The sequence below is a fragment of the Moraxella bovis genome (genome assembly GCF_002014975.1).
Lineage (GTDB): Bacteria > Pseudomonadota > Gammaproteobacteria > Pseudomonadales > Moraxellaceae > Moraxella > Moraxella bovis.
In genome coordinates, this window is sequence record NZ_MUXV01000036.1 from 1 (window position 1) to 57,671 (window position 57,671).

The window sequence follows — 57,671 nt, forward strand, 5'->3', positions numbered from 1 at the left end:
TTTGAACCACTGCCAAAAATTAATATAAAAAATAAGGGCAAATTTAATTACCCTTATTCATCTATCTAAAATTTAACACCAATAGATTTAAACAAACCCAAATCCCACTTTTTTATCATCAACCGCTTTATATTCTTTTTCATCAATATGGGTTAATTCGGCAAGGGTCATCTCTTTATCCACTGTAATATCTTTGCCAATGGATTTTAGATAGGCATTGCATTTTTCAATAGACAATTTACCAAATTGATATTCAGCAATGAGTCGCCCACGCCTTAATAAAGCATGGTCAATATCCATTAAATCGGCATTAAAGGTACAAATAAACTGGCATTCTAATACGTCTGACAATATCCCATCAGCGATATTTAGAATAATGCCCACCACATCCGTTTGATTGCCACCGCCGACACGCTCGGCAATATAATTTTCGCAGTCTTCTAATACCAATACCGAATTTTTTTGCTCAATAAGCATACTCATAAATTCAGGTTTGGCAAGCTCGCCAATCATATTATTTGGCACAAAGATAAAATCCTTATCGGGAATTTGGGCGGTGAGCCATTTGATATAATTAGTCTTGCCCGTCCCTGCCAAGCCGTGCAATAACACCACGCCTTTTTTTCCTTGTGCCAATTCATCTTTAATTTTAGCATGAACAGGCAAAAAGTCGTCATTATACATTGTCTGCAAATCAAGCGTATAAGGTTTAATGCCTTGATGCTTAAATACCAAATCTCGCCCTTCTTTTAATAATAGCAATACTTTACTATCTTTTGAGATGTATTTTTGCAAATACTCATTAAAAAAAAGAGCGAATATTGGTTAATGAATGCTCATTTCTTGGGTCATAAAAAATATGGTCTATTCGCAAAAATCCTGATTCAATAATGGTTTTGTCATATTCATTGCTTAGGTTTTCGCTGGCGACAATAAATAAGTCATATTTATCATAAAAATAGCAAATTTCATTTTCATAAAATACATGGTTCTTTTTGTCAAACGCCACAGGATGATAATCGGTACATTTAACAAAATCCACTAATTTGTCTTTTTTAATCACCATATCATGAAAATCAACACTGGGTAAAATGGACGATAAAAGCTGATAATAAGGGTTGTCATGCGTGGACGTAGAACGCTCCAAATCCTGTGCCACGATTTGATATTGATTGTCCATATAGACTTCATTAAAAATCTTTTTTGGATGATAATGTTTGGATTGTAAAATTTTCATAAGATAACTTCATTTTTTGTGAATTTATTAATTGCCAAATTGAGATAATAACAGATAAAGTTAAAAATTACCAATCATCTTTAAACATTCGCTTGCCATTATCATGCCCACGCTTGCCGTTACCGTTACTGCCGAGCCATAGCCACCACAGTTAAGCCCACTCTCGCAGGCATTGGCAAGTTTTAGGGGTTCGGATGAATAGACACACTTCATGCCAAACTTTTCCTTTAAAGATTTATTGATATTTTTATCTCTTAGATTTTGGCGTAATTTGGCAAGTAAGGGGTCTTGATAGACGTCTTTTAAATCACTTACCTTTATTTGTAAAGGGTCAATTTTGCCCCCTGCTCCGCCTGATATGATGAGCTTAACCTTATTAAATCGGCAGTATAAGGCGATTGCCAATTTGGCATTCATATCGTCCACACAGTCTAATATAATGAGCGGTCTTTTTTTGGCTTTGTATTCTTTTATGACATCAATACTTGGTAATAGATTATCGATATTATCAGGCGTGATAAATTCATCAATGGCATTGATTTTGATAGCAGGATTGATGCCTACCACTCGCTTTGTCATCTCGCCGATTTTGGATTCACCAAAGGTGTCCGTTAGGGCGGGCAGTTGGCGATTGACATTACTCTCCACCAACACGTCCATGTCAATGAGCGTCAGCTCGCCTATGCCGGTGCGAGCAAGGGCTTCTGTCGCCCACGACCCCACGCCACCGATACCGATGATGATAACGTGGGCATTGCTAAATTTATCAAAATCATCTTGATATAGCGTGCAGGTGCCTGTAAATCTGCGGTTGATCATTTTATTTTTACTCTTTAAATTTTGGGTAAATAAATTACCCCTATAACCTAAAAATAATTATTAAATAATTGATGAGTAGGTATTTTAAATTAAGATTAAATCATTTCATGGTGCGTAATACACACCCTACCAATTTTTACTTTACATTTTGAGCGAATTGCAATTCGCCCCTACCTTATTATCATTTTCAAAAATCATTTAACAATAGTCAAAATTAGTTTTAAATGCGTCATTGCTATTTTGCCAAAGTTTATATGCCAATTTTTCTTTATCCATATTAAATAATACCGATAACTCATCTAAAACATATATTAAATTTTTTGGCTCATTAAAATAATTACCGCCTATTTGAGCAGGAATAGGGTTCATATCAGGGCAATCGGTCTCAATAACAAAAGCAGATATACCAATTTTATCAAAAACCGTTTTTACTGCTTGGCGTAATTTTTTGGCATTGGGGTTGGTGATTTGCCCTGTAATGCCAATTTTAAAACCCAATTTGGCAAAATGCAACGCTTCATTTTCGCCACCGCTAAAACTATGAGCAATACCGCCTTGATTGTAGGCGTTGTATTTTTGCATCTTTAAAAGTTTTAGGGTATCGGCGTGTGATTTGCGAATGTGCAATAAAATGGGTAAATCATGCGTTTTTGATAAGCCGATTTGCTCTATAAAAAAACGGCATTGCTTATTATAATTATCCACCGATTTTAATTCATCAGAATAAGTATCAAGCCCTATCTCACCAATGGCAATGTTGGGATATTTGTTTAGATAATTATCTAAAATATACAAGTCATCATCGCCATGCTTTTTGATATATAACGGGTGCAAGCCACACGCCAAATGATGCTTGATTGAATAATGGTCATCGGCATAGTATTTGACCTGTCTCATTCTGTCAAAATACTTTGCCAAATAGCCGATAAGCACCACATGACGCACGCCATGCGTAAAAGCGGTGCGGTTGTAGTCATCTCGCTTATTGTCATATTCGGGTACGTCAAAATGGGTGTGGGTGTCAAATAAGTACATGGGCTACCTTTTTGGCGGATTGAGACTACTTCGTCTTGGTATCAATAACAATGCCAAGGCGGTTAGGGTCAGTTTAAGCAGTTTGGATTTTTTCATCAACCCTTATCCAACACCATTTTTAAAAACCGCCCTGTATGCGACTTTTCGTCTTGTGCCACTTGTTCGGGCGTGCCTGTGGCGACAATCTCGCCCCCACCCGAGCCACCTTCATAACCTAAATCCACAATGTGGTCGGCGGTCTTGATGACGTCTAGGTTATGCTCAATAACCACCACCGTGTTGCCTTTATCACGCAGAGCATGCAAAATGTCAAGCAGTTTGGCAATGTCTTCAAAATGCAAGCCTGTGGTCGGCTCATCTAGGATATAAAGGGTTTGCCCTGTGTCTCGTTTGGCAAGCTCTTTGGCAAGTTTCACCCTTTGGGCTTCGCCCCCTGACAATGTCGTGGCGGATTGCCCAAGCTGAATGTAGCCCAAGCCCACCTGCATCAGGGCTTCTAATTTGCGATGAATGGCAGGGATTGCTTCAAAAAACGCCAACGCATCTTCTACCGTCATGGCAAGCACGTCCGATATGGATTTGCCCTTATAGTGGACTTCTAGGGTCTCACGATTGTAGCGTTTGCCTGCACAGACATCGCACGGCACATACATATCGGGCAAAAAGTGCATTTCCACCTTTATCATACCGTCCCCTTGACAGGCTTCACAGCGACCGCCCTTGACGTTAAAGCTAAACCGCCCTGCCTTATAGCCCCTTGCTCGAGCTTCGGGGGTCTGGGTAAACAGGTCTCTGATGAGCGTAAACACGCCCGTATAAGTGGCAGGGTTGGAGCGTGGCGTGCGACCGATTGGGCTTTGGTCTATGTCCACCATTTTATCAAGGTGTTCAAGCCCTGTGATTTTGTCATACGGCTCAGGCACAAGCGTGGTTGCGTTATTTAGGTGCGTGGCAGACAGTGGCATCAGCGTGCGGTTGATGAGCGTGGATTTGCCTGAGCCTGATACGCCTGTGATACAGGTCATGACACCGATTGGGATGGCTAGGTTGACATTTTTTAGATTATTGCCCTTGGCTCCGTCTAGGCGGATATATAAGGGTTCGGTAATGGTTTTTTTGCCTTTTTTAATCTCGCCTGTCTTGGCACTGTGGCGGATTTTGGGAATCTCAATGCGTTTTTTGCCAGATAAATATTGTCCTGTTAATGAATCATCATTTTTGGCAATCTCGTCCGCCGTCCCTGTGGCAATCACACGTCCCCCATGCACGCCTGCCCCCACACCAATATCAATAATATGGTCAGCGGTGCGAATGGCGTCTTCGTCATGCTCCACGACAATGACGGTATTGCCTAGGTCTCGCAGGTGCGTCAGCGTGGATAGCAGGCGGTCATTGTCTCGTTGGTGTAAGCCAATGGACGGCTCATCAAGCACATACATAACCCCCATAAGCCCTGCCCCGATCTGGCTCGCTAGCCTGATACGCTGAGCTTCTCCGCCCGATAACGTCTCGGCAGAGCGGGCAAGGGTCAAATATTCTAGCCCCACTTTGGTCAAAAAGCCCAAACGCTCACGAATTTCTTTAAAAATCTTATCCGCTACTTCGCCTTTGTGTCCGCCGATGTGCAGGTTTTCATAATATTCCCACGCTTGCCCTATTGGCAGGGCAATGATGTCGCCCACGCCCCGTCCGTCCACTTTGACGTTGCGGGCGATGTCATTTAGGCGAACACCATGACACACGTTACAAGTCGTATCGGATAAATATTGAGCCAGCTCATCTCGCACGATGTTACTTGTGGTGCTGTGATAACGGCGTTCTAGGTACGGTAAAATCCCTTCAAATGGCACGGTTTTGGTTGTTTTACGCCCACGCTCATCGGTAAAATTAAAGGTCAGTTTTTCTTTGCCCGAACCGTTTAAAATGATAGTTTGCTCTTTTTTGGTTAAGTCTTGCCACGGCTTATCCATGTCAATGCCAAAATGCGTGCAAACGGTTGTCAATAGCCCAAAATAATACGCATGGCGTTTGTCCCAACCGTGTATCGCCCCTTGATTTAAGGATTTGGCAGGTTCGGTAACGATACGTTCGGCAGAGAAATACTGGCGTTTGCCAAGCCCATCGCAGGACGGACACGCTCCAGCGGGATTGTTAAAGCTAAACAGGCGTGGCTCTAACTCACTCACCGCCCTATCACAGGTAGGGCAAGAGTGCTTGGCGGACAGCACCGTCTCGCTCTCATCGTCCATGTTATGCAAAATGGCAATGTCCGAGCCTAGACGTAACGTGGTCTCCAAACTCTCCGCCACACGATTGCCCAAATCACCTCGCACCTTAAATCTATCTACCACCACGTCTATGGTGTGTTTGTGCGTTTTGGCAAGGGTGGGCAGCTCGTCCATGTCATAGACTACCCCGTCAATGCGAACTTTGGTAAAGCCCTGTGCCTGTAAGCCCTCCAATAGGGCAATATGCTCGCCCTTACGCTCACGCACGACAGGGGCAAGGAGCATGAGACGAGTGCCGTCAGGTTTGGCAAGAATGTCGTCCACCATTTCGCTCACGGTTTGGGCGACCATGGGCAAGCCGTGTTCAGGACAATGAGGCGTGCCGACACGAGCAAATAGCAAACGCAGATAATCATACACTTCGGTAATCGTGCCGACGGTGGAGCGGGGGTTATGGTTGGTTGATTTTTGTTCAATGGCAATGGCGGGGGATAAGCCTTCTATGCTGTCCACGTCAGGCTTTTCCATTTGCGATAGAAACTGGCGAGCATAAGCGGACAAGCTCTCCACATAACGTCTTTGCCCTTCGGCGTAGAGCGTATCAAAGGCGAGCGATGATTTGCCCGAACCTGATAAACCTGTAATCACGACTAACTTGTCTCGTGGAATGTCCACGTTGATGTCTTTTAGGTTGTGGGTTTTTGCCCCTTTGATACTGATGTATTCGTGTGCCATGATATGCCTTTTAATATTTTGATAAATGTTTAGGTATTTAAAATACGATAGGTTTATAAATGGGGGTATTTTTAAAATTTGAAATAGCAATAACCAAAATTTACAATGATAAAACAGCACAAAAAACCACCTAAATGCAGAGCATTTAAGTGGTTTTATTTTATGAACCCAATTAAAATTAATCAGGCAAATTTAACTTATTATTTAGCACTTCTTAGTACTTTACACGATACCATGCATCACGAGCAGCAAGTTTGGCTTGTTCCCACGCCAGACGTGATTCGCCTTTAACTTCATTCCATGAACGCTCCAAATCATTTTCATGATCTTCAAAGCGAGCATCAGCAGGATAATGTGGGCGGTTAGCATAACCTACGGCATAAGCAGGTAGGTAGTCACGGTCATAATCATAACCTGCTACATAAGCGGGCGATGTGGCATAGTGAGCACGCCAGTAGGCTTCTTCAATGGTTGGGTCAAAGGCTTCGCCTGCGGCACTGCCTGCACCACCACCAACGATTGCACCCACGGCACCGCCAATAAGCGCCCCTAGTGGACCTGCCAATGCACCAATGGCTGCCCCTGCGGCTGCACCGCCTAAGCCGCCGACTGCCGTGCCCACTGGGTGTGAACCTGGCTCGCCTGTGATTGGGTCAGCGTTTAGGTCTGCTTTAGTCTCATCGGACATATTTTTTACAACGTCACGATCGATATGGTCATAATTACTCATGATGAATTCCTTATTAAAATGGGTTTGTTACTTGGTTATTACTGATTTGGGCGAAGTGAAACTCTATTTTCATTTAACGTTGATTTTATTCATTATTTAAACTAACATAACAACCTAGCAAATCATCATTAAAATCATCCAAAATTAGCTTTACCCACGGCACCAACCATGTTACGTCATTCATGCTTATCATCTTGGTTCAACAGATATCAAGCATTCATTTAGTATTCATCTCTCGTTGGCGATGGATGTATGATAGGGGATTTTTGGGGCGTGTGATAGCCACAAAATGTAAAATCATCGGCAGTCTTGTGCGTGATTTAACCTAGAAATTTTAAAAATGTTACTATATTGTTGCAACTGTCGTGGTTGTGCGAATGCGTTCGGTAAAATGTAATTTTGCGTAAATTTTGGACAGTCTACCACATGAAAGCTTCTTTAAAAATTGACACTGATGTTTTTGATATCAGCAAGCGAGCATCAACATGACAATTGTTATCACAAACCTACCAATTCATCAATTTTTGCCATAACACTCGCCCAATCCATGCTATAATAGCTAATTTCCCCAAATTTACCCATTATGATAAGATTACAAGGCGTTAGCAAAACTTTCGCCATAAAAAAAGACGGCAAACCCACAACCTTTACCGCCCTACAACCGACCGATTTGACGGTGGCAAAGGGCGAGATTTTTGGTGTGATTGGAGCCAGCGGAGCAGGTAAATCCACGCTCATTCGCTGTGTGAACCTCCTAGAACGCCCCACGACAGGACACGTGTTTGTGGACGGTGTGGACTTGATGAGTCTAGATAACACCGCCCTTATCAAGGCTCGCCGTCATATCGGCATGATTTTTCAGCAGTTTAATTTGCTCTCATCTCGCACGGTGTTTGATAATGTCGCTTTAAGCCTTGAACTGTCTGGCACGCCCAAACACGTCATCAAAGAAAAGGTAAGCTCCCTGCTTGATTTGGTGGGCTTATCCGAGCGTCATCACGCCTATCCGTCTAGCTTATCAGGCGGTCAAAAACAGCGTGTCGCCATTGCTCGAGCGTTGGCAACCGACCCCAAGGTACTACTTTGCGACGAGGCAACCAGTGCCTTAGACCCTGCCACAACAGGGGCGATTTTGGATTTATTAAAAAAAATCAACAGCGAGCTTGGCATCACCATACTGCTCATCACGCACGAAATGGACGTGGTCAAACGCATTTGTGATAAAGTGGCGGTCATTGACAAGGGCGTGTTGGTGGAGCAAGGCACGGTGGGGCAGATTTTTGCCAATCCCCAAACCGAGCTTGCCCATGACTTTATCAAGGCGACTTTTCATGTAAGCCTACCTGATGAATTTTTGGCACGCCTGCACACCCATGAGACGGACGGCACTTATCCTGTGATACGCTTTGAATTTAGTGGCAAAACGGTGGACAGTCCGCTCTTTTCGGAGGCGACACGGCGATTTGGCGTGGCATTTAACATTTTGACTTCACAAATGGACTATGTGGGCGGTGTCAAGTTTGGCGTAACCATAAGCCAAATGATTGGCGAGCGGACGGCGTGCGTGGAGGCGTTGGCGTTTTTTACAGAACATCATGTTGGATTTGAGGTGTTAGGCCATGTGGCATGAGATTTATCAAGGCTTTATGAGCGAGCTGACCCCCCAAATGTGGCAAATGGTCTATAAGTCCACTTACGAGACGGTCTATATGGGACTGGTCTCTACCGCCATATCGGTGCTGGTGGGGCTACCGCTTGGGTTTGTGGCGTTTTTGACGGGCAAGGGGCGGATTTTGGCGAACAAGCCTTTATTTGCCATATTGGACGTGGTTATCAACGTGGGGCGGTCGGTGCCGTTTATCATTTTGCTCATTATTTTATTGCCCTTTACTCGTCTGATTGTGGGGACAACGCTCGGCACGACCGCCGCCATTGTGCCACTTGCCATGGCCGCCATTCCTTTTGTGGCAAGGCTTACCGCCAATGCTTTGGCAGAAATCGCCACAGGCTTGACCGAATCGGCTCATGCCATGGGGGCGACCAACTGGCAAATCATCACCAAATACTACTTCCCCGAAAGCCTACCCATACTCATCAACGCCATAACGCTCACTCTCGTCTCGCTCATCGGCTACTCGGCAATGGCAGGCGTGGTGGGCGGTGGCGGTCTGGGCAACCTTGCTATCAGCTATGGCGAACATCGTGGTATGGTCTATGTCAAATGGATAGCGACCGTCATCATCGTGGCGATTGTCATGATATGCCAAAAGGCGGGGGATATGCTTGCCGAGCGGTTTGACCATAGATGATATGCCAAAATGGCATAACCTTTTGTCAAAATTTTAGCCAAAATTCATATTGAAGTTTGGCTAATTTTTTGCTTTAATATACTAAAATTTATTGTTGTCATGATTTTGTCATTTGATAAATTCAATGATTTTAAATTGACAAACAGATAAATATCATTCCTTTTAAACAGAGAACCCTTATGAAAGCAAACAAATTTTTTGGTCTGTGTGCCTTAGCGTCAGGCATTGCCCTGGTCGGCTGTGGTGGCGACAAACCTACCCAAACCGACACCAAAACCGACACAACCACCCAAACCACAACGGTAAAAGCTTGCCCTGCTGGCGACCCTAACAAAATCAAAGTGGGCGTGATGAGTGGACCTGAACATAAAGTTGCCGAAGTGGCCGCCAAAGTCGCCCAGGAAAAATACGGTCTGGTGGTAGAATACGTTGAGTTCAACGACTACGCCTTACCCAACACCGCCGTATCCAAGTGCGACCTAGACGCCAACGCCATGCAACACAAGCCCTATCTTGACAAAGACAGCCAAGAGAAAAAGCTGGATAATCTGGTCATCGTAGGCAATACCTTTGTATATCCACTGGCGGGCTATTCTAGGAAAATCAAAAGCATAAGCGAACTTAAAGACGGTGCTATCGTGGCAGTGCCAAACGACCCGTCAAACCTAGCTCGTGCACTCATTTTACTTGAAAAACAAGGGCTTATCAAGCTAAAAGACAACACCAACCTATTCTCAACATCGCTTGACATCGTAGAGAACCCCAAAAAACTTGAAATCAAAGAAGTGGATACATCAGTCGCCGCTCGTGCCTTAGATGACGTGGATTTGGCAGTGGTGAACAACACTTATGCAGGTCAAGTGGGTCTAACCGCTAATGACGGCGTATTTGTTGAAGACAAAGATTCGCCTTATGTGAACATCATCGTTGCCCGTGCCGACAACAAAGACTCGGACGCCATCAAAAACTTCGTTCAAGCCTATCAGTCTGATGAGGTAGAAGCCGAAGCCAAAAACCAATTTAAAGACGGTGTGGTTAAAGGCTGGTAAATAATCAAAAAATAAGGGCGTGATTGCCCTTACTTTTTTACCCTGTTTTTATCAATCAAAAGCCCTTGAATATACAAGGGCTTTTGTTTAAGCGATGTTATTCAGAAGTTACCCGATACATCTCTTGGATACTGGTCGTGCCTTGCAAGACTTTCATGATACCCGAGCGTCTCAAATCGCGAAAGCCGTGTTTCATCGCTTCGTCTTTGATTTGAATGGCATTACCGTCTTCCATGATAATCCGAGCGATACTTGGGTAGATTTTCATGACTTCATAGATACCCACACGCCCCTTGTAGCCTTCACGACACTCAGAACAGCCCACAGGCTCATAGATGACGTTATCAGGATTGGCAAGATCTTCTTCGGTAAAGCCCATTTCTAGCAGGCTCTGCTTAGGTACGTTGGTCGGCTTTTTGCAGTTTTTGCACAGACGGCGAGCCAGACGCTGGGCGATCACTAAGTTTACCGATGTGGCAATGTTAAACGATGCCACGCCCATATTACGCAGACGAGTTAGGGTCTCAGGAGCGGAGTTGGTGTGCAGGGTGGATAATACCATGTGTCCCGTTTGGGCGGCTTTAATGGCAATCTCGGCAGTCTCCAAATCACGAATCTCACCGACCATGACGATGTCAGGGTCTTGACGTAGGAATGCTTTTAGGGCGGAGGCGAACGTGAGACCCACTTTGGGGTTGACGTTGACTTGGTTAATCCCTTCTAAGTTAATTTCCACAGGGTCTTCGGCGGTAGAGATGTTGGTCTCGGGCGTATTTAGGATGTTAAGACCAGTATAGAGCGAGACCGTTTTACCCGAACCTGTCGGACCTGTGATAAGTAGCATGCCTTGAGGTTTATCAAGAGCTTCTAAGAACAGCTCTTTTTGGTCAGGCTCATAGCCGAGTGCATCAATACCAAGCATCGCTGATGACGGGTCAAGAATACGCAGTACGAGCTTTTCGCCAAAGAGCGTAGGGCAGGAGTTCACACGAAAGTCAATGGCTTTTGTTTTGGAGATTTTTAGCTTAATACGACCATCCTGGGGAGCTCGGCGTTCGGATATGTCCATTTGCGACATGACTTTAAGACGAGCGGCGATTTTACCTGCCAGTTGTACTGGTGGGCGATTAATGATTTGCAAAACCCCATCCACACGAAAACGCACACGGTAAGACTTCTCATACGGCTCAAAGTGCAAATCCGATGCTCCCATACGAATGGCATCAAGGAGCATTTTATTAACGAACTTGACCACAGGGGCATCTTCACCACCGCCTGAATTGACGTCAGCACCTTCATCATCTTCATCACCTGACCCACCATCAAAGTCCCCTGACAGGTCAACATCGCCTAGGTTGCCCAGTCCGCCACCGCCTGAGTAGACATTCTCAATCATCTTTTTGAGCTTGTCTTCTTCGACAACGATGGTCTCAACAGTCAGCTTGGCGTTAAAGGAGATGGCATCAATGGCATCTAGACGGGTGGGGTCGGACAAACCCACAAAAAGTTTATTACCCCGTTTAAAGAGTGGCAATGCCCCATACTGATTAATGATTTTCTCATCAACCAGCTCTTTATTGACCGCATCAGGAGACAGTGCATTTAGGTCAAATAATGGGTCGCCAAATTCATGAGCAAGCAGACTGGCAATCTTATTTGCAGGGGCAACTTTGTTTTCTACCAAATATGGCACAATCGCCATGCTTTGCTGCTGGGCTTCGGTCAGAGCCTTGGTCATGGCATCAGGGGCAACCAAGCCATTTGACACCAAAATGTGTGCCAAACCACCAAAATTCGGAGCGGACATAATATTTTCCTAAATCATTTGCCAATGTTTATTAAAATCAAATGAGCGACAAATTTTAAAAGAAATGTGTCATCAGATAAAAATTGGCGTGAAAATTGCATATATTTTTGCTTATTTTACTCCAAAAATACAAAATTTGCTGTGCTTTTGCCATAAAATTTTACTCAAAGGGCAAAGTTTTAGGATTATCGGAAAAACACCGCCAATAATACCGCCCATCATTTGTGTGCTGATTTTTTGGGGAATGTTTGCTATAATATGCTGTTAGGTTAAAATTACAATAGAGCCAAAGGAAATCCCATGAGTCAAAAATACGTCATCGGCAACTGGAAGTTAAACCCTGCCGCCGTATCAGACGCGGCCGCCCTTGCCACAAGCCTGCCTGCCAATGATGGCTGTACTGTGGGCGTGGTGCCGAGCCTTGTGCATTTATCAGCTGTCAAATCAGCTTTGGCGGACGGCATCCTGCTCGGCGTGCAAGACATCGCCCATAAGACGGCTAAGACAGGGGCATTTACAGGCGATGTATCGGCTTGCCAAGTGGCGGATATTGGGGCGACTTTTACCCTTGTGGGACACTCCGAACGCCGTCAATATCATGGCGAGACCGATAAGATTTTATCCGCCAAAATCGCCCACGCTTTTGCTCACGGTTTATCGGTCATCTACTGCATTGGCGAGACCAAAGATGAGTATGAGCGTGGCGAGACGTTTGGGATTTTAAAAAACCAATTAGCCATTTTAAAGGCGTTTGTAAATCAAGCAGATGACGATGCTGCCAAACTTATCATCGCTTATGAGCCTGTTTGGGCAATTGGCACGGGGCTTACCCCAACCTTTGATGAAATTGAAAAAACACACCGCTTTATCAAAGACGAATTAGCTACATTTGGTATGACCACCCCCATTTTATATGGCGGTAGCGTGAACGACAAAAACGCCCCCAACTTTGCCAAATCAGATGTCATCGATGGGGCATTGGTCGGTGGAGCTTCCTTGAAAACCGACAGCTTTACCGCCATTATCCACGCATTTAGCCAATCAAAATAACGAGAACACCATGTTTACATTTATCTTAGCCATTCATATCATTGTCGCCATTGCCTTATCAGGTCTCATACTCATTCAGCACGGCAAAGGGGCGGATGCTGGGGCAAGTTTTGGCTCTGGAGCGGCAGGCACGGTGTTTGGGGCGGCAGGTTCGGCAAACTTTCTAACTCGCACCACCGCCATCCTTGCCACCATATTTTTCTGCACAAGCTTGGCACTGGGCTATCATGCCCAACAAGAAGCCCGTGACCAACTACGCCTAGATGTGCCTGTGGCTGATGCGTCCACGCCTACCAAAACACCGTGATTTGATGATGGGCAGGGGTCGGGTTTTGCCAAGCTCTTATCACAATGAATACTTCTCAATTTAACATCCGTGTCTTAATGGCAAGTCATTTAGACACGGATTTTTCGGCAAAATCAACAATACTTTTGGTTTCCCTCCCTTTTTCCTGTTCCGCTCTAGCCTAGCGACACACCAGCCCTACCGCCTTATCGGCATAGTCCAATTTTTGCCAATTAAGACGGCTAAAATCCCGATTTATCACATAACTTTGCACGCCTTTTTGACAGTCAAATAACACGTCCAATTTTTGGGCAGGCAAGCGTCTTTCAAAAAAATACACCTGAGCTTGTTTGGTTGTTTCATCAAGGCTGACAACATTGGCGGTATCTAGCACCACAAATTGAAACACTTGGGGCTTAACGTACGACCACGGACGAAACCACGTTGTCTTTGGCACGCTTGCCACCACCACGCTTCCATCGGGCAGTTTGGCACTGGTATCGCCAAACCATCGGTATTCGCTGTACACCTGATAACTCATCATACCAAGCCCTGCCATGATGGGAATGAACCATTTTGGCGTTTTTTTATAAAAAATCTTAATCGGCATGGCAAGCCCTGCAAATAAAAAGCCTGCAAATATCATTGCCGTAATGTCCCAAAACATCATGTTTTTCCCTTAAAATATATTTTAAAAAAATAGAGTTATACACAGTGTCTAAACTCAACATTATCGTATTAAACAACACCTAAATTTTTATCATTATAAATCAAATCCATATAAAAAACTGCCTAAAACCGAGATTTTAAGCAGTTTTTGGTAAGAGCCGATTAGTGGTCAACAGCAGCACCCGCTCCTTTTGGATAACGCACGCTTTCAACCAAGTCTTGAATCTCTTGTGATGGCGGTGCGGTCATGTACGATACCGCAAAGGCAACCACAAAGTTAATCAAGGCTCCGATTGGACCAAAGCCTAGTGGGCTAATCCCCATAATCCAACCTGATGCGTCATCGGCAAGCATATTAGTACCAGGGATAAAGAACCAGCCTTTGAATAGGAAAATGTACACGCACGTTACGATAAGACCTGCCAGCATACCTGCCACCGCTCCTTTGTCGTTGATGCGTTTTGAGAAAATACCCATCATGAGTGCAGGGAACAAGGACGAGCCTGCAATACCAAAGGCAAGGGCAACCGTCTGGGCGGCAAACCCAGGGGGATTCATGCCAAGCCATGTTGCAATCGCAATCGCCACAATCATCGAGACGCGAGCAACATTGAGTTCGCCCTTATCGCTAATATCAGGCTTGATAACCATCTTGATAAGGTCGTGCGAGATGGCAGACGAGATGGCAAGTAGTAAACCTGCGGCGGTAGATAGAGCAGCAGCGATACCCCCTGCGGCAATCAGACCGATGACCCATGGTGGCAAGTTGGCAATCTCAGGGTTGGCAAGCACCATGATGTCGTTGTTTACGTCAAGCTCATTGCCTTTTAGACCTTTGGATTCGGCAGCAACAAGGAAGGCTTCGTCTTTTGACTTGTCGTTATAGTAGTCAATTTTGCCATCATTATTTTTGTCTTCAAATTTTAAAAGACCTGTTTGTTCCCAGTTTTTCATCCACTCAGGGCGAGCTTCGTACTCAATGGGGGCAGACTGCGTGCCATTTGGATATACAGTATCCACCAAATTCATGCGAGACATCGTGCCCACCGCAGGGGCGGCGGTGTATAGCAAGGCGATAAATACCAGCGTCCAACCTGCTGATGAACGAGCGTCCGAGACTTTATTTACCGTAAAAAAGCGGATGATAACGTGGGGCAAACCTGCCGTACCAATCATAAGCGACAAGGTCAATAAGAACATATTGAGCTTATCAGGCACATCGGCAGTATAAGCGGCAAAGCCTAGGTCGGTAATCAGTCCATCGAGCTTGGCAAGCATGGTTTCACCACCTTCTACCGTGCCAAACATACCAAGAGCAGGAATAGGATTGCCTGTTAGGTTTAGCGAGATAAAAATCGCAGGAACGATATAAGCAATCATCAAAACGACATATTGAGCCACCTGCGTGTAGGTAATGCCTTTCATACCGCCAAGTACCGCATAAAACAGCACGACAATGGCAGCGATGATAAGCCCTGTGTTTTTATCCACTTCCAAAAAGCGAGAGAACGCCACGCCTGCTCCTGTCATCTGTCCGATGACATAAGTGGTACATGCTAGGATAAGGCAGACCACCGCAATCAAGCGAGCAGGTTTTGAGTAAAAACGGTCGCCAATAAAGTCAGGCACGGTAAATTTACCAAATTTACGCAAATATGGAGCAAGTAGCAAAGCAAGCAGTACAAATCCACCCGTCCAGCCCATCAGATAAGCAGACGCTGCATAACCGCCCATCGCAATCATGCCCGCCATCGAGATAAAGGACGCGGCACTCATCCAGTCGGCTCCTGTCGCCATGCCGTTTACCACAGGGTGAACACCGCCACCTGCGACATAAAATTCCTTCGTTGAGCCTGCTCTTGCCCAAATGGCAATCCCAAAATACAGGGCAAAGGACAGCCCCACAAAAATCAAGTTAATAGCAAATTGACTCATCCTTAGTCCTCCTCAACGCCATATTGTTTGTCCAATTTATTCATTCGCCATGCATAAAAGAAAATCAAGGCAACAAAGGTCAAAATTGCCCCCTGCTGCCCAAACCACAGCCCCAAATCCGTTCCCATAAAGCTAATGCCCATCAAGGCGGGGCGAAGTAAGATGGCAAAACCAAGCGAGACGACCGCCCAAACGACCAAACAGCCGATGATGATACGCACGTTGGCACGCCAATAGCCTTGGGCATCTGCTGGGGCATTGGGTGACGGGGTGTTTGTAGGGGTGTGAGTGGTGTTTGAAGTTTCTGACATTGCTTTCTCCAAAGTTGGTAAAAAAGCAAAGAAAGCAGATTTTGATGGGTTTTCTCCCTTGAATAATTCATTGCTTCCTTGCAAATTACAGGTGTTTCTTACACCTTGATTTAGAATAGCACAACTGTGAGCAATTGCAATAGTCTATACAAAATTTTTTTGTTAATAAAAAGAATGGTTATCATCAAACCCTGCGATACCTAAGAGCCAAATACATCATCGCTACGTTGATGGCATCATTTAGGGCATCATGGCGTGGCAGGTCGGGAATGCCTAGGGCGTTTATCATCGTTGCCATTTTTAGGTCAATTTCGGCATCATAATATTTATGGCGAGTTTCTTGGGCGTGGTAAATCCTTGATATTTCTATTTGTTTTTGGGGTAGGGTTATCCCTGCCATTGGTTTTAAAAATTTATTGACCATCGCCACGTCATATTCCAAAAAATAACCCACAAGCGGTCGCCCACCGACAAAGTCCAAAAACTGCCGTATTGCCGTTTCGGTGTCCAAGCCATCCTTTAAATCTTTGGGGCGTAGTCCGTGTATCGTTACATTAGTGGCACTCATGATGCCTTCGGGTTTAACCAGCACATAAAAGCTCTCGTCTGTCAAAATGCGATTGCCCCGAATCTTAACCGCTCCGATAGAGATGATATGGGCTTCTTTGACGTTAAGGCTTGTGGTCTCACAGTCAAAGCTAACCAGTTCATCAAGGTGCGGTTCATATAAGGGCAGATAAGGGGAGCCTGCAGGTAGGCGGTGCTTTGCCCAAGCGTGCTTTAGGGTGTGGAACATGGATTTTCCTTATGATGAATGTCTTCCTTTTTAAATGATGTCGTAAAATGGCATGTATCAAAATACAGGGGCTTGCCCTATTCTCAACTTTGTATCAGTGATGGATTTATCAAGGGCGAATTGCAATTCGCCCCCACATTGGCAAATTTTAAAAGCCCAACTTAATACCCCAAACTATTTAATGCCCGTTCATCATCGCTCCACCCTTTTTTGACTTTGACCCACAAGGTGAGCATGATTTTTTTGTCAAACAGCTTTTCCATGTCTTGACGGGCTTCTATGCCGACTTGTTTAATGCGTGAGCCTTTGTCGCCGATGACAATGGTTTTTTGCCCTGCCCGCTCCACAAAAATGGTCGCATCAATAAACGTTACCGCACGTCGCCATTTGCCCGTCTCAGGGTCTTTGTGAGCAGGCTCGTCTTTAAAGGTGTCAATTTGCACGGTCAAATCGTACGGCACTTCATCGCCAGACGCTCGCATGATTTTTTCACGGATAATCTCGCTCGCCAAAAACCGCTCACTGCGGTCGGTAATCTGCTCGGGGTCAAAAATGGGCGGACGGGTCGGCAAAAAGCCTGCAATCACGTCCATAAGCCTATCTAAGTTATGCCCACGCAAGGCGGACACAGGCACAATGTCGGCAAAATCAAAACTTTCTTGGTATTCGCCGATGAGTGGCAAAAGTTTGGATTTATCTTTAATGGTGTCAGCTTTGTTGATGACAAGCACCACAGGCAGATTGGTCGCTGACAACTTTTCAAGGGTCAAAAGGTCGTCCTCTCGCCACTGGACACTGTCCACCACAAACAGCACCAAATCCACATCTGATAAGGCGGACATGGCGGTTTTGTTCATACGCTCGTTGATTACCTTAACTTCTTTAGTGTGAATACCAGGAGTATCGACAAACACCATTTGGCAAGTGTCGTTGGTCAAAATGCCATGAATGCGATGGCGTGTGGTCTGTGGTTTACGACTGGTAATGGATAATTTTTGACCAAGCAAATGGTTCATGAGCGTGGATTTACCCACGTTGGGGCGACCGACAATCGCCACAAAACCTGCTTTAAAGTCATCAGAAACCACAGACGTGGGATTGTCATTAAAAAAGGCGGAAATGGTATTTTCATTATTGGTCTGGTTTTGGTCGTGTGCGTTTGTCATGATTTTCCTAAATTCTCAAAATAAGGGCAATGTTGTCATTATATAACGACAACACAGGCGGGGCAAATGGTATTTGTAAATGTCGGTTGGTTTGGGAATTTAAAATGTGGATGATTAAAAATGGGTGATGATTGGTGTTATTTTTTGAGATTGTGGATTTGTAGGGGCAAATTACATTTGCCCTATATAAAAGCACTGATTTTTGGGCGAATGAATTGCCCCTACCTATTCAATTTTTAAAATATGCTTTATAACGCCTTAGGCTTTTCTAATTTATTGAGCTGATTTATCATTCGCTCGGCACATTTTTGCTCGGCAATACGTCTGCTCTCGCCCGTCTCGGTAATGGGCGTGCAGTCCGCCACAGCCACAGTACATGCCACCACAAAGGTTTGATTGGGGGCGTTGCCAATGGTATCCATAAGTGTATAAGTCGGCAGGGGCAGTTTGTTGCCTTGAAGCCATTCTTGCAGGCGGGATTTGGCATCTTTTAGCACTTTTTCTTCGCCCATCTCACCAATCAAGGTCTCATACCAGCATTTAACCAAGCCTTTCACCCGTTCAATGTCGCCACTGTCCAGATAGACAGATGCTAAAATCGCCTCCACCGCATCAGCCAAAATACTGGCACGGTGTCGCCCACCGCCTTTACGCTCGCCCACGCCCAGTATCAGATGAGATGACAGCTCCAATTTTTCGGCAATTTGCACAAGGGTCTCTTGGCGTACCAATGTAGCACGCATACGGGTCAGCTTGCCCTCATCATGACGGGGAAAAAAGGTAAACAACGCCTCGGCAATCACCGCTCCCAAAAGAGCATCGCCCAAAAACTCCAACCGCTCATAGCTCATCTTAGGGTCATACGAGCGGTGTGTTAGGGCGCGCTTTAACAGATTGGGGTCGTTAAAGGTGTAGCCCAATTTTGAACAAAGAACAGGGTAGCCCTGCTCAAAGCTGGTAAAGTGTGTCGGCAATGTGGTGTGTTTAGACATAACTCTTACTTAGCATCGGCTGCGGTAATCTCTTTTTCAAAGCGATTGACAATAAAGGTCTCGCCATAGAAATTACTTTCTACTTCGTATTGGCTTTTGACCGCCAACGCTCCAGGGGTTTTGTTGGTAAAGATAATCATTTCTTCTGGCTTGGTATTATAGTTGGCATTGATAGACAACTGCTGAGATAAGCTCTGCATGAACTGACGCTCGTTTTGCTTGGCATCATTGGCTTTTTTAAGCTCGCCTGCCACCAATTTGGTGAATTGATAATCACCAATATAAGCAGGAATAATCCCAAGTCCCAGCTTGATGATGATACCTGCCATCGCCAAACCGACAATAATCGTGGTAACGCTCGCCCCACGTTGGTCGGTTAATGAAGTTAGTTGTTGCATATCGCACCTGTTAAGTTTATGTTAAGCGATTAATCAATCGCTCCTGCTCGCCCAAAGCTGGGTAGATTAAGCCCAGGCTCTTTGTGCATCCAAATATAAGTTGCTCTGCCTGCCAAATGACTCTCTGGCACAAAGCCCCAAAACCGCCCGTCTGCACTGCGGTCTCTGTTATCACCCATAACAAAGTAGTGTCCATCTGGCACGGTAATCTGCCATGCTGTGCCACCTGATGTGGCAGTTTGCGGTGAGTTTTTTAATAAGAATGGAGCAATGGACGCACTATTTAAATCGCCCAAATAACGCACCGTATAGTCGTGCTCACCCAATGTTTCACGATAATAGTGAGCGTGCTTTTCTTCTTCCATGCCATATCTGGCACGCTCTTCATCGGACAGGCGATGATTCTCAATCACAGCCGGCATCAGCTTGGCATTAAGCTTATCTGCCATTTGGTAATCCACGGGTGTTGTATTTACCGCTTGTCCATTGATGGATAGCACGCCATTACTAAATGCCACCGTGTCCCCTGGCAGACCTATCATGCGTTTGATGTAGTAGCGCTTGGGATTTTTAGGATAGCGAAACACCACCACATCGCCATGCTTGGGATTGCCTGTATTTAAAATCTTGGTGTGCGTAATCGGCAATCTTAGCCCATAGGAGGATTTATTGACAATGATAAAATCGCCCGTGTATAGGCTTGGCACCATCGAGCTTGATGGGATATTAAAAGGCTCAACCACAAACGAACGCACCAACACGATGATGAGCAAGATGGGCAGGTACTCATACGCCCACTGCACCAATTTTGGCTCAACCGCCGGTTCGCCCACGTTCATCCCTGCCTGCTTTTGTGCCTCGGCTAGAGTGCGTCGGGCTTCATTATAGACAAGCGACTGATTTTTGAGCATCTCTGGCGTATGTTCATTGCCGATGAACTCAGCCGGTGCCTCATCATGTCCAAAACGCACGAGTGTCGCTTTAAACTCTTTTTCCACTTGCTCCAAATGAGTCTGAGCATGTAAGATGAGCTTGGTTTGTTTGGCGACCAATTTATGCTGTTTTAACACAAATTTATCCGCCAAATACGCCACCAGTAGCACCAGCGTAACAGGCACCAAGATTAAATTAATGTCAAATTCCACAAGCCACCTTTGTCATAAATATCTGCAAGTTTTATACCAATTTAGAAAGCCTTAGCCGTCCACTTTTAGCACCGCCAAAAACGCTTCTTGGGGGATTTCTACACTGCCCACCTGTTTCATGCGTTTTTTACCTGCTTTTTGTTTTTCTAAGAGTTTTTTCTTACGGCTCACGTCCCCGCCATAACATTTTGCCAAAACGTCTTTACGCATGGCTTTGACGGTGGAGCGAGCAATAATCTGCGAACCAATCGCCGCTTGAATGGCGACATCAAACATCTGTCTTGGAATCAGCTCTTTCATTTTTTCAACCAGCTGATTACCACGACGGCGAGCGTGTTCTTGGTGGCAAATCATCGCAAGGGCGTCCACTTTTTCGCCATTGATAAGTACGTCCACACGAGCCAATTTATCCGCTTGATAACGCTCAAAGCCATAATCTAAGGATGCAAAACCACGAGATGCCGATTTTAATTTATCAAAAAAGTCCATGACCACCTCGCCCATCGGAATATCAAAGACGACTTGCACTTGGCGAGCCATAAACTTCATGTCCACCTGCACGCCACGACGTTCAATGGCAAGCGTGATGACGTTGCCCAGATATTCTTGTGGCACCAAAATATTACAGCGGGCAATCGGCTCACGAAACTCTTGGATTACGCCTGTATCGGGGAGCTTGGACGGGTTATCCACATAGACAATCTCGCCATTTTTTTTGACGACTTCATAAATCACGGAAGGGGCAGTCGTAATCAAATCAAGGTCGTATTCACGCTCCAAACGCTCTTGGATAATCTCCATATGGAGCATGCCCAAAAAGCCACAACGAAAACCAAAGCCCAACGCCTCGGACGTATCAGGCTCAAAAAATAAAGCAGAGTCGTTGATTTGTAGCTTTTGCAAGGCTTCACGGAATTTTTCAAAATCAGACGAATCAATGGGAAACATACCTGCATACACTTGCGGAGTTACTTTTTTAAAGCCAGCAATGCTATCTACCTCAGGCGTTTTGGCAAGGGTAATGGTGTCGCCCACAGGAGCCCCTGCAATGTCCTTAATCCCTGCAATGATAAAGCCCACCTCGCCTGCTTGTAGGATATTTGTCTCCAAGCGTTTTGGGGTGAACACGCCAATGGAAGTTACCAAATGGCTCTCGCCTGTGGATTTGATAAAAATCTTATCGCCTGTTTTGACCTGCCCTTCACGCACACGCACCAAAGACACCACGCCCAGATAATTATCAAACCATGAGTCAATAATCAAGGCTTGCAAGGGGGCATCTCGGTCGCCTTGTGGGGCAGGGATTTTCTCCACTAAGGCTTGTAGCAATTCATCAATGCCCACGCCTGTTTTGGCGGATACTCGTGGAGCGTCCACCGCCTCAATGCCGATGATGTCCTCAATCTCCTCGATGACACGCTCAGGCTCAACCTGTGGCAGGTCAATTTTGTTTAAAACAGGTAAAACTTCTAAATCCTGCTCAATGGCGGTGTAGCAGTTTGCCACGCTTTGGGCTTCTACGCCTTGGGCTGCATCCACGACAAGTAAAGCCCCTTCACAAGCAGCGAGCGAACGAGATACTTCATAAGAAAAATCCACGTGTCCTGGGGTGTCGATAAAATTTAACTGATATTTTTCGCCACTTGGGTGATTGTAATATAGCGTTACCGACTGAGCCTTGATGGTAATGCCACGCTCACGCTCAATATCCATGCTGTCAAGCACCTGAGCCTGCATTTCACGGTCAGACAGACCGCCACACACCTGAATAAAACGGTCGGCAAGGGTGGATTTGCCGTGGTCGATGTGGGCAATGATAGAAAAATTACGGATATGAGAAAGTGCGGTCATGATGTCTATAAAATTTAAATGATAACAGGATATTGTAGCAGTTTTTTAAAAAAATGCCTATAAAAATTCATCACGGCGTGATAAATGATAAATATGGTGGTTATGAAAAGGGGTTGGGCTTATTTGGTTGTTATCGCATCCTGTGCCAAACTTCGATAAAAGCCCGACAGCTCCCACGGGGCTTTGCCATAAAATGAGCCGTTCAACTGCGTCTGCTCGATGAGATATTCCCTAAATTTTAGATAAAAATCACGGTCAGGGGCGGTCGGATTTGCCCAAAACTCAGCCAAAGGCTTTTGGTCGGTCAGTCCCGCCACATCATACAAGGCACGCCCCATGATTTTGGTGGGTTTTTGATGATATACTGATTGCAAAGCGGTGGTGCTGTTTACCGTAATCATGCCAATGCTTGCCTTCATCAGGCTCGGCAAGTGCATGTCACAGCCATAAAACACCCTGCCCTGCACCCCAAGCTCATCACCGAGCTTGGCAATCATGCGAGTGTAGTCACGATGTCCACGGTCTAAGGGGTGATGTTTAAACAGCAGGCTCGTGCCACTGGGGGCATGCTTGGCAAAACTTATCATGACTTCGCTAATAAAATCACGCACGTCCTGATAGTCGCTGTGATGGCTGATTTGTGAGTCGTTATGCACCTGCAAACTAACGAGATAGAAGTTTTTTTGCCCAACCAGTCGCTCTTGCAAACGCTTGTCCGAATGATAACGGGTAAACTTACGCACAGGGGCTTTGACCCACGCCCACGCTTCCGCCCATAGGGACAAGCCCCGATAATGCTCATAATGCGGATATCGCCACTGCCCTACAAACACCGCCACATAATACACCATGCTCGCCACACACAGCCGATAAAAACGGTTGTCGGTAAATTCTGGCTTGTCATTTGCCCGTTGCAGGGTATCAATGAGCGTTGAGTCCAGTCGTGAATAGCCGTTAATGCCATGCTCTTCTAGGGTGATATAATCAGGTCGCAGATAACCCTCTTCAAAGACAAAAAAGGCAACCCCCAGACGCTTGCACACCTGTCGTGCAATCTCATGATAAGGGCGACAGTCGTTAAAACAAACCACCGCTTTTAGCTGTTTGTCATCAATGAGTTTGGTTAAAAATTCATCAAACTCACTTTGACGCCCCCGAAAATTACTCATCTTGTCCTTATGGCAATAAAAAAGAGCATCGCCTGCATTAAAATTAACCTTATGCACTCGCTTGTCCTCACTCATCAAAAATGTGGCAAAACGACAAAAAAACGTCCCCATTTTGCCTTGCAGTAGCAAAATGTCATCATGAGATAGCAGACGTTTTAAGGTTAAAGACATAGACAATCAAAAAAGTAAAAAGATGATAAAAACTAACAAATGAAAATAAAAACTGATTAAAATACAAACAGTTGGCTGACGTATTGTATCATAGTTTTTATACAATTTTTTACCGTATGATGATTTTTCGTAATTGCATGGCGGTGGTTTTGACGTTTTGGGTCAGTCGTTTGGCAAGACTTGGCTTGGCGGTATGAGCTTGATTGTACAAATACTCGATGACTTGCTCAGGCGTGGCAAGTCCTATTCCATGCGGTAGATGATACATGGGATAGCTAATAAGCGTGCCATAGATGAGTCCATCTAGGGTCAAGGCGGGTAGATTGGGGCGGGTACGTCTGTTTAAAGCATTGATTTTGGAGGTATTATCAGACTCAACCACATCATCGGTCAGCCCAAAACCTGCATAAAACGGCAAGCCATAGCACACCACCTTTTTATCTCGCAGCAGGGCTTCAAACCCTGTCAAAGAGCTTATCGTATGCACCACATCGCACACATCTAGGCAGTCGGGCATGGCAACATCGTGGGCAACCATGTCCACCACATGATGATTATCCGCCTTGCCGACCCTTAGCCCTGCTTCCACATCGGGGTGCGGTTTATAAATAATCACATCATCAGGGAAATCGGCTCGCACCCTTGCCAGAAGCTCGCTGTTTTTTTTAATCAAGCTCGTACACGTCTGCACAGACGCATCATCTTCAACCTGTCCCACCACCAGACGAATGGGGCGGTTTGATTTCAAACCGTTGATTTGTTTGATAAAATCATGGTTTTTGGTGGGGAGGTTGTATTTACTGACTCGTTTGGTTAAAAGCAGTTCATGCAAGCCTTTGGCACGCTGTATCTCGTCATCAGTTAGGCAAATGCTGTTTAAAATCTGCTCCAAACGGCTCGGGGCGGTCGCATCAAAATAAATCCCCACATCGTCCATGACCACCGACAACGGGACGATGAGCGTTGCCCCCAAGCCATTTGAACGGATAAAGCCGTCTTCCATGCACCAAATGACAGGATTTGTCATGCCACGTTTGGCAAGCTTGTCTTTTAACAGGCGTTTGGATTTTTGCCCCCATACGACATAATCGGTAGTATTAGATAAAGCGTTAAATACTTTACTGTCGGCACGTTTGGCACGTTTTTCATTGATACCATATGGCAAAAAAAACCACCATTTGGTTTTGGGTTTGACGGTCAAATTTACCTTATCAAACCCCAAAAATCCCCACACAAATGGCACTTTCCAGCGACTAAAATCATAAACAAGCAGTTCGCTACCAAGCCGATTTTGCCAATCACGGCTGGCGATGAGATAGTCCATAACCGTCTCTATGTCGCACGCTCGTCCTGTGGCAGGATTGGCATAATGGCTATACTGCACATAACTGGCATAAAAAAGCTGATTAAGGCTTGCTTGTGTGATGTTTAGCGTTTGATAATGGCAGATAAGGTTTTGATACATAGATGTATTTTTGACAAAATCATCATCGGTCAAGCCAAAGCCAGCATACCAGTTTACGCCAAAATTATGCACTGTTTTGCCAAGCATTAATGCCTCAAAACCCATGTGCGAGCTGACTGTGTAGACCGCACAGGCTTGACGGATAAGGGCAATAGGGTTGCAGGGCGTATCTAAATAGAACGGCGGAGCGATGTCGGTCGGGGTAAAATAGCCCTTGCCAGCAGGGTGCGCCTTTATCCAGATATTAGCATTGGAATACCGCTCTTTGGCGTGGGCGAGCATGGCAAAAAAGCTGTCCGCACTCGCCCCTGCTCCTGTGATAGACGCATCATTTGCCACTTGGTCGATGATGATGATGTGGGGCTTGTCGTTATTTGCCAATGCCGATAAATCAGGGGCGGTGGTGGTTTGGTTGTATTTGGATAATTGGTGCGTGATGATTTTGTTGATTAACCGCTGTGCGTGTCGCTCTTTATCATCACTCCACTGTGCCATACAGTCGGCGATAAGTGCTTGCAAGCGGTTAGGGGTGGTTAGATCAAAATACACGCCCAAATCGTCTTTGATAAAGCTTGCCCCCACGCTGTGTATGCCACTGCCAAGCGAGCGTAAAAAGCCGTCTTCTACTGTGGTGAGTGCTAAGTTATGCGTGTCGGCAAAGGACACCGCCTTGCTACGGCTTGGTTTTTTCCCCCATGCTAGCACGGCTTGGGCAGTTTTGTCTTTATAAACAATGTCCGCCCCAAGTGCCACGCCAAGTAAGGGATTATTTTTAATAATCCCTTTGGTGGCACAAGACAAACGCACCATCAGAGTTTGACAATCACGCCTGTCGCCACGGCAAGCTGATAGATAACCTGTGCAATGCCACGAGCGACTTCCACTTTGCGAGTTTTGACTTTTGGCAAGACCATAATCTCATCGCCCTCTTGAATGCGATAGGCGGTATTAACGACACTGGTTTCGCCGTTTTGATGCATGACCAAAATCTCTTCGCTGTCGGCATTGTCATCAAATCCGCCTGACTTGGCGATGTAATCGCCCAACGTCAAATCGGCATTAAAGGTCAATGCCCCCTGGTTACGCACTTGACCATTTACGGTGATGACAGATGTTTGGGCAGGGATATGAATGATGTCGCCCTGCTCCAAGATGATGTCCTGCCATGAGTTTGGCACGACCACCACACGCCCTGTCGGCTCAATGCGGCGAGCCTTATTGATGAACTGCTCCACCAGTTTGGCATCCTGAGAGCGTAGCTGGGCTTCTTCTCGGGTTGTGGACTGGGTAACCAGTGTCATCTCTTCTAGGCGGTCTAAGGCTCTATTAATAGACGCTTTTTGGCTTGCCTTGACCGACTCACGGTAAATCGTCAAGTTATTGACATTGGCAAGGCTAGACGGTTCAAGCTGTGCAATCACGTCTTTTAATCTTGCCCCATAAGGCAATACCACCGCCCCATTGCCCTTATGAGCCCCCGTGACTTGCACCGCTATCGTCCCTGCATGACGGTCGGAGGTGACCACGAGCGTGTCACCATTTTGGACAGGGATGTTTTGTGCTTCATTTAGAGCATAGTATTCTGCCGTCTTGGCTTTGCCTGAGGCTCGGGTAATGCTGACGTTGGTGGCATCTGGCAGGGGGTTTGCAACAGCGAGCACGTCTGAGATGGTCAAATCATTGACCCCAAACTCAAAGACATATTCATTTTGTACTCGACCTGAGATGGCAAAGGTCTGTTTTTGGGAAGCGACATTAATCACATCCCCATCTCTGAACGAAAATGGCGACAAACGCCCCATGATAAGAAAATCATACAGGTTAATTTGTTGGACAACCTGACCGCCACGCAGGATTTGCACATCAATATAACTGCCACGCTTAGGGTCTACTCCCCCTGCACGGTCTAGGTAGGATAAGACACTATCGGCTGCCAATCCGCCATAGTACCCTGGTTGATTGACAAAGCCCGTGACAAACACTTTGACAGGTTGGGCTTGCTCCAAAGACGCATACACGCCCACATTAGAGCGGTAAATCCGTCCTATCGCCGACTGTACTACACTTTGCAATTGTCCATTTTGCACGCCTGCAATCCGTACCGGCCCGACATTTGGCAAAAAGATATTACCCTGCGGGTCAACGGTCATCGTGGCGGCATACTGATACGCCCCCCACATCCTCACTTGCACGTTGTCGCCGACATTGATGACATAACTGTCATTAAAGGTAGAGCCTGACGTGGTAGAGAACGCCCCACGAAAGAGCTGTTCACCAAAAATACGCACGTCTGTTTTGACATTTTGGATGACGGGACTATTGTTAATGATGGCATTGGTCGGCATGCTTGCCATTGCCACCGCTTCGGCAGTGGTTGCCTCTGACGGCACGCCCGTACCATTGACCACGCCTGCCAGTCTGCCTGTATTATTGTCCGTGGCAAAATTGGTATTGGCAAAGGCGGTATGCGCCAAAACCAAAGCAATGACCAAAGGGGTTTTTATCAATTTTTTCATTGTTTTTCCTATGCAATCACTTGGCGTGGTCTTTGATGACCGCCAGTACCAATACGATAAAACCATACAAGATGAGTAGTAGCACAAGCGACGTTCCTAGCACATAGCCCATACGGGGGTATAAGGCATCTTCTGCCCGATGAGGGGAGGTGATGACCACCAAGTTTTTCATCTTACGCATGACTTCTGCCCGAGAACTCTCTAAGGACGTCAAGGCGATTTTATAAAGCTCACTGGCAAACTCCGCCTCTGCTTTTAAGGTTTCAAATTCCACCGTTTTGGCGTTAAGCTTGGCATCTCGTGGGGAGGTAAGTTTGGCTTGTTCATCTTTGATTTGCTTTTCTACCGAACGTATCTGACTACGCAGGCTCACCACTTGCGGAGCTTCTGGATTAAGATAGCTGAGCAGTTGACGCTCTTCGGTACGCAACGAGCTTAGCTGTCCTTGTAGGGTACCAATGACTTGATTGACCATTTGGGCATTGACTTGCGGGTCAAAGATTTCATTTTGGTTTTGGTAGTCAATCACCGCCTTTTTGGCGTCATTGAGCTTTTGCTCGGCATCAGCAGCTTGGGCGGAGACAAAGGCAAGCTGTTCATTTGCCACATCTTTTGAGATGTTATTGACAAATTTTTCAGATTCACGCAAGATGGCTTGGTTGAGCTTTAAGGCATATTCTGGCTCAAAGCCCTCTGTTGTTACCGTAAGTACATAACTTAGCTCGTCAAGCGACACCGACACACGTTTTTTAAAGTACTCTCTTAGCTCTTCTTGGGTAGCATCACTTGGGATTTCATTGATAAAGTCCGCCCCATTAACATGATAGGCTTCACGAAACTTAAATTCTGCATCCAGTTTATCTATCATGTCATTAGACAGAATATATTTGGTCAAATATAGAGCATCTTCACGGTTGGTGTTATTAACCCCAAGCAATGATGAGATGCCCGTGGCGGATACGCCCTGCTCGGAGACTTGCTTGATGACCACATCCGATGTACTAACGTAGCGTGGGTGAGCCAATACGAGTGTATAAGCACTGATGGCAATCCACGGCAAAATCACCACCAAGATAAACAAGATGATGGCTGAGCGATTACGCTTATTTTTTAGCTTTGTGAACATGTTCGTTATACACCTCAATGGCTTCTTTGGGGTCGTCAAAGACTTTGGCGGTCTGCTCCATCAGCACAATGCCAATATCACAATTTTTCTCGATGTCTTTTAGGTTATGCGACACCATCAAAAATCCTGCCTGCTTACGGCGGGCTTCCAATATCTCTTCGCTACGTTTACGAAACGCCGCATCACCGACCGCACCCACTTCATCTAACATATAATAATCAAAATCAAAGGCAAGCGACAGCCCAAAGGTCAGCCGTGAACGCATGCCCGATGAGTAGCTTTTGACTGGCATGTCGAAGTATTTACCAATATCAGCAAACTCTTCAACAAAGCGAATCTTCTCATCGATATAATCACCACTTGAATACAAACGGCACACAAAACGCACGTTTTGCCTGCCTGTCAGACTGCCCTGAAAGCCCCCTGCCACGCCCACCGGCCAGCTGATGGTGCTATCAGTAACCACCTCGCCTTTATCGGGGGTATCTAGCCCACAGATGATGCGTAGCAAGGTTGATTTGCCCGCCCCGTTTCGCCCAAGCAGTCCTACCGACTGCTTATCGGCAATGGTCAAATTCAAATCCTTAAAAAGATAGTGCCGACCGTGTGGGGTCATAAAGGATTTGGTAATGTTTTTAATCTCAATCATCTCTTATCATCATTTGGCACGAATCAAATCACGCTCAAAGGCTTTATACAATAGCAGTCCCAAAAAATTCACACACACCGTCCATTTGGCAAAATACCACATGTCCACATGATAAATCGGATATGTCGGCGACAGCGAGTGCCTTATCATCTCTAAGTTATGCATAAAAGGGTTATACATCAGATAACTTAAATACGGCTCGGGTATCATATGCACCGAATACAGCACCCCTGAGGTAAAATACAGTATCGTAAAGATAATGCTAATAATTTTGCTAACCTCACCACCGTAATGCCCCGCAATCATGAGTATCATGGCAAGCCCAAAGGCAAAAAAGAACATCATCAGCCAACAAAACAGCACCATATCCAAATGCTCGGTACTAAACCCAATGCCAAAAAAGGCGAGCCCACACAACAAGATGGCAAAGGTCATAAAATAAATCACCAGCTCCAAAAACGAGCGAGCGATAATCACATCAATATGCCGTACCGCCCGATACATGAGCAATCCAGCATTGGCAGAAACCGCTCCTAGTGAGCGAGTGGCGATTTTTTGCATCATAAAAAACGGCGTAAACCCTGCCACCAAAAACAGCATATAATCCATGCCAGGCAAGGCACGTTTCATGATAGCTCCAAAGATAATCATCATAATCGCCATTTGCAAAATGACTTCTAAGGGAGCCCACAGATAACCCAAACGATAACTGCCAAAACGGGTTTGTAATTCACGCATGAGCAGGGCATGAAACGCCGCACCCATGACGGCCAGTCCACTGCGTTTTTTTATCGGTCGGTATGGGGGTAGCTCAATGGACATGACAGGTGCCAAATTAGACAAGTTTAAAAGAGATAAAAATTTTTGGCATTGTAGCATAAACCATTAAAAATTACCAAAAAACTGTTTGTTTTGTCAAATAGGTCAAAAAAATAATCAGAAAAAAGACGTGATAAACACGCCTTTTATGCCAATTGATGTAGGGGCGTGCTGAGCACGCCTTATAAAACAGCCCCAACAAAGGGTGTGCTGAGCACGCCCCTACCAAACCTGTGGCAAATATTGGGCTTGTTAGGTTTAAATGAACTTGGGCAAATTACACTTTATCCCTACGCCCCATTATCAGCAATCTGTTTATCAGGCTTCACAATCATTCTTGCCACAACAAGCCCCAATTCAAACAAAACACACATGGGAATGGCAAGCATGAGCATACTTGCCCCATCAGGCGGTGTGATGATTGCCGAGACAAAAAAACAGCCCACGATGATGTATCGGCGTTTGTCGGCGAGCCATTCAGGGGTTACGATACGCATGAGTACCAGCAGCATGGTCGCCACAGGTATCTCAAACATGAGTCCAAACACCAAAAACAGCTTGATGACAAAATCCAAATAACTCTCAATGTCGGTCATCGGCAGGACGTTGTCAGGGGCGAATAAGACGAGAAATTTTAGGGCAGGCACCAGCACCACAAAATACGCAAACGCCATGCCTACATAAAATAGGACAATGGCGGACAGCAAAAGTGGCAGAGCCGCCCGTTTTTCGTGCTTATATAGAGCAGGCGAGACAAAACCCCAAATCTGAGCGGTGATAAATGGCACGCAGATGAATAACGCCACAAAAAACGCCAGTTTTATCGGAGCCAAAAAGCCAGACGCCACTTGGGTGGCGATGATACTGGCGTTATGGGGTAGCAGAGCGACAAGCGGACTTGAAATCAAGTCATACAAGGGGCGACTAAAATACATGAGCGGTAAAAACACGACAAGCACCGCCACCGCCATGCGGATAAAACGGGTTCTAAGCTCGGCAAAATGTGCCATGAGTGGCATATCGCCATCTGCAGTCTGTTTATCTAACTCGCTCACACGTCCCCCTGATATAAGAGTTTGTCGGCTTTATAATTGGGCAAAAATGGGGCGGGGGGCAGACGGCGTTTTTTGTCATAATCGCCCAATAAAAAAAAGCGATAAGTTAAAGGTAAGGTGTCGTATTGGGAGGTATTTGCTTGGGGGTTTTCACTGTCTGTGTCAGTGTCTTGAGCGTCTTGCTTGGTGTCTTGAGTTTCTTGCCAATTCTCCAAAATCGCACTTTGGTTGGTGCGTGCGATTTGGTCAGTTTGGCGGATTTTGGCTTGCAGTTCCTGCATTTGGGCTTTCATCTTGGCTTCGGACGCACGAATCTCATCAATCTCCGCTTTTAGGGCGTTTTGTACTTCGGTGAGTTCAAGCTCGCTCACCAGCTCACTTTGTAGGCGTGCCGACATACGGCGAAAATTACCGTACCATTTGCCAAGCGTGCGTGCGGTGATGATGAGTTTTTCAGGGCCTAAGATGATGAGTGCGATGACCCCAAACAGCCCAAGCTCAAATAAGCCCAGATTAAACATAGCCTATCAGACCGTCTCGTCTTTTTTGATCTTAATCTCTTCTACTTTGACGTCTTGGGTGTCATCGGTTTGGGTAAGTTTGGGCTTGTCGTCTTCTTTGACCGCATCTTTAAAGCCTTTGACGGCAGAACCTAAGTCCTTGCCTGCATTTTTAAGTTTGCTTGTGCCAAACACGATGACCACCACCACCAATAAAATCAGCCAATGTGTGATAGAAAATCCGCCCATGATATTACCCTTTTAAATTTTAAAAAAATTAGTCTAACATAAAATTTTGACAAAATGATGAAATGTTACCCTTTTGTCGTGCGTGCATTTTTCTCATCAATGCCCGACAGCCCAAACCGTCTTGCCAGCTCGGTCAATACATCATCGCCCGACAGCCCTAACTGGTGCAAGGCGACAAGGCTATGAAACCACATGTCCGCCACTTCATAGACCACGTCCGCTTTGGCATGTTCGTCATTGTCGCCTGTGGCACGCACCAGCTGTAATTCTTTGGCGGAGATAATCGCTTCGGTCGTCTCTTCGCCCACTTTTTCTAGGATTTTGTTAAGCCCTTTGTGGTATAGACTTGACACATAAGAGCTGTCTTTGTCGGCGGTTTTTCGCTCATCTAAAATACGGTCAAGCTCGCCAATGACTTTGCTATTATCCAGCTTAATCAGCGTCTGAGGTGCGTCCACTTTTACCGTATTACCATAAATTTCGCTAGGGTCTTTAATAACCTTATCCACCGCCACCCAATCAAGGCTCGCCATGTCCAATTTTTCAAAAAAACAGCTCGTCCGCCCCGTGTGGCACGCAATCCCCCCAATCTGCGTGATGATAAGCACAATCACATCTCTATCGCAATCGGTGCGAATCTCATAAACGATTTGAGTGTGTCCGCTTGTCTCGCCCTTGTGCCACAGCTTGCCACGAGAGCGACTAAAATACACCGCCTGCCCCGTCTGTGCCGTCATCGCCAGAGCTTCACGGTTTTGCCATGCCATCATCAGTATCCGCCCTGTCTTATGGTCTTGGGCAATGGCAGGAATTAGTCCGTCTGCGTTAAAATTTAGGGTATCAAGATAGCTCATCATCGTCTCCTTTTGGGGTATTTTATCATAAATTTATCACAAAATCCGCCAATCATGCTAGGGTACGCCCTAATCAGATTTTGGCAAACCCTGCCTAATAAGTCTTGAAAATTCACGACTTTCCATGTCCGTTTTATTCAAATGCTCGACATAAGGATTGGCGCGTGCCATGGCTCGCCACATATCCACCGTGTAGCTTGTGTCAATCGCCCGCTCATCGTGCAGATATTCTGGCAACAGCCCTGCAAGTAGTGCCCGATAATCCACAGGTATCCGCTCAATCTCCCCCATCATATCAAAAATCAACGTGGTGCAATTACTAATCAGCGTATTATGCCAACGGGCTTCGTGGTTGAGACTCTCGCCTTTTTGTAAATAAAGCAAAAACAGCTCACGCACGCTTTCTTTTGGCAAATTGACAGGATAAATGTACATGTCTTCGCCACGCACGTTGGTGCGAGAGTATATCAAATCCTTCTCATCGCCCACGACAAGCCCAAGCTCAAACTGGCGAAAAAATCCCCCAATCGCCGAAAAGCTCTCATGCGACTCTTTACGAATTTCAATAGAAAAGCTTAATTTTTCGCTATTTTTAAAGACAAAACTTGCCATCGTATGTACGATTTTATCCAAGCCCCAATCCGAGATGATAAGCTCAAAAGTTTCTAGCTCTTGTAGGTTATACTGGCGAGTTTCCCAATTTACATCATATTTGTCCTTATCATACCAACGAAAATTACGCACATTGTGCAGGGTAACCATATCGCCTTGTTTTTCGTATTGAATGATTCTGGCGACTTCATCATGCCAGATGCGGTCGTTTTTTGCGTCCATGCCAAAATACCACCCAAGCCCCACGCCAAAGCAGATAAGATACACCGCCAAATCCGTCCGCCGTCTAAAAATCGCCCGAGTAATAAAAAGCCCGTTAAACTCATTGCCAAACACGCCAAAAATACCATAAAAATTTGCGTACCCACATCGCCAAAGGGCTTATGCACCCATAGTGCCATCAGTAGCCAAAAACTGCTCGCCCCAACAAAGAGCGTAAAGGCAATCAAGATAAGCCACACAAAAGCACGGGTTACAAAAAATCGGGTGATAAACCGCCGAACGGCAGGGGGTAGAGCCTTGATAAGGGCGTTTTTGGGAAGTTGGTCGGTCATAATTTTGGCAGATAAAAGGGCTATTATAAAGAACTTCAAGAATAATTGCACACAAAATCTTGCAATCCACCCAAAAACCCTTTATAATGCACCTCCCACCTTCCGCTATTTATTTTTAAATAAATTGGCAAAAAGGTTCATCGGTTGGTCTGCCAACCTTTAATAAAGAGGCTACTTATGAAAGTAAAACTAAAAACCAAACGTGGTGCGGCAAAGCGTTTTAAAAAAACCGCCAACGGCTTTAAACGCAAACAAGCGTTCAAACGCCACATTTTGACCAAAAAATCTCCTAAGCGTATCCGCCAATTGCGTGGTTGCGTCATGGTTCACGTCGCTGACGTTCCATCAATCCGCCGTATGTGCCCATACATTTAATATCTAGGAGAATATAATGGCTCGTGTAAAACGTGGTGTACAGGCTAACCGCCGTCATAAAAAAGTCTTGTCTCGTGCAAAAGGTTACTATGGTGCACGCTCTCGTGTGTATCGTGTTGCCGTGCAAGCGGTAATGAAGGCAGGTCAATATGCATATAGAGACCGCCGTAACAAAAAACGCTCTTTCCGCCGTCTGTGGATTGCTCGTATCAATGCAGGTGCTCGTCTAAATGGTCTGTCATACAGCCGCCTTATCAATGGTCTTAAAAAGGCAAGCATTGAGATTGACCGCCGTATCCTAGCAGACATCGCCATGCATGACGCAGCAGCGTTCACGGCAATCTGCGAAAAAGCAAAATCTGCCCTAGCCTAAGCTAACAGCTTGCTTAAAAAACCCCAGAGCTTTTGTTTTGGGGTTTTGTTTTTGCTTATTGAATAAATTTACCAATCAGCCCAAATCCGCACCATTTGGTATTTTTAAAACAATGGTCTTGTTGGGCGTGCTCTTCATGCCCTTTGACGACATCAATCGCCAAAAGTATTATTGTCTCGCACCACCCAAACGGTTATAATAACATTCCAATATCCATTTATTGACAACCGCCATGCACCATTTTAGCCAAGTCAGCTTTGATGAAGCCTTGATTCAAAAATACAACCGTCAAGGCCCTCGTTACACGTCCTATCCGACCGCCTTAGAGTTCGCCCCCATTCTGGACGGTGTGGAGATGAGCATTTTACAGCAAAAAGACCCTGCCGTCCCCCTATCGCTCTACATTCATATCCCTTTTTGCCGTCATCTGTGCTACTACTGTGGCTGTAACAAAATCATCACCAAGAAAAACAGCGACTCGGGCGATTATTTGGATTATCTCTTTAGAGAAATTCGCCATAAAAAATCCCTGCTAAACGGCAATGCAAAAGTCAAACAAGTCCACTTGGGGGGCGGTACACCGACCTTTTTAAGTGATGATGAGCTAACCATATTGTGGCGGTTTTTACAAGATGAATTTGACTTTGCTGATGATGGGGATTATTCGGTAGAGATTGACCCACGAGAGCTTAGACAGACAACTTTGGCGGTTTTACGCTCACTAGGGGTCAATCGCTTATCATTTGGGGTGCAGGATTTGGACGAGACCGTACAGATAGCTGTGAACCGTGTACAGCCCCACAGCATGGTGCAGGCGGTCATGCGTGAAGCCAGAGAATTGGGCTTTGGCTCGATTAATATTGACTTAATTTATGGCTTGCCCCATCAGAGTGTGGCGAGCATGGCGGACACGGTCGCTAAAATCATCGCCCTAGCCCCTGACCGCTTATCGGTGTTTAACTACGCCCATCTGCCCGAACGATTCACCGCCCAACGCCGTATCAAAGATGACGACCTGCCTAGTCCTGCCGACAAGCTCACCATGTTTGGCAACACCATCAAGGCACTCACGGACGCAGGTTATCAGTATATTGGCATTGACCATTTTGCTCGCCCTGATGATGACATGGCAATCGCCCAACGCCAAGGCAAGCTCCATCGCAACTTTCAAGGCTATGCCATCTTAGGCGAGTGCGACCTGCTCTCATTTGGGGTGAGCAGTATCAGTCAGATTGGCGAACATATCCTACAAAACCCCACTGATTTAAAAGAATATCAAGCACGCATTAATGACGGCACGCTCCCTGCCATCAAGCACATCAAAGCAGATGACAAAGACAAACTTCGCCGTTATGTCATCATGAACTTACTATGCCATGACCGTCTGGACTTTGCTGATGTTGATGAGCGATTTGGCATTGACAGTCGCCGTTATTTTGAGCCAGAGCTGGCAAACCTACACCAAATGGCAGAAGACGGGCTTGTCTTTATCGATGAGGCGGGTGTACAAATCCTACCCAAAGGACGGATACTGGGGCGTAACGTGGCAATGGTCTTTGATGAATACCTAACCCAAAAGCACAGCGGACGGTTTAGTAAGGTCATCTGACACCCAATAAAAAACGACCATCACATGTATGGTCGTTTTTTAGGGCATGGTTTAACCACCCACAAACAGCCATATCGTATAACCCACAAAGATAGACAACAGTACCGCACCCACACCACGCCCAAGTTTTTGACTGCCACGCACAGCAAACAGGCACAGGACAAACAGCAAGCCCGTTACCCCACCCATGACAATCATATCACGGCTCACCACTTCACGAGCCACCGCCATGGGCATGATGGCAGCAGGAATGCCCACGACCGCTAGGGTGTTAAAGATGTTTGAGCCAATGACGTTACCCAATGCCATCTCGTCTTCGCCCTTGCGTGCGGCGATGATGGATGAGACCAGCTCAGGCAAGCTCGTACCCACCGCCACGATGGTAAGACCGATGATAAGCTCGGACAGCCCTGCGATTTTGGCAATCTCCACCGCTCCCCACACCACAAGGCGTGAACTTAGCACCAGCACCACCAAGCCCCCGATGAGTTTGGCGAGTGCCATACCCATGCGAAAATCCACCGCGTCAGGCACATCATCACTGGCTGATTTGCCCAGTTTTGCCATATAAATCTGAAATGTCAAAAACACCGCCAACGCCCCAAGGAGTATCGCCCCATCCAGACGACTTACCTGCCCGTCCAATAACTGAAAAATCGCCAAAGCGGTAATGCCGATGAGTATCAAAAAGTCGGATTTGACCAAGGACTTTTGAATAAACAAAGGGCTGACCAACGCTGTTGCACCCAGTACGAGCGTGATGTTAGTGATGTTTGAGCCGTACGCATTACCCAGTGCCAAACCAGGGGCTCCGTTTAGGGCGGATAGCACCGACACGACTATCTCAGGGGCGGACGTGCCGATACCAATCACAAGCATGCCTACCAGCAATTTGGGCATGCCAAATTTTAGGGCGATACTAGATGACCCTTCAATAAAAAACTCGGCACTATGCACAAGCAAAGCAATGCCGACAATCATCGCAATAATGGCTAATAACATAGAATAAAAGATAAGAAAAGGGGCGTGTATTTTAGCACATGCCAAATATTACATTGTTATTTCTCGGTAAAAATAAGAGCGTATCACTACGCCCTTAACTTTATTCACACCCCCAGACTTTCATATTGGCTACGGCTAACGACCGTATTAAATAACCCTAAATACACCGTCTTCTTATCAATCCCTGCGTATTCAAGGCTAGAATCTTCGTAGCGTTTAAATTTATAAACAGCATCGTTCATTACGCTTTCATCAAAGACATTTAAAGATACCAAAAGGGCAAAATCCGCCTGAGATAATCCTGTTACTTTTGTAAACAATTCAGGTTCAAGCTCTTGTATCACATCTTTTAAACTGTGTTCCCGAAAATCAGACAAATACATAAAAATGGGAATGCGTGTGGCAAATTTGATGAGTTTATCTTGAATTTTCTTTCGTAAAGATTTTTGCTCCTTTTCTTCATCGGTTAATGTTTTTTTGTCTTCTTTTGACAATTCGCCATCATTGTCTTTGGCTTTTTCTTTTAAACCTTTGATTTTTTCAGAGCGGTTAATGACGACTTCAATCTCATCATTTAGACTTCTAAATTCTTCAATTTTCATCAAAGCGTCCAATGCGTCCTGATTTGCCATTAGATTTTTTAAAGTAATGTCATCAACATTGACCAAAAGTGCCGACTGCCAACGCCTTGCCAAAAGAGTCGCCGTTGTGCCACTCATCGCCATATCTAGGAGTAGTTTTGCGTCCACTTGTTGCATTGCACTGCCATCATAAGCAAGCACGGGCAAAAAGGCGATAAATTCAGCGACCTTACTCTCAGGATTGCCTTCGGCTGGGTTTAGTTTGTGGGCATAATCAGCGATTTGGCGTAAAGCACGATTGGGGGCAAAATCAAAAATATAACATTGATTTTTAATAATATTTGCCCCATCATCACCCTGTACTGTCCACGGGGTTTGCACTCGAAACCCCGCCTGAAAATAAGTCTCAGGACTGCTACAATTACGAAGCATAAAAATCCCTGTCCACGCAGGCACAGATACGCCCGTCATCAATTTACCACAAGACAGCGTAATGGATTTGGTTGCCAAAGGATTGTTTGTCATTGCATTTTTGACAGGAATTAACGCCCTATCGCCCATTCCTGCATTATTGCCTGCCGATACGATAATATCATAATCGTGATAAAATTTATTATTAGGAGCTTTTAATAAATTCGCCATTGCAAAACAACTCGCCACACTTGGCAAAAACCAAAGGGTATGCAATAAGCTATTTAATAAATTCACATCACTAAATGGCATTGGCGGTTTGGCATTGCCTTGCTTTAAATTGCTAACAATCATTTCATCAAGATTATCACGAATTAAATCCAGCCATTTTTGTACATAATTTTCGTGTTTAAATTTGGCATTATTACCACTACCGTCCGCCTTAAAAAACTCGCCCAAATCAAACTCATTAAACTCGCCTTGTGTGGCAATATGGCGAATATTTTCTGGTAATTGATAAGTAAGTAACATCATTTGGGGCAATGACAAATAAGGATTATCGCCTTTTGTTTTGTCCCAATTTAATTTTTCTCTTTGTTCATCGCCATAAGTCCAATTAAAGATTTGCTCTTCAATAAATTCGCCACTGGCAATCGCTCGAAATGGCGTACCTGATAAATACAAATAATGCTCTGTGGTAATCGGCAATTCATTTTCATTAAAATTTTCTACGCCAATTTCCATTTCTTGATATTCATTTTGCATTTGTGCCAATTCATCATCTTTGGCAAAAAGCGATTTGGCACTATCACGCCACGCCCCAAAATGATATTCATCAAATACCACACAATCCCAGTTTATCGTATGTATCCATTCATTTTTGGCTTTGATATTACCAAATCTATCTTTGCCAAGCACATCTTGAAAAGAAGCAAAATATACCATTGGTTTGGTTTTATCATAATTATCTATTTTTAATTCGCTATCACGGCTGATAAATTGCCAACCATTAAAATCAATGTGGCTTGTCAAATCCTCTTCCCACGCATTTTTTACCGCAGGTTTAAAGGTTAAAATGAGCACCCGTTGCCAATTCATTTTTTTGGCTAATTGATAGGTAGCAAACGTTTTACCAAATCGCATTTTGGCATTCCATAAAAAATGCGGTGTGCGATTGTTATTTTTATCTTGTTTGATAGAATTAAAATAATAAGCGGTTTTATTCACAGCGTCTAATTGCTCTGGACGCATTTTAAAATCTTGTGTTCTTTGCCTTTCAAAAGTTTTGGATTGTTTGATATTTAAAATGGCGTTTTTTACTGTGTTAATATCACATTCAAACCATTCGCCTGCAATGCGTTTTATACCCATTTGTTCTAGCATTTTATGCACGGCAAAATCTTTAAAATAACTGCCGTCTTTTTTAATCGCCAACGATTCAAATTCCACCTGCCAGCTTTGGCTTGGGGTAATGGTTGGATAATGTTGTTTCATTCGCTCCATAACGGTCTCTTGGGCGGTATAGCCTACTTTAAGACAATTTGGATAACGGCTATCAGAATAAACATAAATCTTTGGGGCGTGTATTTGGGTAAAGGTTGGGTTGGTCATTTTAAATCTCTACATAACGGCTAATAATATGCTTGGCTTGATTGTCAATTTCGGGAAATAGTATTTGATGACTAATACCAAAAGATTTTAAGTCATCACAAATTGTGCTTTTTGCGTGCTTATTAATAATAAGCCTTTCACCATTATAAAATCTTTGCCAATCTAGCATAAAATTTGCTGGTGTTAATTTATTATCTTCTATACCAAAAATTAAAAAAGCTCCTTGTTGCCTTTTAATTCTTTCATTATTTAAAGTTGGTTTAACACACAAAACCCTATTAAAATCACGAATATCTATATTTGGCAAAAAATAAGGCTTATCTTTACGAATATCATTCAATAATTGGACAATCTCTGGATATTCATTAAATATTTTATTGATAGCCTTGAAATAACCATCATTTAAATCTTTGGTTTGATAACTTAAAATATCATCATCTATTTGTGTATTGATATTAATCAAATTATCTTGTAAATTTAAAGGATTTTTTCTTAATTGACTAAGTAAGATATTGGTATCCGTCAAAAAATCTTGATGAGCCATTTTTCTATAAAATCCTACATCAAATTTTTCATCTCTTAAACTTAATGCAGATAAAATTGCTACGGTATCACTATCGTGATATTTAATTTCATCATTTGGAATATCAAAAACCAAAACTTCGCCATTTTGTTCGTCATCATTATTATTGACTGCAAAATACAAAGCAACCAAAATATTGGTGGTAACATCTAAAATTCTGGTTTTATAGCCATAATGTTGCATTCTAACCAGTTTTTCAAACAAATTTTCGTGTGGATAAAAATATTCAGCACATTCTGTTAATGCGTCCTTTATCATTTTATGTTCATATTTTATAAATTCATCGCTGCGATAAATGCTTGGCTCTAATTCAAATTTAAAATTAGGGTGTCCACGAAAAAATCGAGTAAAACCTTGCCTTGGTTTACCTAATTGCGTTAATTTATTTGCCAATTCTGCAATACTGCTAATCTCAATCATCATCATTCCCCAAATCTAACTGTGATTGTGTGGTCTTTTTACCACGAGACTTTTTAGGTTTTACACCAGTCTCATTATCCATTGGGCGTATCATTTCTTGTATATATCTAATATCGTCATTATTAAACCCATACTTTGCAAACAACTCTTCATCAGTCCAAGGTTTTGAGAAATCCTGCATTGGCACAAGCTGATAAACTCTTTTTGGTGCATCTTGCGTGTTTTTTATAAGTGTAATTAGAAAATGAAAAAATTGCGTATTGATATAACTCATCACATTTTTACAAGTTTGTTCACTATCAAAACAACCAATTACCAAGTAAGTCTCTGTACAAGCTGTATTTATACCTGCATATATTGGTTTTAGTAAATCATTTTTGCTATCACCTGTACCAAATGCTCTTGGTACAATCACTTTATGTTTTAGAACCCATTCTTGATTTTTCAGTATTTCTGACATTTTGATATAACCAATACCACCATTTTGGAACAAAACTACATTTTCATTACAATTTACATAAGGTTTTGTTTTTCCTTTTACAAAAGTTCTTAGTCCAAAAGGTTTTAATGAGCTAACAAAGTCTGAAAAACTTTTTTCTTTTAATTTTCTAACTTTATTTAAAATAGAAACAGCATTATTATAACGCACAAATATATCAATCCCATTTTCTTTTAAAGGTCGTTTTACTTGCGAAATACAATGACCATTATCATAGGTAAATACTGTACAATCATCATTATAAGTTTTATCCCATAAAAAATAATTGACGCCACCTTTAATTTCCACATTGTCAAAACAATCTTTTGAATTGGGAAAATCGTGAATTTCTTTAATGCGTTTATCATTAAGCATATTATCCCGAAATTCATCAAGCCCTTTACCGCCTGCAAACCAACGGCTAGGCGTAATCATAATCAGATAATTGGGATTTAATTTTTTAGCTTGTTCAATAAACAAATGATAAATGGGTTTTGCACTTGCTCCTGCTCCACCGTCATCTAATTGATAAGGCGGATTGCCAATAATCACATCAAATTTCATCTTTAAAATCTCATTAAAAATTGTTTCTTTATCGCTATGAATGAACGCATAAGCGTGATTTTCTAACCCATTTCTATCGCCAAATACCGCTTGGCTTGCCCCACATTCTGTGCATTTTCCATCTTTAAATTGATGATTGACATTACCAAAAATAATATTACCCATTTCATTATCAAATTCATCACAAATAGAAATGACTGAATTGGCAATTCTGGCACAATACACACTACGGCGTGATAATAGGGCGGTTAATTGGGTAATGGCAATACCAAACACTTGATTTTTACAAATATGGTTAATGCGAGTTTGTTTATCGGGAATTTGAGTTGCCAAGCCTTTATCTAAGCGTTTGACAATTTCTCTTAAAAATACGCCTGATTTACATACAGGGTCTAAAAATTTCGCCTTTGGATTTTGCCATAAATCATTGGGCAATAAATCAAGCATTAAATTTGCCAATTTTGGCGAAGTAAAAACTTCGTCATTAGAAAGACTGGATAAACAATCCAAAACATCAGGATTATAAGCCAATTCAAATAAATTTAATTGACCTTTACCAATATTATCCAAATCAGGAATGATGTTGCTGTCTATTTGAAAGTTTGAGTTTTCCATTTATAAATTACCTTTATCTATTAATACATCAAAACCCACATTACAGCTTTGGGTTGCTATCTGATTTTTTAGAATATGATTAATGCGAGTTTTTTTATCAGGTATTTGACTATCTAAACCCTTATCCATTCTTTTAATTACTTCACTCACAAATATTTGAGATTTGCAACTATTATCTAAAAGTTTAATATTCGGATTAGACCAAATATCACTAGAAAACAAATCTAGAACCTTATTAATAACTTCTTTTGTTAAGTTATCATCGACATTTAACACGGCAAGACAATTCAACACATCGTCATTGTATAAACTTTCAGATAAATTTAGATTTCTTTCTAAATTTACATCTTTAATAACATCAAATTTCATTTTTTTGTTCTCTTAATTTTTTAAAATCAGTTTCTGTATAATCAGGGGGAATAGGCTTAGCAATAAACCCTTTATCAATAGGCGAAGCGTTGTCTAGTTTTTCTACTAAATTTTCATAGACATAATCACGCCTTTGTACTAAAATATGACTAGTAAACTTCCATTCGCTAAATACAATAGGATTTTCATTTAAATCTTTTAGGGTTAAGGCATTACCATTTATGATATTTTTATTTAATAAAAATTCAGCTATTCTTATTATTTCATCATCAATATCTTTAAAATGGCTTTGATAATGTTCTGTAAAAATATCCAATAATCGCTTACGGCATTCAATGCAATTATCTGACAAAATTTCTATGCCATAAATGGACGATATGGCATAAATAGCATTCCTTTCATAATCAGATTTTGAGTATGTGTAAGATTTTTGACCTTTTTTCTTGATTTTTACCAATTTTAAAACAAGGCTAAGTTTTCGGCTTAGAATTTCCGCCAAAAAATTACCATTACCACACGCAGGCTCCAAAAAGGTCTTTCCAATAGCCTCTTTGTTACCTGCCTGCCAAATAGCATTAGGCAATAAATCCAACATTGCGTTTACTTCCCTTTCGGCTGTAAACACTTCACCAAAATCCGCCACTCGTTTTTTGGATTTGACTTGTCTATTATTGGTTGGTATTGGGGCGGTATCAGTCATTTTGCACCGCCTTGCTTGATGGGATTTGGACAAATTTTGAACACGAAAAAAGCCCGTCATTAGGCGAGCTTTTAAAAAATAAGAATGGACGGTTAATTAAACAATCATTAACCGTGCGAATTGCGAATTGCGAATTGCGAATTGCGAATTGCGAATTGCGAATTGCGAATTGCGAATTGCGAATTGCGAATTGCGAATTGCGAATTGCGAATTATTTTAGTGAGCATTTTACTAATGTCAAGTCTCATAAGTCATTTTTACAAAAATTTCCCCAAATATTCTAGCATAATCCCTACATATAAGCAAAAAAATAAGAGCGTATCGCTACGCCCTTATTTATCAAATTAAACTCTCTCAATCACCGTGGCAATCCCCTGCCCCAAGCCGATACACATCGTGGCAAGTCCGATTTCGGTGTCTTGTTGTTCCATCACATTGATAAGTGTGGTGGTAATTCTTGCCCCAGAACAGCCCAGTGGGTGTCCTAATGCAATCGCTCCGCCATTGTGATTGACGATATCTTGCTTGTCATACAATCCTAAGCCTTTTAACACCGACAAGCCTTGGGCGGCAAAGGCTTCGTTTAGCTCTACGGTCTGAATGTCGCTAATAGTCAAGCCTGCTCGTTTTAATGCCTTTTCGGTAGCTGGTACAGGTCCATAGCCCATAATGGCAGCATCACAACCTGCGATTGCCATAGAGCGGATTTTGGCACGGGGTTTTAGCCCAAGCTCTTGGGCAGTTTGGGCAGACATCAATAGCATTGCTGACGCACCGTCCGACAATGCGGATGCGGTGGCAGCGGTGATTGTGCCGTTTTTGGGGTCAAAGACAGGCTTTAGGGCTTTGAAAGTATCCAAATTGGCGTCCGAGCGAATGACTTCGTCCACAAGGCACATCTGTAAATTGCCGTCACTATCGTGTCCTTCTACGCCCACAATTTCATTTTTAAATCTGCCGTTTATGGTGGCGTCCCACGCTTTTTGGTGTGATTTTACGCCAAACTCGTCTTGCTCTTCTCGGCTAATACCATTTAACCGTCCCAGCATTTCAGCCGTTAGCCCCATCATATTGGAGGCTTTGGCATAGTGTTTGCTTGCTTTGGGATTTAAATCCACGCCGTGCATCATATTGACGTGTCCCATATGCTCCACCCCACCGATGATAAACACATCGCCTTGATTCGTTGCAATCTGGGCGGCGGCGGTGTGCAGGGCTTGCATTGACGAACCGCAAAGGCGATTGACTGTTTGTCCGCCTGCACTTTTGGGAATGCCAGCCAAAAGCCCAATGTGGCGCGCGATATTCCAGCCTTGTTCAAGCGTTTGGTTTACCACCCCCCAAATCACATCTTCCACAAGGTTTAAATCAAATTCATTACGAGCCAAAAGCTGTTTTACCACTTCGGCAGAAAGGTTGTCGGCACGCACATTGCGGAACATACCATTTTTAGATTTGCCCATTGCTGAGCGTACGCCATCCACAATGACGACATCATTCGGGTTTAGGGTTGTCATAAGTTTTTCCTTAAAAAAATAGTAAAGCAACATTAATACACAGTATACCACACCATATGGCACACCCCATTTCATTGTATCAGATAACCTGATACACAATCAAATTCTCATCAAGTCCTTTATCAAGCGTTGCAAACACCACCGCATCCGCCACATCTGCCCCGTCTTTATCATAGGACAACGCCCCAGTTTGGCTGTCGTATTTGATATGCTCTTTGATATTATCGGCGGTCAAGTTATCAAATACACGGAGTGCCAATGCAATGCTATCCTCATTCACATTAAAATCAGTAATGGTATCCACCGAGCCATTTAACAGATTGCTAAATACAAAAGTATCCGCCCCTGCTCCGCCTGTCAAGGTATTGGACAGCTCATTGCCTGTAATGCGGTTATCCAAATCATTACCAATCGCAATCTCCGCCACGCCAAACAGGCTGATGTTCTCCACATTAGGCGAGAGCGTATAACTTTGAGCATAGCTGTGGACGGTGTCTATCCCTTCAAGATAATTTTCCACCACCACATCATTGGCATTATCCACCACAAAAATATCATCGCCTTTTCCGCCGTGAATGGTGTCATTGCCACGACCGCCATCTAGGTAGTCGTTGCCATCTCGACCTTCTATCAAATCATCGCCATTTCCGCCAAAAATCTCATTATCAGCGACATTACCTTTTAGGCTGTCTGAATATTCCGAACCGATTAAGCGTTCCAACTGCGTGCCATAGCCGATAAAGGCTTGACCGTCTGTAAAGGTGTAATCGCCAACTTTACCATTAAACAGTCGCCAATTATCCGTAACCGCCCCATCGTATCCTGTAAAGTAAGTGCTTGGGGTAAAGTTTTTAAAGTCTTGTATTGCCAAGCGTTCTGCTTTATCGCCACGATAAATCCACGAACCCGCGGTCAAATCCACCGTTACACGCTCATTTTCTTTGGACGCATCAAAAGTATCCACGCCAGCCCCGTCCCAAATGTAAATATTGCCGTCAGGACTTTGCGGATTAAAGGTTTTGAAGGTGTAAGTGTCGTTGCCAGCTCTTTGCGTTTTGTTTACGCCATAACGGTATTGCACAAAAGCAATGTCAAACAGTCGCAAATCCGAACGGTTAATTTCCATATTGGTGGTTTTGTACGACATCACGCTCATACCAGTATGTTCTTCAAAATAGGACAAAGTCGGATTTTCGTGCGTGTGTTTCATACCCAAAGAATGCCCAACTTCGTGCATTATCAAAAACACCCCCAATTCTGGGTGGTTCACACTAAAATGCACATTACCGCCATAATAACCCACCCCTGCCGAACCGCTCAATGGGCGATGGTGAAAACCAATGTCCGCACGCCCCTCGCCGTTGGTGGTATTGACACCAGCATTGTCATCAATTTGCACAAACTTAATATCAGCATATTTTTCATAAGTATCAAGAGCATCACGCACGGCTTTGCGATTACCCTCTGTCCAATCAAGGGCATTTGAATATTCGTTGTTAAAAGAATAGCTAATCGTTGCCCCTTTGCCAATCTGCCAATTTTTCAAATACCCTGACGCTTGGTCTCGGTATTCTAGGCTTTGGATAAAATACGGTTTTTCGCTGTTAGAATGCTCAAAAGTGCTAACAAAATCGCCTGTTAAGTTGTCTTTGCCTGTTTTGTAGGCGTGTTCGGTATTGACGACAATGGTTTGCCCTTGATGATTTTTACCTGTCAAGGTGGCAACCACTTTGTCGCTTTGTTTTAAAATACCGTTGTCCACCAAAGTTTCAAAAGACAAATCATCTTTGACCTGTGTTTCAATTCGTTCATTGCCAATATCAAGCGTGATTGTATCGCCCACTTTGGCAGAACCCAAAACCACGCCTTTAATCAAAGTTTGCGGATTGGGCAAATTGGTTTTGACCGCCCCATTTTCAATATAAGCATTTGGGTTAAATTGATAAGCGGATTTGTCCAATTGTGGCAAAAGCTCATAGCGAGTTTTACCGTCTTCCAAATAATAAACGCTCCAACCGCCTTTATTTTCAAAGCTAATCTCTTGTCCTTTGGCATTTTGCAAATCGGCAAGGCTAATGTCCCAATAGAATGTTTGGTCTTTTAAGTTAATGCCAATTGCATATTCTTTGCCATTTAATTTGGCGACAAAGGATTGAAATTGCGTAGGATTTTGATATTGGGCATATCGCCCTGTAAGCTCAATTTTGCCTGTCAATCTCACTGTTTCGCTTGGATTGATTTCCGCCATTTCGCTAATTTTGATTTGGGCAGAGGCAAAATTATCTACCGAATACGCACGCTCAATGGTTTTACTACCCAAAGTCGCAACCATCTTACCGCTTTGATTTTCAACCAAATCTTGGGTTCTGATGTCCACGCTGAACTTGCCATTTTGTACGGTTGCCGTTGCCGTTTTGTCGCCAAAACGCAGAGTAACCATTTGACCGTCCGCACCGTTTGCTGTGCCTGTGATTTTGGTCGTTGCGATTTTGCTTTCGGTTACATTGATGACATCATCGCTGGTTAAGCTATCTAATTGAATACTAATTGGTTTTGGCGTATTGGGTGGCGTAACGACCGCTCCGACCGTGTAATTTTGTTCAACCGTTGCCGTGCCGATGTTGCCTGCGGTGTCGCTGGTTTCAAGGCTGGCTGAAAGGCTTTTGCTGGCATTTTGGATTAAGGCGGTTCGTGGCACTTCTACGCTAAATGTGCCATTTTGGGCGACATTTGCCGTAAATTCCGTGCCATTTACCGATACTTTGACTTTGTCGGTCGGCTTAAATTCGCCTGACACCGTCCCTGTTAGGGTAACAGTATCAGTACCTGTTTGGGCGATTGTGGAAATTGGGTCTAAACCTACCATCAAATCAGGGGCAATCGTATCCACAACAAATTTGCCAACGGATTGATTTTCCGCCACATTACCAGCATTATCCTGAACGCTCACTTTTACGACAAAATCATTATTGCCTTGATTTTGTTTGGCAATATTTTCAGGCAGGTTTACCGTCCACGATTTGCCGTTTACCATTGCCGAATGCGTTTGATTATTCAAAATCACATCAACTTTTACGGACGATTGCACCACATCGGCATCAAAATTCAGGCTACCTGAAAGGGTTAAACCTTTACTTTGACTATTGACCGTTTGGTTGTTTGTGGCGATTTCTACCGCTGGCTGATTGAGCGTAACATCGTAAGTATAAGATTGATTTTGCTCAATAATCTTTTCATTTCCTGCTTTATCTCGTGCGGTTAAATGCCATTTCACGGCTTGACCGCTGGCAAATTCGCCACTTGCGATAGAGACTTGATAATAATCGCTATTTTTGGTGGCAATATGTTCCTTGCCATTGACCGAAACTTTGACAGCAACGGTTTCATTTTCGCCCAGATTGGCAATTTTTCCTTTTAAAACAATATGGTTTTTGGCGACTTCACGGTTAATCACGCCATCTTTGCCAATTTTTTCATAAACAAAACTTGGGTCGGGCGGTGTGATGTCCACGCCATAGGATTTTTCGGCAGTGCCTGTGGCGGTATTTTTGGCATCGTCTGTGGTAGTAACGCTTGCCTTAACCACCGTGCGACCGCTCGCCACCATCTCTGAGCCGTCAAATGCCACGCTAAATGTGCCATTTTGAATGGTGGTCTTAATGTCCACCCATGCCACGCCCGTGCAGGTTGGGCAACCACAAGACAGGGTAACTTCATCGCCATCTTTGGCATTTTCTACCGTGCCTGAAACGCTGATTTTGCCTTCGCTTTCTTTTAGGTTGATGACATTGTCATCGGTAATATTATTAAAGCTAATCGTGGGCATGGCAATGTTGGTATCTACTTGATAAGTATGGGTAGTTGTGCCAATATCTTTGCCATTTCGGGTAAGACTTGCCGAAATTTCATTGTGGATGATTAGGGTTTTGCCGTCCAAATTTAGGCTAAATTTGCCATCGGTAATAACAACGGTTTGGCTTGCCGTGCCAATCATTACGGTCAAAACATCGCCTGTTTTGCTGTTTGTTACCGTGCCTGTAACCGCCAAAGTCGCCTGACTTTCAGATAGGTTAATGATATTATCATCAGTAATACCATCAAAGGTAATTTTAGGCGGATTTTTGGCAAGCTCGTCCGCTTCGGCTTGTTCTTTTTCAGCTTGCTCCCTCTCTTGGCGTTCTTTTTCCAAACGCTCTTTTTCGGCTTGTTCTTTTTCGGCTTTGGCTTTTACTTCTTGCTCGGCTTTATTAACCCCCTCAGCCTCATTTCTTTCTGTGTTTGGTGTTTTGGCATCAGACTTTTTATTTAAGGCAGTTACCCCGCCAACCGCCAACGCCCCCATCAGCCAAGTACCAGCCTTGATGGTGCTGACATCGGTGGCAGTCTGAGCAACCGAAGTGGCAAAGTCCGACACATAAGCACCAAAATCCTCAATCACAAAGGCAAGCTCATCATCTGCAAAATAAGCATAAACATCATCGCCCACCTGCTCAACTCGCACCTCATCGGTTGGTTGGTTCTGTTCATCAACGACCTGATAAGACATTTTGCCACGAGCTTTGAGTTTGATGGGTTTTTGCTGTTCTAAGGTAATGACTTGTTTGGTATTATGATTGTCATTAACAATAAGACGATAGGCTTTTTTCATAAATCAAATTTCCACATGGGTAATTGGTTGTTCTAAGCTTTCATTTTAACATAAATTCCCTTATTTGGACTAGGAAATACAGACAAAGCACCCAAATTCAGTTATTAATGATTTTGGCGAGCCTGAATTTTTGCCAACACAGCATCACGCACTTCATTTGAATTTACACCTTGATTGGGGTTGTCCGATAAATTTTTATAAGCAGTCATCACACGATTTTCTACCCATTTTTTATATTCATCAGAATTGAACTTTTCATTCAAATAATCATCAATTGCATCGATGGCAATTTGTTCTATGGAACAATTTTTTACTTGGCTCGCCCAATACCATAATGAATGATGCATATCAAATGGCAATGACAAAGTTAATAAAACTTCTGTATTTTCCAAATCATTTTCATTTAGTAATTCATCATTCATTGTTCATTACCTTAATTGGTGCGTACTTTTAGAAAAATACCTTACGCATTAAGTTTTGGGATTAAAGCCAATACCATAATCCATATCAATCACAATACCCAATTGCCAAAATAATAATAAATGCCTCGCCGATAATTTTAAATCAAATTCATCGTTTTTGTGTTGAGCGGATAAATATAAATGCAAAATATTACCTTCACAAAGTTCATAAAATGATTGATATTTGTCATAATTGATAATTTCAATTAATTCATTTAACCACAAGTAAAGTTTTGCATTTTGGTCTCATTCAAAATCAAGCAAATGCCCTTATTATCCTCTAATAAAGTAAATTTATCTTTAAATGGGTGATGATGAACAAATTGCAAAACTTCATCTTTGTGCGTTGAGTTAAATGACAAAACCAAATCCATGTGCTTAATATTCATTTAACTTTATTCCCAAATACTATTGGCAAATTGTAGTGGACGAATTTGAGTTCGCCCACTACCAAGCCACATTACGCTTATGATTAAGCGTAAAACGACTTCCCACTCTCCGCCATTTCTCTTAGCAATACAGGAGCTTCATACGCCTTGCCCAGATGAGCGTATTTATCGCACAAGGCGACAAATTCTTTTACGCCCACTTGGTCAATGTAGCGACACGGACCACCACGAAACGGTGGGAAGCCAAGCCCCATCAGCATCGCCATGTCTGCCTCGCCTGCACTTGCCACGATGCTATCTTCTAGGCAACGTACCGTCTCGGTACAAAACGCCACCATTAAGCGGTCAATGATTTCTTGCTCGTCAAAATCGGCATTACCGTCTTGCACCGCCTTTAACAGCTCATAAGTGGTCGTATCCACACTCTTTTTGGGCTTGCCTTTTTTGTCAAGCTCATATTTATAAAAGCCTGCACCATTTTTTTGACCTAGACGGTTACTTTCAAACATGACAGTCGTGGCACTCTTATAATCAGGGTTCATACGCTCAGGGAATGCGTTCGCCATGACCGCACTTGCGTGCACGCCTGTATCAATGCCCACCACGTCAAGCAGGTAGGCAGGTCCCATAGGCCAGCCGAACTTTTCCATGACTTTATCAATCTTGACAAAATCCGCCCCGTGTTTGATAAGTAAATCAAACGCCCCAAAATAAGGGAACAGCACACGGTTTACCAAAAATCCTGCACAGTCATTCACCACAATTGGCGTTTTGCCCATTTTTTGAGCAAGGGCAACCGTAGTCGCCACCGCTTCATCGCTCGTCTTCTCGCCGCGGATAATCTCCACAAGGGGCATACGATGAACAGGGTTAAAAAAGTGCATACCCACAAAATTCTCGGGGTGTTTTAGCGATTTGGCAAGCTCGGTAATACTAATCGTGGACGTGTTGGACGCAAGAACAGCCGTGTCTTTAATCAGGCTTTCGGTCTCGGCAAGCACCGATTTTTTGATTTTTTCGTTCTCCACCACCGCTTCAATGACGATGTCAGGCGTAGAAAAATCGCCATAGTTTAGGGTTGGGCGGATTTTGGATAGGGTTTCGCCCATTTTGGCAGTGCTAATTTTGCCACGTTCTACTTCTTTGCTAAGGAGCTTGCTCGCTTCATTCATTCCTAGATCAAGTTGCTCAGATTTGATGTCTTTCATGATGATGGGCAAGCCCTTGACCGCCGACTGATAAGCGATACCACCGCCCATAATCCCTGCCCCAAGAACCGCCATTTCATTGATGTCGTGGGCGGATTTGGATTGGTCTTTGGCACGTTTTTTGACAAGCTGGTCGTTTAGGAATACACCGACAAGAGCAGCCGCTTGTAGGGTTTTGGCGGATTTGGCAAAATTAGTCGCTTCAATCTTAATCGCTTCATCACGCCCCAAATTAACGTGGTTTTCTATCGCATCTAGGGCAAGGGCAACGGCAGGGTAATGCTTGGGATTAGCTTTGGCAAAAATCACACCTTTGGCAGAATTGAAGGCCATGGCTTGCTCGGTTCGGTTAAGTTTAACAGGTTCTAACTTCTCGGCACGTTTGGCTTGCCAGTCAAGCTCGCCATTTATGCACTTTTTGACCAAATCCAGAGCCGACTGCTCCACACTCTCGTCCGCCACGACAGCGTCCACCAAACCCACTTTTAGGGCATCGTTAGGTTTTAGTGGATTGCCTGTGGCGATGAGTTCTAGGGCGTTGTCAATGCCGATAATGCGTGGCGTACGCACACTACCACCAAAGCCAGGGAAAATACCGAGTTTGGTCTCAGGCAAGCCAATTTGAGCCGCTTGCCCCATGACACGGTACTCACACACAAGGGTCATCTCGCATCCACCGCCCAACGCTGCGCCATTAATGGCACAAACCTTAGGAAATGGTAAATCTTCAAAACGGTTAAACACACTGTTAATGTCAAGTAGCCAATTTTCCAATTCTTCTTGGGGTTTTTTGAAATAACCGACAAACTCGGTAATGTCCGCCCCTGCGATAAAGATCTTTTTGCCTGACGTTACAATCAAGCCCTTGATGCTCGTGTCCTGCTCCAAGGCGGTTACGGCTTCTTTGAACTCAGCATTGGTGGCTTGGTCAAATTTATTGACCGACTCGGCCTCATTATTAAAATGAAATTTGACAATGTCGCCATCTAGTCGGCTGACTTGTATGGATTTTCCACTATAAATCATGATTACTCCTGTTATGTCCCCCAATGGGGTTTGGTTAAATATCACTCATGATCGACCGATACAGGCAAAATAACAAATCACATTTGTCATCTCCATCTCGCCCACAGTCCATCACTGGTAGTGCATACTTACTATATCACAATCATTTAGGCAAAATCATGACCATTTTGTAACATTGACTTGTTGGTCATTTTCCAATAAATTTCCAATAAAAAAGCGAACCACCGTCCGCTTTTTTATTTCATGCACCTTATTTAATCACAGGCTCTTTGCCGTCTTCTATCACCGCACGAGTTACCACCACTTCTTTGGCATTCTCCATGCTTGGCAGTTCGTACATGGTGTCAAGCAGGGCATTTTCGATAATAGAACGCAGACCTCTTGCCCCTGTCTTACGCTTCATCGCCTGCTTGGCGACTGCCGTTAGGGCTTCATCTTCAAAGGTCAGCTTCGCCCCTTCCATGTCAAATAAGTATTCGTACTGTTTGGTCAAGGCGTTTTTGGGTTCGGTGAGAATCTGAATCAGGGCATCTTCATCTAGCTCATCTAATGTGGCGATCACAGGCAGACGTCCGATAAGCTCAGGAATAAGACCAAACTTAATCAAGTCCTCAGGCTCGACTTCTTTAAATAATTCGCTGATTTTGGTCTCTTCTTGGGCTTTGACATCGGCATTAAAGCCAATGCCCGTCTTCTCAGTGCGCTGCTGAATGATACGGTCAAGCCCTGCAAACGCTCCACCGACAATCATCAAGATGTTACTGGTATCCACCTGAATCATCTCTTGATTGGGGTGTTTACGTCCACCTTGGGGCGGAATGTTGGCAACCGTCCCTTCGATGAGTTTTAACAGAGCCTGCTGAACGCCCTCGCCCGACACGTCCCGAGTGATAGAGACGTTCTCGCCTTTTTTGCTGATTTTGTCAATCTCATCAATGTATATAATCCCACGCTGGGTGCGTTCCACGTCATAGTCGGCAGATTGGAGCAGTTTTTGGACGATGTTCTCCACGTCCTCGCCCACATAGCCCGCTTCGGTGAGTGTGGTCGCGTCCGCCATGGCAAATGGCACATCTAGCATCTTGGCAAGGGTCTGAGCAAGCAGGGTTTTGCCCGAACCTGTGGGGCCGATGAGCAGGATGTTACTTTTGGCAAGCTCCACGGGCGAGATTTTGTTATCGGCACGCACTTTTAGGCGTTTGTAGTGGTTATAGACCGCCACGGACAACGCTTTTTTGGCGGTGTCTTGACCGATGACGTATTCATCTAGATGTTCACGAATCTCTTTGGGCTTGGGTAGCACCGCACTCGCCCAGTCTTTATCATCGGTTTTGGCTTTGGCATGGCTTGGTTTTTTGCCTTGCTCGTTTTTGGTGTTCAAATCCATACCGCCCAACATGTCGCCACACAGCTCCACGCACTCGTTACAGATGTTGGTATTCTCATCAATGCCGGCAATGAGCTTTTTGACTTCATCTTTTTTCTTGCCACAAAAGGCACAGCACGGATCTTTGGTCTTAATCATCAGTTTTCCTTTTACACATCTTTGCTAGGCAGGATAAGCCTGCCGTTATCGGTCATTTGCTACACAGGTCGTTTTTCAAGCACGGCATCCACCAAGCCATACTCTTTGGCTTCAAAAGCATCTAACCAATAATCACGCTCAACGTCTCGCTCGACTTTTTCAAGTGGCTGACCGGTACGCTCGGAAAGAATGGCATTTAGGCGTTCACGGATTTTTAGGATTTGTTTGGCACTAATCTCAATGTCGGTCGCCTGACCCTGAGCCCCGCCCGATGGCTGATGAATCATCACACGGCTATTGGCAAGGGCATAACGCTTACCCTTGGCACCCGCCGCCAACAGGAATGACCCCATACTACACGCCTGCCCCAGACAGATGGTAGAAACGTCAGGCTTGATAAAGTTCATGGTATCAAACATCGCCATGCCTGCCGTTACCACGCCACCGGGGGAGTTGATGTATAGATGAATGTCTTTTTCAGGGTTGTCCGCTTCCAAAAATAGCAGTTGGGCAACAATCAAATTTGCCATGTGATCTTCGACTTGACCGGTCAAAAAAATCACACGCTCACGCAAAAGACGTGAGAAAATATCAAACGAACGCTCGCCACGACCTGACTGCTCAATTACCACAGGCACAAGGGCAGACTGTGGGGCAGTGTGAAAGGTGTCGGCGAGTTGGTCATAAAAAGGGTTTTTGCGAAAATCACTCATACAATATCCTGTTAAGTCTTGGGCGTGCCTGCCCTTTATAACACAATTTAAAATTTAGAAATATTTTAGAAATAAACTATCTGTTTTTGCATGAAAAATGGCTAAATCTGGTTTTTCATCGTCAAAAGCTCGTTTGATAGAACGACTATCAGACTTCACTTTTTCTTTGAAAAACGGGCGATCTCCCCTATTTTTCATTGCAAATACAAAAGGCAGGCACGCCCTTAAAAATTCAAATGAAATCAAGCTATTTTACCACAAAATAAAAATACCCCAACACTTTTTGTTAGGGTATTTGTGTCATTTTGGCAAATTACATTTGGGCTTGCTGAGCTGCCGCCAATAGGTCTTGGTATTTGACCTCTTTGTCGGTCACTTTGCCTTGTGATAGGATGTATTCCACCACTTGATCTTCTAGTACGACCGCTTCGATACCAGCACGCTCTTGTTTGTCGTTGGTGTAGTATTCGATGACCTCGGCAGGGTCTTCGTAGTTTTCGGCAGCTTCTGCGATAAAGGCAGTCACACGCTCTTGGTCAACTTCTAGCTTTTGCTTGTCGATGATTTGACCCACGAGCACGCCCAGACGTACCGCACGCAACGCTTGGTATTCAAACAGCTCATCAGGTAGCATGTTTTTGTCAAAGGTATTTGGGTTGGCACCAAACTGCTGGGCAAAACGTTGTAGCATTAGGTTACGCTGACGGTCAATCTCCCCAGCCAGCATGGCATTTGGCACGTCAAATTCGTTTTTCTCAACCAACGCGTCAAAGGTAGCTTGCTTGACTTGGTTGCGAGCGGCACTCTTAATCTCACGCTCCATGTTTTTACGAACATCCGCTTTTAGCTTATCAAGACCACCTTCACTCACACCGAACAGCTCAAAGAATTCATCGTTTAGCTCAGGTAGTTTGGCTTCTTTGACTTCTTTAACAGTGATTTTAAAGTCTGCTTCTTTGCCTTTTAGGTTCTCGGCTTGATAATCTTCTGGGAAAGTTACCTTGATGGTTTTCTCTTCGCCCGCTTTCATGCCTTTCATGCCGTCTTCAAAGCCTGGAATCATCTGAGCTGAACCGATGATAAGACGATAGTTCTCAGCACTGCCACCTTCGAATTTCTCGCCATCGATTGAGCCTTCAAAATCAAAGGTCGCTTCATCACCGTCTGCCAACTCGCCATCTTTGGTTTCAAAGGTTTGGCGTTGTTTTTGTAGGTTTTCAATCATGATGTCCACGTCTTCATCAGACACGGTGGCAACTTGACGCTCCACTTCAATCTCGCTAAGACCTTTAACTTCCACTTCTGGCATGGTCTCAACAGACGCTTGGTACACCAAAAATTCGTTTTCTAGCTTGACATCATCAATGCTAGGCACGCCCACGGCACGCACTTTTTTGTCAGCCAATACTTCAAAAACGGTGTCACGAATGACATCATTGATGACTTCTTGCTGAATGCCGGCACCATACTGAGCACGGATGTGGCTCACAGGCACTTTACCTTTACGAAAGCCATCAATCTTGGCAGTTTTGGCAAGGCTACGAATACGGCTTTCCACTTTGCTCTGGATGGTACCAACAGGTACTTTAACGGTCAGTTGGGTTTCTTTGTCTGAGATGACATTTACAGCAACGTCTAAGTTACTCATGAGGAATCTACCTTAAAATTTGTTAAAATTCAATCACTTACTTAGTGAAATTCTCAAAAATCTGGGTAAGCATTTTATAAAAACGCCCACAAAAATCCTAAAAGATAAGTAGTATAGCTTTTTTTTGGCAAAATTACAACCTATCAAATTCGCCCTATTTTAAATGGGCGATGAGCTTATCTAGGGCTTGCCCCCGATGACTGATTGCATTTTTTTCGCTCTTTTCTAATTGTGCCGAAGTTTTATTAAGCTCTGGCAGCCAAAATAAGGGGTCATAACCAAAGCCATGCTCGCCTATCGGCTCTTTTAAAATCTGCCCACGCCACAATCCTTGGGCAATCATCGGCAACGGGTCATCGGCATGGCGAACAAGTGCCAACACACAGACAAAAAATGCGTCCACCATTTCGCCTTTTTCAAAAAAGGGCTGTAATTTAGCAAGTAGTGTTTGATTATTCGCCCCATCATCGCCTTTTTCGCCCATATTATTCAAACTGGCATAGCGAGCCGAATAAATCCCCGGGAAATTGCCAAGCACAGGCACACAAAGTCCGCTAT

At 44.1% G+C, this 57,671-nt stretch carries 52 protein-coding genes (1 of these 52 running past the window's edge); 8 read left to right on the top strand and 44 right to left on the bottom strand.

Translation table 11 applies throughout. The features are described from left to right. Nucleotides 1-87: 87 nt before the first annotated feature. From B0182_RS14905 to B0182_RS09050, 6 genes are all read right to left on the bottom strand, one after another. Nucleotides 88-795 carry an AAA family ATPase gene (locus B0182_RS14905; RefSeq protein ID WP_244893670.1) on the bottom strand — a complete coding sequence of 236 codons (708 nt, stop codon included), beginning with the start codon at nt 793-795 and terminating at the stop codon, nt 88-90. Between the two features lie 7 nt (nt 796-802). Next, the gene (locus B0182_RS14910) at nt 803-1,237 is read right to left on the bottom strand and encodes a hypothetical protein (protein ID WP_228157747.1); all 435 of its coding nucleotides are present in this window, start codon (nt 1,235-1,237) and stop codon (nt 803-805) included. Between the two features lie 60 nt (nt 1,238-1,297). Continuing rightward, nucleotides 1,298-2,056 carry a tRNA threonylcarbamoyladenosine dehydratase gene (locus tag B0182_RS09035; protein WP_078274620.1) on the bottom strand — a complete coding sequence of 253 codons (759 nt, stop codon included), beginning with the start codon at nt 2,054-2,056 and terminating at the stop codon, nt 1,298-1,300. A 198-nt stretch (nt 2,057-2,254) separates the two neighbouring features. Beyond that, on the bottom strand, nt 2,255-3,091 hold the full coding sequence (locus tag B0182_RS09040) for a TatD family hydrolase (protein WP_078274621.1): 837 nt from the start codon (nt 3,089-3,091) through the stop codon (nt 2,255-2,257). 95 nt (nt 3,092-3,186) lie between these two features. Beyond that, nucleotides 3,187-6,054 carry an excinuclease ABC subunit UvrA gene (uvrA, locus tag B0182_RS09045; protein ID WP_078274622.1) on the bottom strand — a complete coding sequence of 956 codons (2,868 nt, stop codon included), beginning with the start codon at nt 6,052-6,054 and terminating at the stop codon, nt 3,187-3,189. 214 nt (nt 6,055-6,268) lie between these two features. Continuing rightward, nucleotides 6,269-6,784, bottom strand: coding sequence for a hypothetical protein (locus B0182_RS09050; RefSeq protein ID WP_078274623.1), 516 nt, complete (start codon nt 6,782-6,784; stop codon nt 6,269-6,271). A 583-nt stretch (nt 6,785-7,367) separates the two neighbouring features. On the opposite strand from B0182_RS09050, the gene metN reads away from it, so the two are divergent. The 3 genes from metN (at nt 7,368) to B0182_RS09065 (ending at nt 10,142) form a co-directional block, all read left to right on the top strand. Beyond that, entirely contained in the window at nt 7,368-8,414 is a 1,047-nt protein-coding gene (gene metN, locus B0182_RS09055; protein ID WP_078274624.1) for a methionine ABC transporter ATP-binding protein MetN, read from the top strand. Further along, nucleotides 8,404-9,093, top strand: coding sequence for a methionine ABC transporter permease (locus B0182_RS09060; RefSeq protein WP_078274625.1), 690 nt, complete (start codon nt 8,404-8,406; stop codon nt 9,091-9,093). The genes metN and B0182_RS09060 overlap by 11 nt, the downstream gene beginning before the upstream one ends. A gap of 179 nt (nt 9,094-9,272) precedes the next feature. Continuing rightward, entirely contained in the window at nt 9,273-10,142 is an 870-nt protein-coding gene (locus B0182_RS09065) for a MetQ/NlpA family lipoprotein (protein ID WP_078274626.1), read from the top strand. A gap of 97 nt (nt 10,143-10,239) precedes the next feature. Here B0182_RS09065 and pilB read toward each other — a convergent pair whose 3' ends face one another. Continuing rightward, nucleotides 10,240-11,949, bottom strand: a complete 1,710-nt coding sequence (pilB, locus tag B0182_RS09070) for a type IV-A pilus assembly ATPase PilB (protein ID WP_078274627.1) — start codon at nt 11,947-11,949, stop codon at nt 10,240-10,242. Nucleotides 11,950-12,249: 300 nt separating this feature from the next. Here pilB and tpiA point away from each other — a divergent pair, with 300 nt between their 5' ends. Both tpiA and secG read left to right on the top strand, forming a co-directional pair. After that, complete coding sequence (gene tpiA, locus B0182_RS09075; RefSeq protein ID WP_078274628.1) at nt 12,250-12,999, top strand: triose-phosphate isomerase; 750 nt, start codon at nt 12,250-12,252, stop codon at nt 12,997-12,999. 10 nt (nt 13,000-13,009) lie between these two features. Beyond that, entirely contained in the window at nt 13,010-13,306 is a 297-nt protein-coding gene (gene secG / locus B0182_RS09080; protein ID WP_078274629.1) for a preprotein translocase subunit SecG, read from the top strand. Between the two features lie 160 nt (nt 13,307-13,466). Here secG and B0182_RS09085 read toward each other — a convergent pair whose 3' ends face one another. The 21 genes from B0182_RS09085 to B0182_RS14915 form a co-directional block, all read right to left on the bottom strand. Further along, the gene (locus tag B0182_RS09085) at nt 13,467-13,955 is read right to left on the bottom strand and encodes a hypothetical protein (RefSeq protein ID WP_078274630.1); all 489 of its coding nucleotides are present in this window, start codon (nt 13,953-13,955) and stop codon (nt 13,467-13,469) included. 161 nt (nt 13,956-14,116) lie between these two features. Continuing rightward, a complete protein-coding gene (locus B0182_RS09090; RefSeq protein WP_078274631.1) occupies nt 14,117-15,889 on the bottom strand; it encodes a sodium:solute symporter family protein in 1,773 nt (590 codons plus the stop codon). A 2-nt stretch (nt 15,890-15,891) separates the two neighbouring features. Beyond that, entirely contained in the window at nt 15,892-16,200 is a 309-nt protein-coding gene (locus B0182_RS09095) for a DUF4212 domain-containing protein (protein WP_078274632.1), read from the bottom strand. A 184-nt stretch (nt 16,201-16,384) separates the two neighbouring features. Further along, nucleotides 16,385-16,996: a 3'-5' exonuclease gene (locus tag B0182_RS09100; protein WP_078274633.1), complete on the bottom strand. Its 612-nt coding sequence runs from the start codon at nt 16,994-16,996 to the stop codon at nt 16,385-16,387. Nucleotides 16,997-17,157: 161 nt separating this feature from the next. Then, the gene (era, locus tag B0182_RS09105; RefSeq protein WP_078274634.1) at nt 17,158-18,162 is read right to left on the bottom strand and encodes a GTPase Era; all 1,005 of its coding nucleotides are present in this window, start codon (nt 18,160-18,162) and stop codon (nt 17,158-17,160) included. Between the two features lie 248 nt (nt 18,163-18,410). Further along, the gene (rnc, locus tag B0182_RS09110; protein WP_078274635.1) at nt 18,411-19,154 is read right to left on the bottom strand and encodes a ribonuclease III; all 744 of its coding nucleotides are present in this window, start codon (nt 19,152-19,154) and stop codon (nt 18,411-18,413) included. A 5-nt stretch (nt 19,155-19,159) separates the two neighbouring features. After that, nucleotides 19,160-19,552, bottom strand: a complete 393-nt coding sequence (locus B0182_RS09115; protein WP_078274636.1) for a DUF4845 domain-containing protein — start codon at nt 19,550-19,552, stop codon at nt 19,160-19,162. Nucleotides 19,553-19,581: 29 nt separating this feature from the next. Further along, nucleotides 19,582-20,697 carry a signal peptidase I gene (lepB, locus tag B0182_RS09120; RefSeq protein WP_078274637.1) on the bottom strand — a complete coding sequence of 372 codons (1,116 nt, stop codon included), beginning with the start codon at nt 20,695-20,697 and terminating at the stop codon, nt 19,582-19,584. A gap of 51 nt (nt 20,698-20,748) precedes the next feature. Next, nucleotides 20,749-22,548 (bottom strand): translation elongation factor 4, encoded by a 1,800-nt coding sequence (gene lepA, locus B0182_RS09125; protein WP_078274638.1) that lies wholly within the window; start codon nt 22,546-22,548, stop codon nt 20,749-20,751. Between the two features lie 119 nt (nt 22,549-22,667). After that, nucleotides 22,668-23,888 (bottom strand): capsule biosynthesis protein, encoded by a 1,221-nt coding sequence (locus tag B0182_RS09130; RefSeq protein ID WP_078274639.1) that lies wholly within the window; start codon nt 23,886-23,888, stop codon nt 22,668-22,670. 109 nt (nt 23,889-23,997) lie between these two features. Further along, complete coding sequence (locus tag B0182_RS09135) at nt 23,998-26,154, bottom strand: capsular polysaccharide biosynthesis protein (protein WP_158079674.1); 2,157 nt, start codon at nt 26,152-26,154, stop codon at nt 23,998-24,000. Nucleotides 26,155-26,162: 8 nt separating this feature from the next. Next, nucleotides 26,163-27,869 carry a polysaccharide biosynthesis/export family protein gene (locus B0182_RS09140; protein WP_078274641.1) on the bottom strand — a complete coding sequence of 569 codons (1,707 nt, stop codon included), beginning with the start codon at nt 27,867-27,869 and terminating at the stop codon, nt 26,163-26,165. Between the two features lie 16 nt (nt 27,870-27,885). Beyond that, on the bottom strand, nt 27,886-28,995 hold the full coding sequence (locus tag B0182_RS09145) for a KpsE/RkpR family capsule polysaccharide export protein (protein ID WP_078274642.1): 1,110 nt from the start codon (nt 28,993-28,995) through the stop codon (nt 27,886-27,888). Continuing rightward, nucleotides 28,973-29,644, bottom strand: coding sequence for an ABC transporter ATP-binding protein (locus tag B0182_RS09150; protein WP_029102398.1), 672 nt, complete (start codon nt 29,642-29,644; stop codon nt 28,973-28,975). Before B0182_RS09150 ends, B0182_RS09145 begins: the two co-directional genes overlap by 23 nt. A gap of 9 nt (nt 29,645-29,653) precedes the next feature. After that, nucleotides 29,654-30,466 carry an ABC transporter permease gene (locus B0182_RS09155; protein ID WP_078274717.1) on the bottom strand — a complete coding sequence of 271 codons (813 nt, stop codon included), beginning with the start codon at nt 30,464-30,466 and terminating at the stop codon, nt 29,654-29,656. Between the two features lie 287 nt (nt 30,467-30,753). Further along, nucleotides 30,754-31,482, bottom strand: coding sequence for a twin-arginine translocase subunit TatC (gene tatC, locus B0182_RS09160; RefSeq protein WP_078274718.1), 729 nt, complete (start codon nt 31,480-31,482; stop codon nt 30,754-30,756). Between the two features lie 32 nt (nt 31,483-31,514). Next, complete coding sequence (locus B0182_RS09165; protein ID WP_078274643.1) at nt 31,515-32,039, bottom strand: Sec-independent protein translocase subunit TatA/TatB; 525 nt, start codon at nt 32,037-32,039, stop codon at nt 31,515-31,517. Nucleotides 32,040-32,045: 6 nt separating this feature from the next. Then, nucleotides 32,046-32,267: a Sec-independent protein translocase subunit TatA gene (gene tatA / locus B0182_RS09170; protein ID WP_078274644.1), complete on the bottom strand. Its 222-nt coding sequence runs from the start codon at nt 32,265-32,267 to the stop codon at nt 32,046-32,048. Nucleotides 32,268-32,332: 65 nt separating this feature from the next. Continuing rightward, the gene (gene hisIE / locus B0182_RS09175) at nt 32,333-33,121 is read right to left on the bottom strand and encodes a bifunctional phosphoribosyl-AMP cyclohydrolase/phosphoribosyl-ATP diphosphatase HisIE (protein ID WP_078274645.1); all 789 of its coding nucleotides are present in this window, start codon (nt 33,119-33,121) and stop codon (nt 32,333-32,335) included. A gap of 69 nt (nt 33,122-33,190) precedes the next feature. Beyond that, entirely contained in the window at nt 33,191-33,883 is a 693-nt protein-coding gene (locus B0182_RS09180) for an Lnb N-terminal periplasmic domain-containing protein (RefSeq protein ID WP_228157821.1), read from the bottom strand. Next, nucleotides 33,823-34,287, bottom strand: coding sequence for a hypothetical protein (locus B0182_RS14915; protein ID WP_228157746.1), 465 nt, complete (start codon nt 34,285-34,287; stop codon nt 33,823-33,825). Before B0182_RS14915 ends, B0182_RS09180 begins: the two co-directional genes overlap by 61 nt. Nucleotides 34,288-34,464: 177 nt before the next feature. On the opposite strand from B0182_RS14915, the gene rpmI reads away from it, so the two are divergent. The 3 genes from rpmI (at nt 34,465) to hemN (ending at nt 36,644) form a co-directional block, all read left to right on the top strand. Continuing rightward, nucleotides 34,465-34,662: a 50S ribosomal protein L35 gene (rpmI, locus tag B0182_RS09185; protein WP_029102391.1), complete on the top strand. Its 198-nt coding sequence runs from the start codon at nt 34,465-34,467 to the stop codon at nt 34,660-34,662. A 16-nt stretch (nt 34,663-34,678) separates the two neighbouring features. After that, nucleotides 34,679-35,035: a 50S ribosomal protein L20 gene (gene rplT / locus B0182_RS09190; protein WP_078274647.1), complete on the top strand. Its 357-nt coding sequence runs from the start codon at nt 34,679-34,681 to the stop codon at nt 35,033-35,035. A 232-nt stretch (nt 35,036-35,267) separates the two neighbouring features. Continuing rightward, a complete protein-coding gene (gene hemN, locus B0182_RS09195; protein WP_078274648.1) occupies nt 35,268-36,644 on the top strand; it encodes an oxygen-independent coproporphyrinogen III oxidase in 1,377 nt (458 codons plus the stop codon). 51 nt (nt 36,645-36,695) lie between these two features. On the opposite strand, the gene B0182_RS09200 is transcribed toward hemN, so the two are convergent. The 16 genes from B0182_RS09200 to rdgB all read right to left on the bottom strand — a co-directional run. Then, the gene (locus B0182_RS09200) at nt 36,696-37,646 is read right to left on the bottom strand and encodes a calcium/sodium antiporter (protein WP_078274649.1); all 951 of its coding nucleotides are present in this window, start codon (nt 37,644-37,646) and stop codon (nt 36,696-36,698) included. A gap of 104 nt (nt 37,647-37,750) precedes the next feature. Next, entirely contained in the window at nt 37,751-40,249 is a 2,499-nt protein-coding gene (locus B0182_RS09205; RefSeq protein WP_078274650.1) for a DEAD/DEAH box helicase, read from the bottom strand. Nucleotide 40,250: 1 nt separating this feature from the next. Then, complete coding sequence (locus tag B0182_RS09210) at nt 40,251-41,252, bottom strand: FRG domain-containing protein (RefSeq protein ID WP_158079675.1); 1,002 nt, start codon at nt 41,250-41,252, stop codon at nt 40,251-40,253. Further along, nucleotides 41,245-42,909 carry an Eco57I restriction-modification methylase domain-containing protein gene (locus B0182_RS09215; RefSeq protein WP_078274652.1) on the bottom strand — a complete coding sequence of 555 codons (1,665 nt, stop codon included), beginning with the start codon at nt 42,907-42,909 and terminating at the stop codon, nt 41,245-41,247. The genes B0182_RS09210 and B0182_RS09215 overlap by 8 nt, the downstream gene beginning before the upstream one ends. Beyond that, nucleotides 42,910-43,278: a hypothetical protein gene (locus B0182_RS09220; protein WP_078274653.1), complete on the bottom strand. Its 369-nt coding sequence runs from the start codon at nt 43,276-43,278 to the stop codon at nt 42,910-42,912. After that, a complete protein-coding gene (locus tag B0182_RS09225) occupies nt 43,268-43,978 on the bottom strand; it encodes a restriction endonuclease subunit M (RefSeq protein WP_078274654.1) in 711 nt (236 codons plus the stop codon). Before B0182_RS09225 ends, B0182_RS09220 begins: the two co-directional genes overlap by 11 nt. A gap of 344 nt (nt 43,979-44,322) precedes the next feature. Further along, a complete protein-coding gene (fadA, locus tag B0182_RS09230; protein WP_078274655.1) occupies nt 44,323-45,495 on the bottom strand; it encodes an acetyl-CoA C-acyltransferase FadA in 1,173 nt (390 codons plus the stop codon). A 79-nt stretch (nt 45,496-45,574) separates the two neighbouring features. Continuing rightward, nucleotides 45,575-50,143 (bottom strand): Ig-like domain-containing protein, encoded by a 4,569-nt coding sequence (locus tag B0182_RS09235; protein ID WP_078274656.1) that lies wholly within the window; start codon nt 50,141-50,143, stop codon nt 45,575-45,577. Between the two features lie 104 nt (nt 50,144-50,247). After that, entirely contained in the window at nt 50,248-50,565 is a 318-nt protein-coding gene (locus tag B0182_RS09240; RefSeq protein WP_078274657.1) for a hypothetical protein, read from the bottom strand. Between the two features lie 48 nt (nt 50,566-50,613). Continuing rightward, complete coding sequence (locus B0182_RS09245) at nt 50,614-50,829, bottom strand: hypothetical protein (protein WP_078274658.1); 216 nt, start codon at nt 50,827-50,829, stop codon at nt 50,614-50,616. Then, entirely contained in the window at nt 50,820-50,993 is a 174-nt protein-coding gene (locus B0182_RS14350; RefSeq protein WP_158079676.1) for a hypothetical protein, read from the bottom strand. The genes B0182_RS09245 and B0182_RS14350 overlap by 10 nt, the downstream gene beginning before the upstream one ends. 83 nt (nt 50,994-51,076) lie before the next feature. Continuing rightward, nucleotides 51,077-53,227: a fatty acid oxidation complex subunit alpha FadB gene (fadB, locus tag B0182_RS09250; RefSeq protein ID WP_078274659.1), complete on the bottom strand. Its 2,151-nt coding sequence runs from the start codon at nt 53,225-53,227 to the stop codon at nt 51,077-51,079. A 250-nt stretch (nt 53,228-53,477) separates the two neighbouring features. Continuing rightward, nucleotides 53,478-54,752 (bottom strand): ATP-dependent protease ATP-binding subunit ClpX, encoded by a 1,275-nt coding sequence (gene clpX / locus B0182_RS09255; protein ID WP_078274660.1) that lies wholly within the window; start codon nt 54,750-54,752, stop codon nt 53,478-53,480. A gap of 59 nt (nt 54,753-54,811) precedes the next feature. Next, entirely contained in the window at nt 54,812-55,465 is a 654-nt protein-coding gene (clpP, locus tag B0182_RS09260) for an ATP-dependent Clp endopeptidase proteolytic subunit ClpP (protein WP_078274661.1), read from the bottom strand. 313 nt (nt 55,466-55,778) lie between these two features. Beyond that, a complete protein-coding gene (gene tig, locus B0182_RS09265) occupies nt 55,779-57,113 on the bottom strand; it encodes a trigger factor (protein WP_078274662.1) in 1,335 nt (444 codons plus the stop codon). Nucleotides 57,114-57,267: 154 nt separating this feature from the next. Next, nucleotides 57,268-57,671, bottom strand: partial view of an RdgB/HAM1 family non-canonical purine NTP pyrophosphatase gene (gene rdgB, locus B0182_RS09270; protein WP_078274663.1) — the 3' portion only. Its footprint extends 211 nt past the window's final position; 404 of the gene's 615 nt are visible here — the last part of the coding sequence; its start codon lies off the right edge, out of view — the gene reads right to left on this strand; it ends in the stop codon at nt 57,268-57,270.

Coding starts and splice junctions, on each gene's coding strand:
- B0182_RS14910 (WP_228157747.1), bottom strand. CDS start 1,237: ATGAAAATTTTACAATCCAAACATTATCATCCAAAAAAGATTTTTAAT.
- B0182_RS09035 (WP_078274620.1), bottom strand. CDS start 2,056: ATGATCAACCGCAGATTTACAGGCACCTGCACGCTATATCAAGATGAT.
- B0182_RS09040 (WP_078274621.1), bottom strand. CDS start 3,091: ATGTACTTATTTGACACCCACACCCATTTTGACGTACCCGAATATGAC.
- uvrA (WP_078274622.1), bottom strand. CDS start 6,054: ATGGCACACGAATACATCAGTATCAAAGGGGCAAAAACCCACAACCTA.
- B0182_RS09050 (WP_078274623.1), bottom strand. CDS start 6,784: ATGAGTAATTATGACCATATCGATCGTGACGTTGTAAAAAATATGTCC.
- metN (WP_078274624.1), top strand. CDS start 7,368: ATGATAAGATTACAAGGCGTTAGCAAAACTTTCGCCATAAAAAAAGAC.
- B0182_RS09060 (WP_078274625.1), top strand. CDS start 8,404: ATGTGGCATGAGATTTATCAAGGCTTTATGAGCGAGCTGACCCCCCAA.
- B0182_RS09065 (WP_078274626.1), top strand. CDS start 9,273: ATGAAAGCAAACAAATTTTTTGGTCTGTGTGCCTTAGCGTCAGGCATT.
- pilB (WP_078274627.1), bottom strand. CDS start 11,949: ATGTCCGCTCCGAATTTTGGTGGTTTGGCACACATTTTGGTGTCAAAT.
- tpiA (WP_078274628.1), top strand. CDS start 12,250: ATGAGTCAAAAATACGTCATCGGCAACTGGAAGTTAAACCCTGCCGCC.
- secG (WP_078274629.1), top strand. CDS start 13,010: ATGTTTACATTTATCTTAGCCATTCATATCATTGTCGCCATTGCCTTA.
- B0182_RS09085 (WP_078274630.1), bottom strand. CDS start 13,955: ATGATGTTTTGGGACATTACGGCAATGATATTTGCAGGCTTTTTATTT.
- B0182_RS09090 (WP_078274631.1), bottom strand. CDS start 15,889: ATGAGTCAATTTGCTATTAACTTGATTTTTGTGGGGCTGTCCTTTGCC.
- B0182_RS09095 (WP_078274632.1), bottom strand. CDS start 16,200: ATGTCAGAAACTTCAAACACCACTCACACCCCTACAAACACCCCGTCA.
- B0182_RS09100 (WP_078274633.1), bottom strand. CDS start 16,996: ATGTTCCACACCCTAAAGCACGCTTGGGCAAAGCACCGCCTACCTGCA.
- era (WP_078274634.1), bottom strand. CDS start 18,162: ATGACAAACGCACACGACCAAAACCAGACCAATAATGAAAATACCATT.
- rnc (WP_078274635.1), bottom strand. CDS start 19,154: ATGTCTAAACACACCACATTGCCGACACACTTTACCAGCTTTGAGCAG.
- B0182_RS09115 (WP_078274636.1), bottom strand. CDS start 19,552: ATGCAACAACTAACTTCATTAACCGACCAACGTGGGGCGAGCGTTACC.
- lepA (WP_078274638.1), bottom strand. CDS start 22,548: ATGACCGCACTTTCTCATATCCGTAATTTTTCTATCATTGCCCACATC.
- B0182_RS09130 (WP_078274639.1), bottom strand. CDS start 23,888: ATGTCTTTAACCTTAAAACGTCTGCTATCTCATGATGACATTTTGCTA.
- B0182_RS09140 (WP_078274641.1), bottom strand. CDS start 27,869: ATGAAAAAATTGATAAAAACCCCTTTGGTCATTGCTTTGGTTTTGGCG.
- B0182_RS09145 (WP_078274642.1), bottom strand. CDS start 28,995: ATGTTCACAAAGCTAAAAAATAAGCGTAATCGCTCAGCCATCATCTTG.
- B0182_RS09150 (WP_029102398.1), bottom strand. CDS start 29,644: ATGATTGAGATTAAAAACATTACCAAATCCTTTATGACCCCACACGGT.
- B0182_RS09155 (WP_078274717.1), bottom strand. CDS start 30,466: ATGTCCATTGAGCTACCCCCATACCGACCGATAAAAAAACGCAGTGGA.
- tatC (WP_078274718.1), bottom strand. CDS start 31,482: ATGCCACTCATGGCACATTTTGCCGAGCTTAGAACCCGTTTTATCCGC.
- B0182_RS09165 (WP_078274643.1), bottom strand. CDS start 32,039: ATGTTTAATCTGGGCTTATTTGAGCTTGGGCTGTTTGGGGTCATCGCA.
- tatA (WP_078274644.1), bottom strand. CDS start 32,267: ATGGGCGGATTTTCTATCACACATTGGCTGATTTTATTGGTGGTGGTG.
- hisIE (WP_078274645.1), bottom strand. CDS start 33,121: ATGAGCTATCTTGATACCCTAAATTTTAACGCAGACGGACTAATTCCT.
- B0182_RS09180 (WP_228157821.1), bottom strand. CDS start 33,883: ATGGTTACCCTGCACAATGTGCGTAATTTTCGTTGGTATGATAAGGAC.
- B0182_RS14915 (WP_228157746.1), bottom strand. CDS start 34,287: ATGACCGACCAACTTCCCAAAAACGCCCTTATCAAGGCTCTACCCCCT.
- rpmI (WP_029102391.1), top strand. CDS start 34,465: ATGAAAGTAAAACTAAAAACCAAACGTGGTGCGGCAAAGCGTTTTAAA.
- rplT (WP_078274647.1), top strand. CDS start 34,679: ATGGCTCGTGTAAAACGTGGTGTACAGGCTAACCGCCGTCATAAAAAA.
- hemN (WP_078274648.1), top strand. CDS start 35,268: ATGCACCATTTTAGCCAAGTCAGCTTTGATGAAGCCTTGATTCAAAAA.
- B0182_RS09200 (WP_078274649.1), bottom strand. CDS start 37,646: ATGTTATTAGCCATTATTGCGATGATTGTCGGCATTGCTTTGCTTGTG.
- B0182_RS09205 (WP_078274650.1), bottom strand. CDS start 40,249: ATGACCAACCCAACCTTTACCCAAATACACGCCCCAAAGATTTATGTT.
- B0182_RS09210 (WP_158079675.1), bottom strand. CDS start 41,252: ATGATTGAGATTAGCAGTATTGCAGAATTGGCAAATAAATTAACGCAA.
- B0182_RS09215 (WP_078274652.1), bottom strand. CDS start 42,909: ATGGAAAACTCAAACTTTCAAATAGACAGCAACATCATTCCTGATTTG.
- B0182_RS09220 (WP_078274653.1), bottom strand. CDS start 43,278: ATGAAATTTGATGTTATTAAAGATGTAAATTTAGAAAGAAATCTAAAT.
- B0182_RS09225 (WP_078274654.1), bottom strand. CDS start 43,978: ATGACTGATACCGCCCCAATACCAACCAATAATAGACAAGTCAAATCC.
- fadA (WP_078274655.1), bottom strand. CDS start 45,495: ATGACAACCCTAAACCCGAATGATGTCGTCATTGTGGATGGCGTACGC.
- B0182_RS09235 (WP_078274656.1), bottom strand. CDS start 50,143: ATGAAAAAAGCCTATCGTCTTATTGTTAATGACAATCATAATACCAAA.
- B0182_RS09240 (WP_078274657.1), bottom strand. CDS start 50,565: ATGAATGATGAATTACTAAATGAAAATGATTTGGAAAATACAGAAGTT.
- B0182_RS14350 (WP_158079676.1), bottom strand. CDS start 50,993: ATGAATATTAAGCACATGGATTTGGTTTTGTCATTTAACTCAACGCAC.
- fadB (WP_078274659.1), bottom strand. CDS start 53,227: ATGATTTATAGTGGAAAATCCATACAAGTCAGCCGACTAGATGGCGAC.
- clpX (WP_078274660.1), bottom strand. CDS start 54,752: ATGATTAAGACCAAAGATCCGTGCTGTGCCTTTTGTGGCAAGAAAAAA.
- clpP (WP_078274661.1), bottom strand. CDS start 55,465: ATGAGTGATTTTCGCAAAAACCCTTTTTATGACCAACTCGCCGACACC.
- tig (WP_078274662.1), bottom strand. CDS start 57,113: ATGAGTAACTTAGACGTTGCTGTAAATGTCATCTCAGACAAAGAAACC.